Below are 53,213 nucleotides of genomic sequence, written 5' to 3'. Positions count from 1 at the left end.
TTTTCATTGCAAGAGCCTGAAGAATACAAAATAATGGTTTTGGATAATGGTGCATTCCACAAGGCAAAAAAACTAATCATTCCAAAAAATATCTTCCTATTATTTCTACCTCCTTACAGCCCAGAGTTAAACCCTGCTGAAAAGATATGGCAACATATCAAAAGAAAGTTTACCAATAAACATTTCGAAAATTTAGAACAAATCAGCACATTCTTTGACCAAGCAATAAAGAACCTAAGCCCTCAAATGGTAATGTCTATATGCACATTCAAATATATGAATATAGATACATTTTGGTCTAATTAAAATATCATTATCGTATTACATCCACACAACAATCCCTTTAAGCCAACTTAGCCTTACTCGATAATAGCAGCTCTTTATTACAAATATTAAATTTAATATACTGATAATCAATAATGTAATATATTATTTCAAATAAACAGTACTATTTTTTAATGAGTAGGATAACAAAGTTTAAAAAAACACGTAGATATGCAGAATTTACTTGGGAATTTCAGAAAAAATACTGAAATTTGCTCTTTGTAAGTCTGTACAATTTAGTTTGGGGTATATGAAAAACGGTTTACTATTTTTGTTTTGCGGCCTATTTACAAGCACACGGTTACTTGCTCAGATGTCGGTTAGCGATACGCTGTATATTTCTCCCGGCACAGACTTCTTCGTTGGCTATAATTCTATCAATTCTATCAATAATAAATCGGACGGCTATGTGTTGAATGAAGGCCAAAGCTATCTTGAACCCCCGCTACAAAATGACGGAATTTTAATAAATAAAGATTCCCTTATTCTTTCAATGGACTATTATGGAGCATCCGGTAGTATAATCTCGCCACCCGGCTCAGTAGTAGAATTAACATCTGTAACCCATCCAAGGGATTTTGTGGCATCGAGTAGCAAAACAGATACCTTAGATGTGTTATCCCTAAAGACCTTAGAACCTGCGCGAATAAATATGATAGGAAACTGGACTGTTCGAGATAGTATTCATTTTTGGGCAGGAGTTTTAAAAACCGAAGATACCGATACACTTCGTTTATCCCAAACTTCTACTAAAACAGAAGGGAATATGTTTAGTTACATAAGTGGTCCCGTAGAAGTTGCCTTAAATAGAGAACTCTTTTTTCCTATTGGTGATGAAGGGCAGTATGCACCGGTTTCAGTTTCAGGCTTAACCGGCACAAAAGGTTACTATCGCTTTTCTACCTCCACAAATGTTGCTAACCCAATTACCGGCACCCCAGATTCCGCTATGGTATCTCTTTTTACACTTACAGAGCACCGCTATTGGAAATCTGCGTTTATCAATCCAGTAGGTTTAACGATGATTAATCCTAAAATCACATTCACCTATGACGATGATGATGAAGATGTTTCTCAAAATGATTTCCTTAGCATAGCACATTCCCCAAGTTATAACGGACTTTTTAAATCTCTGGGAGTGTCTAACTTAGATACCACTGATATAAGCTATCATAGTATTACTACTGATACTATCATTGACCAAACTAAACTTAGTGGTTTTTATTGCTTTGGAGAGCGGGATTTTGTTAAAACAAAAATTAAAGTTTACTTAGAGGGTGCTTTCGACGGAGGAAGTGGAAATATGTGGACAAAGCTAAATCCGTATGATTTTGGAGACTTTGTTACCTATCAATATCATTTAGACAGCCTTTATGGAAGCGCAAGTGTGATTTCAGGGTATCCTAAAATGTTAAATCCATATAACTCTCCAGCAGGAGCTGTTGATGTGGTACATATTTATTTACGTACCGGAACAGCCTACAACACAACGGTAGATTCTGCGTATGCTTGGCTTCTATCTAATGGAGAAATTAGAGATTTTGAAACAGGACTTTCTCCCTATATTCGTTTTCGCAATAAAGGCCCCGGCAATTATTATATTGTTGTAGAACACCGAAATCACCTACCTATTATGTCTGCAACAGCCAAGTTATCAGACTATTCAAATCCTATTACGGTTGATTTAACTAACCCAACTAATGTCTATATGGGTACATGGGGAACTACGTATGTAACAGGATCAGAAGTGGGAATGATAGCCGGCAATGCCTATGAGGATGACGGTGCTCATGAAATTAATGCTTCAGACTACTTTGTAGCATCTATAATGAATGACTTAAACCCAGAAAGTGTTTATTACCCGGAAGACCTTAATTTAGATGGAGTTGTGAATGCGGCTGATATGATTATTGTGGATATGAACTCCCAGTTTTTATACTATTCAGTAGTCCCTTATTAAAATGATATGAAAAAGAACCCTTTAAACGCAATGCGCTACTTTAAAAGCATAGTATTTTTGTCGATAATGATGTTTCAGATACCTTTGATAGCGCAAGAATTGCATTTGCGTGTAGTATTAGAAGGACCTGCACAAAATACTTTGAAAAATGATGATTTAATGCAAACCCTACCGGAGGTTCAGTTGCGTAGCTACGGAATACCAGCTCCCGCAGGAACAGTAGATATGATCACGGTTTTACTCTTAAACCCCCAAACCAATACCGTTCAGCATACATTATCCGGCTGGTTACTTAAAAATGGCCAAGTAACCAATCTTGCCGGAAACCAAGTTTACTTAGAAGCTCCCGAAGGAACTTACAACATTATTGTAAAGCACCGCAATCATTTGCCGATTACATCTGCCAAGCCAATTACCATTCAAAGGCAAACAATTTTAGACCTTACAAATCCAACTATAGCTAAACCAAACTCTTACATAAAGCACCCCAAAGGACTATCCATGATGATAGCAGGAAATGTATATGATACTCCCAATGAATTATATGCTGAAGTTAATGCTGCGGATATGTTTATCGTTTTTGCTGCTATATCAGAGAAGAGACCGGAAATACTCATAAAAGAAGACCTTAACTTAGATGGTATAGTTAATGAAGAGGATGCAAGGATAGTAGAAAACCACTCATTATCATTACGATACACAACTGCCGAGAATAAGTAATTCAAATAATGAAACGACTCCTATTTGTATATCTTTTTGTTCTTTGCTTTACGAGTATATACTCTTATGCCCAGCAACAATATCAAGTAACGGTAGAGCAGAAAGTTAACCAAAGCGAGTTGTGGATAGATTTTTACATTACACTAACGGGACCCGGCCCGTTATATTTAGGAATGTCCAATTTCTCTATCTTTGTTACAGCGAGTAATTTAGATGTTGCGGCAGTTTCATTAGATCAAACAACCAAAGGTCCTTGGGACGCATTGACGGATGGAGCTAACTATAATCTGATGAGCTTTGGCTCAAATGCTGTAAATGGATATGTAAACTTAACTGTTTTATCAAACACTGGAGGCCCAGGACCCGGACAACCGGTAACGACAACTTCCACGCGCATAGGAAGGCTCAAAATTCCGATAACTAACCCAGCAGGATTTAATACCGTTTCTTGGAGGCTTAATCCAATGGGGGTCTATAATTTTGCAAATCAAAATATTAAAAGCCAAGGATCTTTCATAAACCCAGCACCCAACTTCCCGTTGTGTAGTATTCCCAATATTCCTATCTTGACAGCCAATCAAATGCAGATTCCACCCGGCGGTAGCGTAACCCTTATATCAAGCTATCACGGAATTTGCAATTGGTATCTCGACGGAACTTTGATACCCAATCAGCATAGCGATACACTCCTCGCAACCCAAGCCGGATCCTATACCGCAAAAGCAACCTACTATTCCTGCGAATCCGATTTTAGCGACTCACTAACCTTAATACCAATGCAAATTTGTAATTTAGATAGCTCTTTTACAGGAAACTTTACAGCCTGTCAAAATCAACTTGCACAGTATCAAGCCAATGTGTCTGCCTTAGATTATAACTGGGTAGTTTCCGGAGGAACTATTGTAGGAGCCAATAATACCCAAATCGTTACAATAGATTGGGATACACTGCCAAATGCTAGTTTGTCTCTTACTGTATCTGACTCTCATTGCGCTGCTATTAGTATCCAAAATATCATTTTGCAAGGAGATAGCCCAGACCCAACCCTCTTTTTAAACCCACAAAATCAACTGCAAACTACCGAAAGTAGCAACGTACAATGGTACTTTAACGGTACACTAATTAACGGAGCTAATCAAGATACTTTAACACCTACACTTCCAGGAGATTATTTCGTGATTACCGGAAATAATTGCGACACAGATACCTCCAACACAATCACTTATTTACCTACAAATATCCAAAATGTACTCCCATTTACTGCTTACATATACCCCAACCCATTTTTTGATCAAACGTCTTTGTACATAGAACTTACGTCCCCTCAGTTTATTACCATCTTACTTTATAATCCTGTTGGGCAACTTGTTAGAGAAATAGCGCAAGATTATTACACCGCTGGGAAACACCAATTCCGAATTGATGCAGAAAAGATACAACTCACAGTAGGTACTTTTTGGCTTAAACTAAAAATATATGATACAGAACAAATTTTTCCAATTATTTTTACACGAAAATAACTAATACTTTTTTTAAACCACTTTAACCAAATGATTTACATTATGAGAATCAGAAAATTATGCTCACATATAGTACTGCTTATGGTACTATGGGCAGTAGGTACAACTGCGTTTGCCCAGATCGGATACGAGTATTCGGTAGATCTACGCAAGGATGTTACTTTCCCAGGGAAAGTCTTTGTAGATGTTTTTGTAGAAGATATAGCAGGGGCTCCAAACGGAGATAGTCTTGGAAACGCTAACTTCGTATTTACAATCAAGGATACATCTATTATAAATTTTCACTCTGGTACGATTGATGTACGAGGGCCATACGATGCAGCCTCAAATCCAGGAGGTTATTTAGCTATGGGCTTAGGCAAGTCTCCTCATGCTGAAGGCGCTATAATTAACCTTCAAGTAAAAGCCCTAACATCTATAGCGGCTGTGGGCAATTGGGTGCCAATAGGTCCAACTAGGACTTTGGTAGGAACAATTTCCTTCGATTTAAAAACTTGTCCCGGTGGCCCTATTGACGCTAGTATAATTGATATTCGTAGGCCTACTGACGCCGCCCCGAAAGGCTCTATTACAAAGGCACACTATGGCCTGCCTATAGTAGTTCTATCCAGTAATTTCAGCTATATATCCCCTGCACAATCTTTGGTTTATAAGCCAACTATCACGAGCGTAACCCCTAATGATACTATCTGCGAGGGAGATTCTATCACTTTTGTTTCAGATATTGACTCTCGTTGGAAAGTTGATATAACAAACATTGATGGTGGTTCATATATAAGCACTGCCGGCTATAGATTTACAACCGCAGGAAATTATACAGTCTATGCTTACAATGATGACCCGGATTTATCAGGCTGTTTTGATTCCGTTCTGGTTGTAGTTAATCCCAAGCCTATTATCACATTGCCTGCTAACGGAGATGACTTCTGTGATGGCTCTCTTATTAACTTCACAAGTAATGTTGCCGGAGATTGGTTTGACGTAGATAATGGTAATGTACAGCTACAAGCCGCCAGCAATAATTTTTCAATCAATTTATCTCGTGTAAATGGAGCTAATGGAGGTGCAAAAGAAAGCAGAAAGATACAATTGGTTACTGCGGCAGGTTGCGACACCTCTATTACAATCAATTTAAACTATGTACCAACGTTTAGTATTGCTGCTCCGGATACATTTTGTTCTGGTACCTCAGCCGCTCTTACAGAAGATAGCACAGTTTCGGTAACTTTCTGGGATATAACCAACTCCGTTAATATCGCTACAGGTAATTCTACTTCTTATACACTACCAACTGTTTCAGTACCTACTACAATTACTATTCGTGCCGTAACTGACACTACAACCCAAGGTGGATGCTTTGTTGAGAAAACGCTTGTTATTATGCCAATTCCGGATAATACTTTAATTGTTTCTACGGATGATCCAGATACTACCATTTGCGCTACACAGGCATTCAACGTTATAATAGACACCCCAACAGACGCTCAGATGACTTACGTAGCGTATGCTTACCGCCAAGATGAAGGTATTCCATTCCAGATAGGATTACCTGCTGTTGGAAATGGTGCAACACTGAATATTACTATTCCAGCAGGTACGTTGAACACAGGAACCGTTGACTCTACGTATGAAATTAAGGTTTTTGTTTACAATACAGACTTCCCTGCTTGCGGTGATACACTAACCGATACTACCACCATCACAGTTAAGCCGGTACCCGGTGCTGTTACGGTTGCTGACCAAAGCCGCTGTGGAGCCGGTTCTTTCACCTTAGTTGCTGATTATGCCGCAAATTGGTATGATATGCTTGGGGCGCTAAAGGCCACATCTACACAGGTATTTAATACCGGAATTTATACTGATGGAGTTACATCTGCTAATGATAGTTTTGTAGTCGCTCGCACCAATGGATCTTGCGACGGCCCCATAGACACAGTTGTTGTTACCGTTAACCCTTCGTTAAAAGTAGTTGTTAAAACATACTTAGATGGGCCTTACGATTTGGTGGGAGATACGATGTTTACAAACTTATATGCTAATGTAGCAGTTAGAGCCACTATGAATGCTGCATTCTGCGATACTGCTACGGTAGGCGACCCAACCGGATTTATTCCAACGACTGCGGTTATGGATACTGCCTTAGGCTTTACACCAATACCCGCCAACGTAGTAGATATTATCGAAATAGAACTTAGAGATGGTAGCGATAACCCTGTGGATAAATCTTATGCTTGGTTGATGAGCAATGGAGATATTAAGGATTTTGCTACGGGAACTACCGGTTATGCTCAATTCTGCGCAGCTCCTGATGGAAACTACCGTGTGGTAATAAGACACCGCAATCACATCTCGATTCAGTCTTTTGATGCTGGAAATGCTTATGATAGGACTATTCCGGCTGCATTGGATTTGACTGCGCCTGCCAGTGTTTATGAGGGTAACGACATCGTAAATACAATGATGCGAGACAACAGCAGAATTCGTATGGCAGCAGGTAATGCCTACCCAAATATGGCCGGCTTTGATAGAGGCGAATGCAATGCATCCGACTTCTACATAGTTTCAGTTGAAAATGATACAAACGCAGCCAATGTTTACAATAATGCAGATTTAAACTTGGACGGCAATGTTAGTGCAACAGACTTTAACTTAGTAGATACAAATTCATTGAATCTGTACTACGCATCTTTCCCAAATCCGTAAGGAACTCTCTCTCTCTCTGTAATGTATAGCGGGGGGCAGATTATCTGCCCCCTTCGCTTTTTATAACTACGGAAAATTTGGGTTTACAACCAGCAGTTGTGAATGAGTTACATAAAAAAGATAATTACACTTTTTGTATGTAACTAACTTTGAATTAAATGATTATATACTTTAATAAATTGTATTTTTTCTATCGGTCAATTTCTCCGACAACCAAATCTAACGAGGCTAAGATTATCGGTAAGGTTGCTATATGGTTTTTCTGCGCTAATAACGGGAGTATTTTTAGGTTTGAAAAACTGGGGGTCCGTACTTTTAAGCGATAGGGAATATCTGTATTCCCTTGGGTAACAAAGAAGAAAGCAAGTTCACCTCGTGGGTTTTCGGATCTTGCATAGTATTCTTGTGCTGTGGGGCGGCATCTTTTGGGGCAAGCACCTCTCGGGTCAAAGTCCGTAGTACGTTTATGACTGCCTAATAACTGCCTAACACATTGTTTAACAATATGTATTGATTCTTGTATTTCGGCAATGCGAATAAAGCACCGGCTCCAAGTGTCCCCTAAAACCCCGCCACTTTGCCCAGTTGCTACAGGAATCCCAAATTCGAGTTCAGCATAAATGGAGTAATTATCAACTTTTCTTAAATCTCGCCCTAACCCGCAAGCACGTAGTATTGGACCGGTTACACCATATTGCAAAGCATCATTTAAGATTAATATTCCAATACCAACCGTTTTTTCCAAAAAAGAACCTTCCCGAATAATTCTTTCTAAATTTGGCAAAAGCGTTGTTTCAAAATAATCAGCTAATTCCAGACATCGTTTTTCAAAATTTAGAGGAACATCATAAAATAGACCCCCTATCCAGATGTAGTTATACAGCAATCTGGCTCCGGAGGCTTGCTCAAATAAAGACAGGATTTTTTCTCTTTCTTGAAAACAAAAAGAAAACTTAGCTATTTTATCCATAGCCATTCCCATAGAACCTATTGATAATAAATGTGATGCAATTCTATTTAGTTCTGCAATCAACACTCGAATGTATTCCACACGTTTGGGGATTTTATCAGCTATCCCGAGCATTTGTTCCACCCCCATAACATAAGCGAATTCATTATTCATAGCTACAGTGTAGTCTGTTCTATCCACATAAGGGATAATTTGCGGGAATGTCAATTGTTCTGCATATTTTTCAAAACAACGATGTAAATAACCTATTCGCGGAACTAACGAAGTAATGGTTTCTTTTTCAAGAGTAACTTCGAGATTCAGAAGCCCATGTAAGGTTGGGAGTTGAGGGCGAATGTTAATCGTTTGTTGTTTATTTTGCTGAATATTCATAAGTTATTTTGTATAAGGGTTTTGTAGGTGATAGTTCCATAGCTGTTTGGTTAGGGTGGCTATTTTTTCCGGGTAATTTTCAAGCATACATCGAAAATGTTGCTGCGGGCATTTTGGGTATCCGATTTTGTGGCAAGGTCTGCAAGAAAGTTCTACCTCTGCTGATAACCAATTGGTTTGCCAAGGATACATTCCAAATTCGGGGACGGTATTTCCCCAGATAGAAACAATGGGTTTCTGAAAAGCGGCAGCGATATGCATCAGGCCGGTATCGTGGCTTATCACAATATCGGTTTCTTGAATACAAGCCGCCGATTGAGCTAATGTCAGTAACCCACAAGCATTAAAAGACGGAATTTCTAAGCGGCTTATTAAATGTGAAATAGCTTTTTGTTCTGCCTGACCACCTAATAAAATAACCGGCCAACCTATTTGGTTTAAAGCAGTTACCCAGTATTCGTACGGCCAACGTTTGGTAAAATGAGTAGCACCCAATACCGCTGCAACAACAGGTAGAGAATGTTTTTTAAGTTCAGAAACCTGATATTGAATTTCAGTTGTTGATTCTGATGAAAAGAGTAACTTCTCCGGTGCTTCTTGGATATTTATTTGCTGCAATACGTTGCAATAACGAATAACAATATGCGGAACTTGAAGCCTGCGTTTAAAAAACGTCATCCTAAATTTCTGAATATTCTGCTTATCTACCGCTATTGATGGAAAAGGTAACAGCTTGCACAGCAGATAACTACGTAAACTATTTTGTAAGTCAAAAATATAGCTATATTGGTTTTGCCTTAATTCCGAAAGAATTTTTCTGAAAGTATTAAATACAATTACTTTGTCAATGTAAGGTATATTAGAAAGTACGGTTGCAAATTTGGGTTTTACCAAAAAATGAACTTGCGCTTCGGGATAATGTTTTTTGATGAGTGCCAAAACCGGAGTTGTCAGAATTATATCTCCAATGGCTGAAAAACGAATAACCAGAAACGTAGTTACCTGATTGGGGGGGGAGCTGGAAGTTTGTAGCACTTTTCTATTGACAAATATAGACAAACCGGCCATAAATCAGGAAATCAAAGATTGAATAGATAGATAAATCTTGAAATAAACTACATAGTTGCCAAAAATATTGAAGTTAAAATTATCAACAACACAGCTATTGGGAACTATTGGGTTCGTTGTCGAAATTTATCTTCCCCTGAGTTGGTCAAAAACCTGTACTTTTACCCAAATTTAGAGATGAGAAGCTGGATTTTTCTATCTATCATAACTTGTTTGCTTGGGAGTTGTGTTTCATCAAAGAAATACAAATCATTGGCTCAAAAGAACCAAGAGGCAAATGCTAAATTGCGTCAGCAGCAACTCGATGTGAGTAAGCAAGCGCAGGTTTGTGATTCTTTAAATGCGGTTTTAAATGCAGAAAGAATTTCTCAAAAAAAGACACAGGATAGCCTTTTAGCGTTGTTGCAAACGGTTAGGGATTCTGTTTTAGGGCAATCTGAACTTGCCCTGCAGCTACGAGATTCCTTGAATTTAATTCAGCAGCAATATTCGGTGCTGCGAAATAGCAGTTCGCGTGAAGTACGGGAACTGATTCGCTCATTGGAGGCAATGCAAAAAGATTTATTGGCGCGGGAGCAACGCCTTAAAATTGCCGAAAAAGACCTTAAAGCCCGCGATGCCGCCAACGAGCAGCTACGCAAAAGCCTCGCAGAAGTATTATTAGGTATGGGAAACCCGAACGAATCCCCAAATATCCAAGTAAAAAATGGACGCGTCTATGTTACGCTCTCCAATCAATTATTATTTCCTTCTGCCAGTGCCCGCTTAGACAAAAACGGCAAACGAGCCTTACGTGAAATAGCGAAAGTACTCAACAAACAAAAAGATTGGCTTATTTCGGTAGAAGGCCACACCGATGACCAAATGGTGAAAAATATTGACTGTGTGGAAGATAACTGGGATTTGAGTGTTTTTCGGGCTACTGCGGTAATTCGCTTTTTAACGGATGAATGTCAGGTTTCGCCTAAACGACTGGTAGCTACCGGTAGAGCTTCCTATCTACCCAAAAATTCGGCATCTACTCCCGAAGCAAGAAGCCAAAACCGCCGGACAGAGTTAATCTTGATACCGAAATTAGATGTTTTGTATCAACAGCTAAAACCCAATGACTGACAACGCAGCTACCTCCCGCGTTGAAATAATGGCAAAAATAGCTACACTGCACCAAAATGCAACCCGTCAAGTATGGCTGTTTGGAAACGTATCTGAGGTAAACTATCAAGTAGGTGTTCAAGTGCCTACTTTTTCTTTTAAGCAATCAACGTTGGTAGTCGGTATCCCTAAGCCTCCGCTTAATCATCAAGCTATTTTGAGAAACGTTTTAATACAAATTGCTCGTCGGTATCTTACAAACCGCCTCCAAGAAATAGCCGAATTTTGCCAACTTTCTTATAACACTGCTCGAATAAAAGAGCACCGGTCAAAGTGGGGTAGCTGCTCAAGTAAAAAAAATATTAACTTAAATTGGCGGCTGATTTTACTGCCTAAATCCGTCATTGACTATGTACTGGTTCACGAACTGATGCATTTAAGAGAAATGAATCACTCTGCACGGTTTTGGGAATGGGTAAAAAACTATCTACCGAACTATAAACAAGAAGAAAACTTGTTAAAACAACTGACTTGGGTGTTGCTGTTATATCCGCCACCTCGCCGTTAGGTTTAGGGGTTATTCATATCTAATTGTGTCCAGAAAGCGTTGCAGAGGTTAGCCAATAATTTAGCTGCCTCTCCGGATTGCTCTTGTGCCTGAAAAAAATCCTGAAATCCTTCCGGTGGAGTAGTTGCACCATTAGACCAAACTAAATCTGACCGCTTATATGCCTTAACATCGCCAGATTTTTCCCAAATAAAAGTAGCTTTCCCAATAAAACGCTTTTTCTTTTCATTGATCAACTTATTGGAAATAACCCATAATTGGCTCTCTGTAATCGTACTCAGGTTGATAGCAGACACATAAAAAATATAATCTACTTTTGGTAAGTATGTATTTAGTCGCGGGTTCGGGCGAGAATCGTCATAATATTCTAAAAATGGCTTCGCTAATGCAGGGTCAGCGTTTAAGAATATTACGTGAGCACCCGTTAAACGCGCTATTTCTTGCTGCAAAAAATAGCCTAATTTAACACTAACACCTAACTTTAAATCTTCTTCTGATAAACCTAATGAGTCATTTACTTGTAAATAATATGCTAATGGCTTAAAATAGGCAGCATCAAAAAGCAGGTTCTTTTTAGAGATATACACCGCTACTGTTTTTCCGGACAAAGAATTATGCTGAGAAAAACCCGATACATAAACAAAAAGTAAACTAAAAAAAAATAGTCTGCGGAATAGTTTTGTTATTGAATGCTGATACCTATCGGCCATAATACAAAGTTAGGTAGATTTAAGGGTTTTTGGGTGTGGAAATAGCACTTTGTTATATTGTACTGAAAAATAAGCGGTTATCGTATTTTAAGTTAAGTCTAAGGAGTTTTCAGCAGGATATTCACTTTTGAAGCGAAGAATACCTCCAGAGAGGTTGTAGGTTTGTAAATACCCTTTTTCGGCAAAGGTTTCGGCAACGAAATAGCTTCTTTGGCCGCTATGGCAGTAAAAGACCGTAGGAATTTCGGGGTTCAGCGTTGTGATAACAGTTTCTACCTTTTCGGTGGGGCAGTGAATCCCGCCTAATGAAAATTGGTTTCGTTCATCTAAACTGCGTACATCTACAAGCTGAAAGGAAATATTGTTTTTTTTCCAATAAAGAATTTGGTTGGGTAAAATATTCGTTACTGTATTTTTGTCTAAAACAGAGCAATTGTTAGTAGGAGAATCAAGCTCTTTTGGGAAATTTATAGGTACGTTGTTGGGTTTAAAGTAGATATTTTGTGTTGTTCCAGATATTAAATTTATTATTTTCAAGGTATTTTCCATTAAATCACCAATGTTGGTGATTATTTTTAGGGCTTCTGCGGCCATCATTGTGCCGATAACTCCGGTAAGAGCATTAAGTACGCCGGCTTCTGCGCAGGTAGCTATTTTTCCGGTGGGTTGATCTGGAAAAATATCCCGCAAATTGCCGGTTTGTTGTCCATTAGGTAGTATTCGGCTAAATACTGCTATTTGGCCTTCATACTGATAAACAGCTCCATACACTAAAGGTTTAGTCATTATTGCACAAGCATCATTTACCCAATAGCGAGTTTGGAAGTTATCACAGCCATCCATAACAAGGGAAATCTGTGGCAAAAAGTCAGACAATATCTTAGGGGTAACTTTTTCAAAATGTGGAATCACGGTAGATTCCGGGTTTAGCTGCTGTAAGTATTGTGCTGCACAGGTTACTTTGGGTTTTCCGATGTCTTTGGCTGTGTATAGAATTTGTCTGGCGAGGTTAGATTCTGATACTGAGTCATCATCAAAGAGATGAATAGTTCCAACGCCGGCAGCAACGAGATATTGAAGAGCCGGGCAGCCTAAGCCTCCGGCTCCAACGACCAAGATGGTGGCTTGCCGGACTTTTTCCTGTGCGGTTAAATCCCATTCCGGCAGAAGCGTATGACGGCTATAGCGTTCAAAAGACATTTTAGAACGTAAGTTCTTTTCCCAAATACAAATCTAACATTTTTCGTTTTAGCATCCAGTCATATTGGGTTATGGTTCGGCTTACCTGGGCGTTTGTTAAGTTATTGAGTGCTTCTAAGTATCTAAAAAAGTCGATGCTTCCGCTTTGGTGTCGTTTTTCGGCATAATCATAGGCAGTATTGGCGGCAGTTTCCCGCGCTTGTGCCGCCTGCAAAGCAGCCATTGCAGATTTAGTCTCTGTCCAAGCCTGAATAACTTCTTGGGTAACTTGCTGCTTTACAATATCAAGTTGTAATTCTGCATTATGAATATTTAAAGTAGCGTTCTGTTTGCTTTGGCGAACCTGCCCCCGATTAAAAATCGGAATTGAAAGATTGACGTTTATAGATTGATTGAAATTATCGCCAAATTGATTGGGGAGGCTTGCTCTTTCTCGATAAGTAACGAGCCTCCCTTGCTGCACCGTAGCGATAGAGTCAACTTTGGTAATTCCTCCGTTAGAGGAATAGTTGCTGTTTAGGCTTGCATTTAGGGATAAGGAGGGGAGGCTGCCGGCTAAGGTTTGTTTTTGCGCCCATAGAGCAGCTTCTACGCGGGCTTGCTGCTCCAACACATCAGGCCAAGAGTTTAATACTTGACTAATTAACTTTTCTACTGAGGGTATGGAGTCCGCCATATCCATAATGGCAGGTTTGATCAACACATAGTTTTCTAATGGGTTTAGGTTTAATAACTGTGCTAACGTCAGCTTATCTCGTTTTATCTGTAAATCTACATTAATCAGATTGGATTCTTCCGTAGCTAACTGTGAGATAGCGTTTAGCTCTTCTCCTTGGGCTAAAGACCCGCTTGATACCAACAACTTAGTTCTTTCTAATTGATTTTTAATGAGTTTGTACCTGCTTTCTGCAATTTCTTTATTGGATTCAGAAATCACAACTTTTAAAAAAGTGAGGGCAATATTAGCCAGCAAGTCATTACGGATTTTTCCTTCTGATTGAACGGAGGCTGTTAGATTTGCCTTTGCTTGCTTATTTGCGTAGTGATGAATTAAACCATTAAACAAAGTTATATTCATCAAAAGGCTGGGATTTGAAAAATGGGTGGTTTTATTGATGCGGGAAAATACTTGTGGGTCAAAAGAGGCACCGAAATTGGTCATCCAGCTATTATTTGCATTTAAGCTCGGGAAAAAAGCTAATTTTGTTTGCTCTAAATTATTGGCAGACTGCTCTTTAATTAGCTGTATTTGCTGAAAAGATAAATTATTTTCAATTCCACGTGTTAAACACTGAGATAAAGTGAGCGAAGTTTGCGCATTTAGAGGCATGGTAGCACCCAGCAAGCACACAACAAAAAGCCAGAATTTCATAAAAAATGAGTCAATTTGGGGACAAAGGAACAACAAAGAAATTGATTGGGGTAAAAACTTCTTTGAAAGGGTTCGTTTTTCAGATGAAAAACGGCTGTAAGAAGTATAAAAAAAGCAAGGCCGTATCACACCGATCAACCCGCGGCCGTTGCTACCTTCCGGTCCTGGCGGGGTTAGCAGGGATCTGGTTGTACTGCCTTGCGGCTGCAAAGATAAATACTTTTTATTAAAAAAACATTACCCCAAAATAATTTTTTTTTAATAAATAAGATATCTGACATAACGCTATACAACCCAATTGCTAACCAAAATAAGATTTAATTTCATATAACTTTATTAGAAAAAAATGATTCATCCTAAATTTATGCTTATTGATGATTTTGTATCGCATTTTGCTGCTGTATAATTATTAGTTTTGCGGCCACATCTAAAATATGGATAGGAATACCCTTACGGGTCTGGTTCTCATTAGCTTGTTAGTGATTATTTGGGCATCTTTTTTGGGCCCGGAGAGTTCCCCCTCTCAAAAAAATGGTCATAACGCAGATACAGTTAAAATTACCCAGAAAGTACCGATAAAACCCGCCAACCCGGATACGCTGTCTCCTGCTACGCCGGATACTACCTCCATAGATAAAAAACTTACCTTAGAATACGGTAAGTTTGCTACCATAGCATCCGGAATCTCGGAAGATGTAACCGTAAAAACAGATATGCACACCTTTACTTTTTCGGGAAAAGGAGGCAGCATTAAATCGGCTTTTCTGAACAACTTCTTTACCTCCGATAAAAAGAACTATCCTATTTACCCCAATGACCCCAATAACTATCTATCATTTCAATTTGTACACCAAAATAGACTTATTGAAACAAAGAACCTATACTTTAAGGTTTATCACAAACCTGCGGAACTTATCTCGGGAGAAAAAACAGACTTTTTAACCTATCGGGCAGCAGTTGATAGCGGTAAGTATTTAGAAATCAATTATATTTTTACCGGAAATCGTTATGATGTTGCTTGTCAATATCGGTTTGTGGGCTTAGCCGAACTGATAACAAATAATCATTTTGATATTCACTTTGCGATGGATATTCCTAAAACGGAGAAATCCAGACATAATATGCTCCCAGAAGTAACTACTTTTTACAATTATGCAGACGATATTGACCATCTAAAAGCTACCGGAAAAGACATTGAGAAAGAGCATATTACCGGTTCAGTTAAGTGGGTTGCCCACAAAAGTCAGTTCTTCAACACCACCCTGATTTCCCAAACAAATTTTGAAGCAGCCTCTTTACAGCTAAATCCAATACCTAAAAATCCCGCAAATATTAAATATTTAGAATCTTTTTTACAAGTTCCTTACCACCACGCTCCACATGATACAACCAGTTTTCGGTTATATTTAGGCCCTAACGACTTTTATGTGTTGCAAAATTATGATTTAGAGCTTGAACGGCAGGTTTATTTAGGATACGGACCTATGCGCTGGATTAACCGTTTGATTATCTTACCCTGCTTTAACTTGCTTCAGAAAGCAACTTCAAATTATGGCCTCATTATTTTGGTATTGGCAATATTAATCAAGCTGATTACGCTTCCATTTACCTATAAAAGCTCTTTATCTCAAATTAAGATGAAGGTAGTAAATGAGTTACCGGAGATGAAAAACTTAGAGGCAAAACATAAAAGTGACCCTACAAAGCTACAGACAGAAAAAATGGCTTTATTGAACCGTTTGGGTGTGAATCCTTTTGGAGGGTGCTTGCCGATGTTGCTGCAACTTCCGGTTTTGATAGCCATGTTTAGCTTTTTCCCATCATCTATTCAGCTTAGACAAAAATCATTTCTCTGGGCAGATGACCTTTCTACCTATGATTCTATCTATGATTTTGGCTTTGAAATACCATTTTACGGAGACCATATCAGCTTGTTTACCTTGTTAATGACTATTTCAACACTGATATACACTTACTTAACTCAGCAGGCACAAGGCTCAGACAAAAATCCACAAATGGCTCAATTCAAATACATGAGTTACTTCATGCCGGTAATTTTTCTGGGAATTTTAAACAACTACTCTGCCGGATTAAGCTATTACTACCTGTTAGCAAACGTGTTATCAATATCCCAAACATATTTGATGAAACTCTTTGTGGACGAAAAGAAGATAATTGCAGAAATTGAATTAGCTAAAAACAACAAAAACAAAAAACCTTCAGGGTTAGCAGCTTGGATAGCGAATCAACAACACAAGCAGCAAGCAGCAATTAATGCAAATAAGAAAAAGTAAACAATTGCTTTTATAGCGGCATCACGCTACCTTTGGTACTTAATTATGGATACAGCAGATAATTACTTTTCCATCTTAGGAATAGCTGTTTCAATGGATATTTCTGACGAAGAATTGCGCCAATCATATTTAAAATGTTCGAGAGAAACCCACCCGGACTTAAATACAGCGGACTCCCGTGAAAAAGCAAGACTTTCAACCGCATTGCTTAATACGGCTTACCAAACCTTAAAAAATCCTATTTCAAGAGCAAAATATATCCTAACCCTGCGCGGTCAAGACATTAACCTACCCATTGAAAAAAACGTTTTAACGGCCTCTATTGAATTAAATATGGAAATAGAAGATGCCTTGCAAACTGCTGATACCCAGAAAATTGAAGCACTAAAATATCAAATTCAGGCTAAAATAAACCAAATAATAGATGGGATAGTGAAACATTTAGCGATGAACGCACCGGAAGAAAATATTTTAGCGGCAAAAAAAATAGCAGAGGTCAAATATTTTTTGCGTACGCAAGAAAAACTTTCTACCTTTGCCCCCTGATTGCTGCCCGGGTGGCGAAATTGGTAGACGCAGTAGACTCAAAATCTACCGCCAGTGATGGTGTATCGGTTCGACTCCGATCTCGGGTACAAGAGTATATTTAAAGACTTTTATCTTTATTTTAAGCATCTAAATGAAAAAGAATATTCAATTTGTTTTTGCTTTAGTATTATTACTTTCAAATTACGCCTTTGCCCAAAAGACATTTCAAGGTACAGTTACATTTGATGTCAAAATAACTGGCGAAAACGTTAATATGTACGCCGGAATGATGCCCAATAAATACATATTTAAGCTCAGAAATAGCGGCGAAATGCGTATGCGTATGGAAGGCGGAATGATGGCAAATATGTTTGGAGACGTAATGGTAGATAAAACCGGAACCGTATATTTGGTTAATGACCAGAAAAAAAGTGCCCAAAAAGTATTAAATAAAGCAGACCAAAAACAAAAAGAACTACCAGATTCAGCAGTCAAAACCATTAAACTAAACGAAGTAATTACCATAGCCGGTAAAAAATGCCAAAAATATAAAGTAGAGGTTAATAACGGCTCAAAAACTCCCGAAGTAGAGTGGATGTGGGTATGCGAAGACATACAATTAGCTAATAATGACAAAAAAGACGCTTTTATGATGCCTAAACTTGGCCGTAAAGGAATAAACGGATTTCCCCTCAAAATCATGACCACAAAGGAAGGAATGACGGTAACGATGACAGCACTCTCAATAGTAGAAGAAAACCTAAATGATGCCGAATTTAAAGTTCCCGAAAACTATAAAGTTTCAGAATTTGACCCATCCAAAATGATGCAGGGATACGGCGGCGGCGATGATTAATTTGGCAAAAAAGATTCTAAAAATTATTTTAAAATAATACAAAAACAGCCTCATAATTAGACTTATGAGGCTGTTTTTGTATAGCTTTCCTGACTAACAATACCCTAACTATGAAAATATTTGTGTATCTTGAAAAGAACTACTAAATCAAAAGCCGTTCTCTTTTTAGGGGAAACTTGTTAAGCCATTAATCAAAACAATAAAATATGAATATCCAAATAACAATGGTACGCTTATTGATTTTTAGCTGTATTTTTTTTATATCCCAGAAAAAAGTTTTTGCCAATGAATTTTTGGGTGATACAATTTCTAAAAATGGGAAATTCAGGATAATGCACATCGGGTGGGAAGACCACCGCACCCCTGAATTTGGAAATGCTTATACATTACAGCGCCACGAAATACGATTGAATATTATAGGCAGAAGCAGTTTCGCTTTTAACAACAAATTAGAGTTTTCAACATATTTACCGCTCTTCTTCGTAGCACCTAACTTCTCATTGAAATATAAACTCATTGATAAAAGATTTTTTGCTTCTGCCATTGAGGGCGGTGCTTGTGCCGGTGTTTTTCCGATAGCAATAGCTACGGGGCTTTTATTACAGGGAGGTGCATTAGGTGTAGGTTCTATTGGCGTGCTTTATGGAACAGATTATTATGCCAAACTGTATTTAAGTTTTCCGCTATCACGTAAACTCACTTTTTCCGTTCGGTCAAGTGCTTCGGTAATTCATTTAGGCTATTGGGGAATAGCCGCCGGTGCCGTTATCGGCAGAAATGGAGTTGGAGGCTTAGTCTTGCCAATTGATTTTGGGGCAAAACTGAAATGGTATGCAGGAGCTACCGAATTCAATTATGTGCTGAACAAAAAAAACTGCCTCGTACTCAGCACCGCATTAGGCGGATTTGAGGGCGGAGCAAAAAGACTTGGATTAGCAGCACTTTCATGGACACATGCCAAAGCGCATTTTCATTATTCACTGGGTTTATACAGCATTTTTGACCCGCCAGTATATGATATAACCAAACATTCAGGTGTCCCTATTTCTATTTTCGGAAATATTTATTGGATTTTTAATAATGGAAAACGATTGAGATAGTGATAAATTACTCAAAATGAACTTGTTGTGCTTATTCAAAAAACAGAATAAAAGGCTGATAAAAAGCGAAATCTTAAAGATTAAACCAATTCATTGTTTGGAACACAGTGCTATTTGGGTCTCACAATTTTTAAGCATTATTTGTTAGTGCTGTTTTAATTCTAATGTAGATATTATGGGCATTGTTTCTTCCGGTAGCTGCTGGAGGAGTTCTTGAATGGTTTGGGTGCTATTTGGAAGTAAAAAGTCGGGAGCAATCTCTGCCCAAGGATTCAAGACAAATAGCCGTTCAGAAATTTTAGGATGCGGAATAATTAATTCCGGTGTCTGAATCTGTATGATGCCCACACTCAAAATATCAATATCAAGCGTTCGTGGCCCATAATGAAAAATTCTTTTTCTTAGAAATTCATTCTCAATAGCTTGGCAAATAGTTAATAATTCACCAACAGCTATTTTGTTCGTTTTGATTTCTATAACGCAGTTGTAAAAATTTGGCTGCTGAGTATAACCCCAAGGCGAAGTTTCATATACAGAAGAACATTTAATTATTTGTATATCAGAATTTTGTATTTCTTGAATAGCTTTTTTGAGATAATCAAGTCTATCTCCGATGTTGCTTCCTATTCCCAGAAAACCTTGCATCTTAATTTTCTAATTGCTGAATTTTTTGGATAGCTTTTAGGTAGCGGTTTAGCCTTGCTAAGTCGGTTTCATTGAGTTCTTTTAGCCGAAGTAAGTTAAGGTTGTCATACAGGTCATTTAGTTTTACTTTTCGGGCTAATGGGTTTTGTAGGGTTCGTTCTACAAAGGCTTCGTAATGTTCATTTTTTTGTTTGGTCAGGGCTACAACTGCCGTTACGATATTGGGGGGGAACCCTTGCTCTAATAGCATTTCTGCCGTAACGGCAGTATCTTCTAACAAATCATGTAGAACTCCCACGATTTTAGTTTCCATACAATTTCCGGAAATCATTACCCGCAATGGGTGTAAGATGTAGGGAGCACCGAAACGGTCAATTTGGCCGGCATGATTTTTAACCGCCAATAAAATTGCTTTTTCTAACAACTCGTTCAGATTCATGGGCTTAATTTGTTTTACTTTTCTAATCTTTGTATAGCTGATTCAGCCTGTTTTTTTATTTCTGCATTATTATCTGCAGCTAATGCCAAACGATAGTGTTGAATTGCTTCCGTCTTTTTCTGTAATTGTTCGTAACAAATACCTTTTTGGAAGGCGATAAGTGCGTTCATGCCATTTTCACCATTTTTAAGCATTTCGGTTATTTTAGCCGACTTTTCCAGCCAATCTAAGGCTTCGGTATAGTCGTTTTCTTGTTTATAAATGGAGATAGCACCGTAATAGAGCATTTTTTGCATGACTTGGCTTGTCCAAAGGTTTTTAGAAATGGGAATAAGGGTTGTGTAGCAATTAACCGTCTTTTCAAAGGCTATGCGAGCCTTTGAAAAAAGCGCGACAGCTTTTGAATATTCGCCAGCCATCAATAAGGATTTTCCATATAGCAGCGCAATGAAAGTGTTGTATGGAAAAAGATTACTTAAATGCTCCCCGTGCCTGAGCGCATCCGTATATTTTTTTTCATCAAGGTAGATAAACATCAAGAAAACGGCTGATTCTGCGGATGCCAGATTGTTATCAGATACGCATTTTTCCATTTCTTGGATACCAAGTTCTTTATTTCCAGGTGGAAAGAGGGATAAAAATGGCCGTGTAATGGGCTTGGTTTCTCCATACCATTTTACATAGTAAAGATACATCCCACTGGAAAACAAAAACTCAGGGCTGTATTTTTTATATTTGAGTCCAGTTTGAAAAGCCGGTAATGATTTAATACACAGATTAATAGCTTTCATGTATTGGTCTCGAAGCGCATATAATCGTGCTTTAAAAGCCAATGCTGAAAATTCAAAAAAAGCACGCTCTACGTTTACAGTTTTAGGCGGCTGTTTCATTTTTGTCGTTAGTGCCAAAACGGTATCCATATAGCTCAAAAAAAGTGCATCTCGGCTCTTATCCGGATGATAAGTGTCTATAATCCAAAAATACATTAAGCCATACAAAAAAGGCACCGCAGGATGTTCCGGATACTGCCTTTTTAGATCCACTAATAACTTTTGGGCATTGGCAAATTGAAACCCGTATATTTGATTTAAGATAGCGGCTGTTTTATGCTGAAAAGTGCTATCCCTGAGTAAGTTATCTTCTGTATAAAAGTTTTGAGCCAGTATATCAAACTTGATAAAGAGCCACAATACCATAATCCAGAAAAAGTTAGTTCGTTTGATAAAGTCTATCATTTTCTGAATCATTATATTTTAGCTGTAAAAATCTAATGCGGCAATTAATACATGAAGAAAGAATAAGTTCCCTTACTGCCATTGGGGTGCATTCCTTCGATGGTCAGCCTACCGCGGGAGCTTTCTAACAAGCCTATCAATTCTTCAATTGTAGAAGGTCTTACTTGATTTATGGATAGGATTACGAACCCTTCCGGTAGCCCCATACTGGCTATTTTTCCACTTTTTAGGTTGCTGATTCGATATCCATAGGCGACGCCCATTTTTTGTTTTTCAACTTTGGAGAGTGGGGTAAAATCTGCACCCAATGAATTGGAGGTAATCGTTTCGTTTTTGAGAACTCCGATAGTACCCTCTTTGTTGGTCAGTGTTAAAGTAAATTCAGTAGTTCCGGCTTTTCGTTTAACGAACAGTTTTATTTTTTCGCCGGGGCGATAGTAAGAAAGACGTTCAAGAAACATTGCTTTGGAGTTTGTTTCTACGTTATCAACTTTCAGGATAACGTCTCCGGCCTTTAGGCCGGCTTGTGCTGCTGCGCCATCTGAAAAAACCTCACTGATCAAAACTCCCAAGAAAGTATTATCTCCAATCTTTTTAGCAATATCTGCATCAATATCAATTACTTCTAATCCGGCAAAAGCCCGTTGGACTTCTCCGTACTCGCGCAAGTCCCGAATCACTTTTTTTACAATATTGATTGGTATTGCGAAGCCGTATCCATTGAAAGAGCCGGTTTTGCTGGCAATGGCGGTATTAATACCGACCAATTCTCCTTTTAGGTTTACGAGAGCACCGCCGGAATTTCCCGGATTAATGGCTGCATCTGTTTGAATAAATGATTCTATAGGAAACTGCCCAGCTACTACATTGATATTTCTGCCCTTTGCACTTACGATTCCGGCTGTTACGGTAGATGTTAGGTTAAAAGGATTTCCTACTGCCAAAACCCATTCTCCAATTTGCAGTAAGTCTGAATTAGCAGCCATGATAATTGGCTTTAAATTAACAGCTTCTATTTTAAGAAGTGCTAAATCCGTAGAAGGGTCTGTGCCGATAACCTTTGCGATGTATGTTTGTTTACTGTTTAAAACGACCTCAATTTTATCCGCTTTATCTACAACATGATTATTGGTTATTACGTAGCCATCTTGGGATACTATCACACCTGAGCCGGAGTTTGTGGCCGGACCTCTATTCCCAAAAAAGTCCCAAAATCCCCAAAAATCATCATGTATTCGGGTATTTGAATTAGATAACGTCTTGATAAAAACAACTGAAGGCGTTGATACATTAGAGGCCGTAATAAACTCAATTCCTGTATTTTGCTCGTAACGAGCATATTGCATTGAATTTTCATGGCCTACTTCTATGTAATACGGGCTTTGTGTTTTTACAAAAAAGATGTGATAGAGAGCTGCCCCTGCCATCCCGAATATTAGGCTTCCAAGTAACCGTACCAAAATATGACCAGACCCGAATTTCATAAGTTAGCAAATTAAGTTTTGCAAAAATACTATGTATTTTGAGCCGGGTATTACCGAAAGCTGGGATTTTTAGCACAAAAGTTCAACCGAAGAACGAAAGGTGAACCTATCACTAATATTTCTACGAAGCACGTTAGCCCATCTTTTGGCAATACACCTTGTTATCTGGTATTAGAAATCATGAATAATAAGTTTATATGAAATTAACTATCTGATTTTCAATGGTGTTTTTTAGTAGTTTCCTTAGAAAAATCTTTCTGTTCATAATCTCGACTCACTTTTATTTTAGCTTTAGGGTCGTTACTTCATATCCGTTTTTTTTTAATTGCGAAATAATACCACATTCTCCATATAAGTGAAGCATTCCAACTGCAATAAATACAGAATTATTTTGTTCTATTGAGTTTATAATTGTTGGTATCCATTTTTCATTTCTCTTTGATAATATTCCGTCACTATCAGCGCATTTTACTTTGAATTGGTAATTAAATTTCATTTCCATATATGCTTTGGCTGACGCGCAAATCTTCTTTTGATTTTTGTCGTCCTTAAAATTATTGATTACCTGATGAATGATGTTTTTGGTTTTTTTCCACGTTAATTCTTCTCCATTCACAATATTAATTGCATCAAATTGGTTGGAATAGGTTTCTAAACCCAATACTTTGATATTTTGTTTTTCAGCTATTGACATAAGGTAATCATCCATATGATATGAAGTGTCCGTTGGCTTTATTGTTCCACAACTTTCTTTTATATATTCTTGTTGCAATTTTACAATCAGTTCTCCCGGCTTATGTTTGCTTAAAGGGACTTTCCAATTTTTAGTATAGTTTTCCAAGAAATCAATATCCTCCTTGTACAAAAACTCCTTATACGAAAAATCGTCTGTTCTATTAAGCATTACAGTTATTATTTTTTCGTTTTTATCTTCAACGGATTCAAAAATTGCAAGTTCGCATTTACTTAGCAGTTCTTTAATTAGAGGTTTTTCGTCAATAAAGGAATTTCCCATTTGGTGGAATGTCCCTATAATATATGCTACCTTTTCAGAGTTTACTTTATTAATAGACCAAAGAATAGTATTTTGAGCGATTATAAAGTTTGTAATCAAAGAAAAAACCAGTAAGCTAAGTATATCTTTCATTAGACCTCCTTCATAATTGATAATTGTATATTCCTGCTATCAGGTTCAATCTAAGCGTAAATTGTTTTCTTCTGGGGCTGTATTTTCCGGCCATAATCCTAAATATTTTGATAGAACAAATTACATTTCCTACTGTTACTCTACTTAATGATATACGTTGATTCTCTTTTTTATCTACTTTGGTTAGCGGTTCTTTCAGACTTCGTTTTTTGGGGTATTTCTGTGTTTTGGTGATTCTTCTGTAGTCCTTAATAGCCTGAACAATAAGTTTATATGAAATTAACTATCTGATTTTCAATGGTATTTTTGATAGTTTTCTCATAAAAATTATATTATGCTTTCAGGCAAAGAATCTAATAGTAACTAAAAACTTACTATTCTTTCAGTGTTGCAACTAAGTCTCCGGTAGTTAGTAGGCTGCCAGCAGATAATTTTAGCTGTGCAACTATTCCGGAAATGGGTGTAACTACGGTCGTTTCCATCTTCATGGCTTCTACGATAAATATAGCTTGGTTTTTCTCTACTTTATCCCCTACTTGAACCAAGATTTTGGCTAATTTTCCTTGCAATGGCGAAGCAATGTGATAAGGATTGTTCGCATCTGCTTTTTCATTGAGTTTTTCTACACTCAATACGCTTTTATCCCGCACCCGAACGCTTCTATCTTGGCCATTTAACATAAAATGAACTAAGCGAAAACCTTGTTTATCAGGAGTTTCTATGTATAGTAGCTTCACAATGATGGTTTTACCCGGCTCTATTTCAATGACGGTCTCCTCATCCTGTTTTAAGCCATACAAAAACTGTGGTGTAGGTAAAAAACTCAAATCCCCAAATTGCTTCTGGAAATCATGGTATTCCTGAAATACTTTTGGGTAAAACTGATATGAAAGATAATCTTCAAAAGCGGTTTCTTTTCCAAATTGCTGTTGAAACTGCTCAAAATCGCTATCAAAGTTAATGGGTTTTAGGTGGGCATTGGGTCTATCGGTAAAGGGAACTTCGTCTTTGAGGATGATTTTTTGCAATGTGATAGGGAAACCTCCTTCGGGTTGGCCAATTTCGCCCCGGAATAATCCCTTTACGGATTCAGGAAAAGAGAGGGTTTCTCCTTTATTGAAAATATCATCGGCAGTTAAGTTTTGGGCTGTCATATACAAAGCCATATCGCCCACAACCTTAGATGAGGGAGTTACCTTAACGATGTCTCCAAATAATTCATTGACTACCTTGAAGTTATTTTTGATAGTTTCCCATTTTTCTAATAACCCTAAGGAAGCGGCTTGGGGCTTTAAGTTAGAATATTGGCCACCGGGAATTTCGTGGACATACACTTCTGCTGTTCCTGCTTTTAGGCCAGATTCAAATGGAAAGTAATATTCACGAACGTTTTCCCAATAATCTGAAAATCTATTTAAACTCTGGATATTTACGGGATTTTCGCGGGGAGTTCCTTTCAGCATTTCAACAATGGAGTTAAAGTTAGGTTGAGAAGTTAGGCCGCTCATAGAGGCAAGAGCTACATCTACCACATGAACCCCGGCTTCTATTGCTTTTAGGTAAGTAGCGCATTGAACCGAAGAAGTATCATGTGTGTGCAGATGAATCGGAATACTGATATGCTGTTTTAACTCACCTATCAAGGTTTCAGCAGAATAGGGTTTTAGCAAGCCGGCCATATCTTTGATTCCGAGAATATGTGCCCCTTCGTCTTGCAGCCTTTTAGCTAAGTCTAAGTAGTAGTTGAGGTTATATTTTGGTCTGTTTTTGTCAAAAATATCGCCGGTATAACAAATGCAGGCTTCTGCTAAGCCTCCGGTATATTTTCGGACGGCTTGTATGCTGACCTTCATGCCTTCCAGCCAGTTTAAGGAATCAAAAATCCGGAAAACGTCTATTCCGTTTTCCCAAGATTTTTCGATAAATTTTTCGATTAAGTTATCCGGGTAGGCAGCATAGCCAACAGCGTTAGAGCCTCTGGTTAGCATTTGCAGCAGCATATTAGGGACAGCTTTTCGCAGTGCTTGCAAGCGTTTCCAGGGGTCTTCATGCAAAAAACGCATTGAAACGTCAAAAGTTGCTCCACCCCATACCTCCATTGAAAATAAATTGGGATGATGATGAGCAAAACTTTCTGCAACACTCAGCATATCAATTGTTCGGACGCGGGTCGCCAATAGTGATTGATGAGCATCTCGAAGCGTTGTGTCTGTATAAAAGACCTCTTTTTGAGCACACAACCATGCTGCAAACTTATCCGGCCCTAATTCGGTTAATAGTTGTTTAGTCCCGGAAGAAGGATTTTCAAAACGGTTATAGCTCGGTATGATTGGATTCTGAAATACCGGAGGACTTATTTTGCCAACATCAGGGTTTCCGTTTACGGTAATCTCTGCCAAATATTGAATCGTCCTAGTGCCTCGATCATAGTATTTAACGAACTCAAATAGCTCCGGGTGCGTTTCTATAAAATTGACATTGGCTTGGCCCTTTTGGAAACTTTTATGGTTTACTACATTTTGCAGAAAAGGAATATTTGTTTTGACCCCCCGAATTCTGAATTCACGTAAAGTACGGATCATGCGCTGGCAAGCTCCTTTTAGGGTTCTGCCGGAGGTTGTAACCTTAACCAGCATGGAATCAAAGAAAGGGGAAATCTGAACACCCGGATACGAACTTCCTTCATCTAAACGAACGCCTAAACCACCTGCATTACGATAGGCTATAATCCGCCCAAAATCCGGCTTAAACTGATTTTCAGGATCTTCGGTAGTAATACGGCATTGAATAGCAAAACCATTACATCTAATTGAAGACTGATTGGGAATATAGATTTGCGGATGCTGAAAGTCTAAACCTGCCGCTATCAATATTTGGGAACGAACGATGTCTATTCCCGTTACTACTTCGGTTACGGTATGCTCTACTTGGATTCTGGGATTTACTTCGATAAAGTAAACGTTTTCGTGTTGGTCCACCAGAAATTCAACTGTTCCGGCGTTATAGTAATTTACGGAGCGTGCTATTTTGAGCGCATAGCCATAAATCAACTGTCTGATAGCTTGGCTCAAATTAGGAGCAGGAGCTACTTCTACTACTTTTTGAAACCGTCGTTGAACGGAACAATCCCGCTCAAAAAGATGAACAATATTTCCGGATTTATCGCCTAATATTTGAACTTCAATGTGTTTGGGGTTTTCTACATATTTTTCGATAAAGACGGTACTGTCTCCAAAAGCATTCAGGGCTTCTCGTTGTGCTTCATGGTAGGCTGGGATAAGGTGTTCTGGATTTCTAATGACGCGCATACCACGCCCGCCACCGCCTGCCGATGCCTTGATAATCACCGGAAAACCAATTCTTTCTGCTTCTGAAAGTGCTGTTTCTGCGGTAGTTAGCGACACTTGACTGCTTTCAATAAGTGGAATTTGCAATCCGGCAGCTAATTTTTTTGCGGAGATTTTGTCCCCTAAACGAGCCATGACCTCAGAATTTGGGCCTATGAATATAATCCCGCTTTCTTCACAGCGTTTTGCAAATTGTACATTTTCAGACAAAAACCCGTAACCCGGATGGATAGCATCTGCACCTGTGGCTTTTGCCAAAGCGATAATCTCCTCGATATTCAGATAGGGTTTGAGCGGGTCATCTTTTTCTCCAATTTGATACGCCTCATCTGCTTTGTAACGGTGTAACGAATATCTATCTTCGTAAGTATAAATTGCAATGGTATGAATATCTAATTCTGTCGCAGCGCGCAACACCCTGATAGCAATTTCACCACGATTGGCTACCAAAATTTTTCTTATCAAAAGTGGGGTGGTAAAGTCCATAAGATTAAGATTGTAACAAAGTTAAGTTCTTGAAGTTTAATAAAATTTAGTAAATACCTATTTGAAAAATCTATTGATTCGCAATAAAGTCAATATATTTTTATTCAAAATAGCTTTCTTTTGCTTTGGTAAAAATGAATTGTTTTTTAATGGCTAACTGGTTGATTCGTTGTGGTTTTACAGCGATATGCTTCTCTAACCAAAGCAACGAATAGCGGATGTGGGGATTCTACGGTGCTGCGTAATTCAGGGTGAAATTGGCAGGCTATAAAGAATGGATTATTTTGTAGCTCTATGATTTCCACTAAGTTGTTTCCCGGGTTAATTCCGCTCATAACCATTCCGGCAGCTTCAAATTGCGCTCGGTAGGCGTTGTTAAATTCATATCTATGGCGGTGTCGTTCTTCTATCAGTTGTTTTTTATAGATTCTAAAAGCGAGTGTGTCTTTTTTAATTTCACAGCGATATGATCCTAAGCGCATTGTTCCGCCCAATTGTGTAACCTGTTTTTGATCCTCCATCATGGTAATAACTGGATTAGCTGCATCTGGTTTAAATTCAATGCTATTACAGTCTTCCAGATGAATGACATTTCTACCAAATTCTACTACGGCTATTTGCATTCCGAGACAGATTCCTAAGAAAGGGATTTTTTTTATTCTGGCAAAACGGGTTGCGGCTATTTTTCCTTCTATTCCGCGGTGGCCAAAGCCGGGTGCTACCAAAATACCCTGTAGTTTACCCAGTATCCTATCGGCATTTTCATCATTAATATCTTCAGAATGAATGAAGTCCAGATGAACTTTAATTTCATTAGCTGCTCCGGCGTGAACGAAAGACTCGCTAATGGATTTGTAAGCATCTTTTAGTTCTATATATTTGCCAATCAGCCCGATTCGTACTTCATCTTTGGGGTTTTTTAAGCGGTTTAAGAAGTCTGTCCACGAACTTAAATCCGGTTCATGGCGAAAAGGTAACTTTAATTTACTCAAGACCACTCTATCCATTTGCTCCCGTTTCAGGATGATGGGAACGTCATAGATGGTTTCTGCATCTATGGTTTCTATTACGGCATTGACATTTATGTTGCAGAATTGACCTATTTTCATTCGGATTTCGCGGGAGAGTTTATGCTCTGTGCGGCAAACAAGCATATCCGGCTGCACGCCGGATTCTAACAGTAGCTTTACGGAATGTTGTGTAGGTTTTGTTTTTAGCTCCTGCGCAGCAGCTAAATAAGGAATTAAGGTTAGGTGAATCACGATACAGTCATGGCTGCCTAGTTCATTTTTCAGTTGCCGAACGGCTTCTATGTATGGTAATGATTCAATATCGCCTACTGTTCCGCCAAGTTCAGTGATAACAATCTCATAATCACCAGTTTGGCCAAGCAGTAACATTCTGCGTTTGATTTCATCCGTGATATGTGGGATTACCTGAACAGTTTTTCCGCCGTATTCTCCCAATCTTTCTCGCCGGATAACGGTTTCATAGATTCTGCCGGTAGTTACATTATTGGCTTGAGACGTTGGGGTGTTCAAAAAACGTTCATAATGTCCTAAGTCTAAATCAGTTTCAGCTCCGTCTTGGGTTACATAACATTCCCCATGTTCGTAGGGGTTTAACGTACCCGGGTCAATATTGATGTATGGGTCAAACTTCTGGATGGTTACAGAATAGCCGCGTGCCTGCAATAACTTTGCCAATGAAGCCGAAACGATACCCTTACCTAAGGATGAAGTAACTCCACCCGTTACAAAAATATATTTACAATGCGGAGCTTGATTCATAATTTCCGCAAAGGTACAGGGTTCTTGCAAGCTAAACGCAAACCTTATCCAGCATTTTGGCAACGTATTTGTATTTAGTAAAATATATTTTAATATTGGTACTTCCCCAAAAACTTTTTATTAGGGTTAAAGAAATTCACAATAGGATTTTCCGGCTAAATAAGCATTGTGGGAGAAAAAGTATTTTCTAAAAGTAGTATGCCGTCTAACTTCGCAGCAAAAAAACTGGCCATGAGTTTACTGTTTTTGCAGGTAGATAGTTTAGCAACCGCACCCAAAGAAGTTTCCGTAAGTTTATTCGATTTAGTTATCTTAGGCGGGTGGTTTATGATTCCTATAGCGATGCTGCTTGCTTGGGGCATTTATGTGTTTATAGAACGTTATTTAACAATCAGAAAAGTAAATCAAAGCCCGGATGCCTTTATGAAGCAGATTACCAGTTTTGTTCGGGGCGGGTCATTGGATAAAGCTATCAATTTGTGTGAAATAACAGATACTCCATTTGCGCGTATGGTGCTAAAAGGAATCAGCCGTTTAGGGCAGCCGCTATCCGAAATTTCAGCTTCCATAGAAACCGAAGCGAAATTAGAGGTTTATCGTATGGAAAAGCATTTGAGTATTTTGGCAACCGTTTCCGGCGCAGCTCCTATGCTTGGCTTTTTAGGCACCGTAACCGGAATGATATCTGCCTTTATGCAAATCGCTACCTTAGAAGGAAACGTAAGCCCTTCTGACTTAGCGGGCGGGATTTATGAAGCGATGCTTACAACAGCAGCCGGCCTAATAGTCGGAATCCCCGCCTATATTGGGTTTAACTTCCTAACGACCATGATTGGAGAAGTTATTTTTAAAATGGAAGTTACTGCTACACAGTTTATTGACCTTTTACAAGAGCCTGCTAAATGAGCATTCAACAGCGAAATAAGCCAACAACTGAATTTAGTTTGGCTTCTATGTCTGACTTGGTATTCTTGTTACTCATTTTTTTTATGATAACTTCTTCGTTTGTTCATCAAGCCGGCGTAAAAGTAGATCTACCACAAAGTAAGTCAGAGAAACCCTCGCAGGGGCAAAACAGCGTTACAATATCGGCAGACAGCCACTTTTTTTGGAATGATCAACAGGTTGATAAAGAGGAACTTCCTAATTTAATTCGCGAAGCGCTAAAAACGGAAGACCCCAAGAAAAAAGTTATCACACTTCGTGCTGATAAAAAAGTAACGATGGAGCAAGCTGCCTTCGTGATTGCCCACATCGCCGAAAACAAAGGATCTGTGGTGCTGGCTACCAAAAAATAACCAACAATCATTCTCAAAAGCACCCAACCAAGCAACAAGAGACCATTCAAAAATTACGAATTATCAAGATCCTGCTTATAATGATTCAAAAATACCAGTAAATTGCAGCGAAATATATGGAAAATAACGTACCGGATTGGGTTACAACGTTTGCACGTAAGTATTACACCAGAACCATTACTCAGTTTATCTTATACGGAAATACCACCGATTTTGTCTGTACAAAAAGTAATAACACTTTAAAATACAGCAGATTGCGGGATTATTTAATGTATGATTTATTTCGCAGGCGGGATTTAGTAGTTTCTTATGACCGTGCCTCCGGTATTTTGTTTCGGGAAAAAGAAACCGGCGAAGACTTTAGTCGTTCTCTTACTGCATACGATACGCTTCATGGAACGACTTTTGCGCGGCAGCTTCCGCGAGACCCCGCCCGCGCACTGATGATTCTGGATAACTACTTCCGAATTAGAGTTCGGGACAAAAAACGGATAGCTTTCATCATCGAATACGCCGACACCATCGTTCCGATGGGAACAACCTCCAACCTAAGCCCAGAAGATAGGTCAGTACTCGTTTTTCTCCAAAAATGGGCTAAAGACGCTGAGTTTTTAAATGCAGATATGACCATTGTCTTGGTTGCCGAAAACCTAAGTGAAATCAACCATCTTTTAGTCAGAAACCCCTACACTTGTGAGATAGAAATTCCTTATCCGAACGAAAAGGAACGCTCTGAATATATCTCTTACTGCATTCAGGAGTTTCCCAATATTCCGACCTTGTTAGAGATGCCACCGGATATTTTGGCTAACCATACTGCCGGAATCAATTTGGTACACCTAAAAACACTACTGTATGAAATTAGTGAAAACAAGCAACCATTTACGTTTAAGCAGCTTACAGAAAAGAAAAAAACTATTATCGAGAGTGAATCCGGCGGCTTATTGGAGTTTGTAGAGACTAAATTCACCTTAGATAACGTTGCCGGCCATTCACAAGCCAAAGGTCATCTTAGAATGGCTGCTCAAGCCTTAAAAAGTGGGCACGGCGAAGTGCTGCCAATGGGCTATCTCGTTAATGGGCCGGTTGGTACCGGAAAGACATTTATGGTAACTTGTTTTGCCGGAGAAATTGGCATTCCGATGCTGCTCCTAAAAAACTTTCGTTCCCAATGGGTTGGTGTTACCGAAACCAACCTTGAAAAAGTATTCAAGCTATTGGAAGCGATGACTCCCGTAGCTGTTATGATTGACGAAGCCGATGCCTACTTAGGTAACCGAAGTAATTCCGGAGACAGCGGCGTAAGCTCAAGGGTTTTCTCCATGATAGCTTCTTTTATGAGCAATACAGAGCATCGAGGAAAAATAATATGGTTTTTATTAACGGCACGCCCGGATTTAATGCCCGTTGACCTCAAAAGACAAGGCCGCGCCGAAGAACACATCGCCTTATTTTACCCACAAACCGTAGAAGAACGCAAAGACTTTTTCCTGATTATGCTGAAAAAAACAGGATTATCATACCTAAAGGGAGAACAATTTAATGACGAGTTCTTTGAAAAACTGCAAATTAACTCAGGCGCAGATATGGAAGCTGCCTTGATTCGTGCTAAATTCAAAGCAATTGCAGCCGGAAAACCCCAAGTAACCCCCGAAGATGTTCAGTATGCGTTTGCTGATTTTATCCCCCCGACATACCCAGAAGAAATTGAGCTTATGAACCTTGTTGCTGTTATCGAATGTACCTCCAAAGAACTGCTTCCCCCTAAGTACAGAGACTTGAAAAGAGAAGAAGTTCTGGAAAAAATGCAACTCTTAAAAAGAGTTATTGCCCAACGCGAAATTTAGTAGTTATGCAGATTAAAGATAAACAGTTTAAGATTTTATTCACTCATAATCAGATAGATAGCCGTATAGCTGAATTTGCCCGAGAGCTAAATCAACAATATACAGATAGCCAAACTATTCCTGTTTTAATTCCGGTATTAACCGGAGCCTATCGTTTTTTTAGTGACTTATTTGTGAAGTTGACTTTTCCGTATGAAGTTCGTTTTGCAAAACTATCTTCATATGGTTCTGGAATGGCTTCGCAAAATGAAGTTATTACCAACTTTCCCATTCAGCCTGAAATAAAAAACAGGGAAGTTATTGTTATTGAGGACGTTGTGGATACCGGTTTAACCTTAGATGTGCTGCACTACCAATTACAGGATATGCAGCCGGCATCTATGCGAATTGCCTCTTTGTTATTTAAGCCGAGTGCGTTTCGGGGTATCCATAAACCGGATTGGGCTGGGTTTGAAATCTCTGATTTGTTTGTCGTTGGATACGGTATGGATTATGCTGAACAAGGTCGCTATTTATCAGATATTTATCAATTAGATGGGCCAAGCCAGATATGAAAAATCGGTTTTTAATCGGTGGACTTGGGTTTATGCAGTAGTTTGTTTCTTAGAAATTTTTGCGGAAATTTTATTAGAGTTTGATAATGAATTTGGCTATCAACTTCGGTTACTGACAAAGCCTTTGGTAATGCCCGTTTTAGCAATGGGTTTTTACAAAAGCTTAGTTCCTAATTTTCAATCAGCAGATTGGTCGTTATTAGCCGGCTTACTTCTTTCTTGGGCTGGGGATGTACTTTTAATGCCCCCATTTCGGATTTTTGCCTTAGGTCTTTTTGCTTTTTTGATGGCTCATATAGCGTATTCTCATGCCTTTTTTAAAAGTATGCCCAAAATATCTTGGAATAGCTTGCATTTTCTACCGGGAGTTATTCTATTCTTAATTGCTGTTTATACCATTGTACCACATGTTATTGATATAAAAATCCCTGTAATATCTTATGTATTAGTCATTTCCATAATGTTTTCTATGGCTTTGGTGCATCACTTGAATTATAGTTTTTTAAGTGGCTTGCTGGGGGCATTCTTTTTTGTGGTTTCTGATTATATTCTGGCTTGGGCACTTTTTGTAAATAGCTTTGCTTGGAGCCGCTTGTTCGTTATGGGTTTTTATTTGCTGGCACAATGGTTAATTGTTCGGGGCGTACTTACGACCAAGTATTCAAACTGATTTTTTTTACGATTATTCTGAGCTTATCTGCCAAGACGATACAAGCTCAGTTTATTTTATCAAAATCCACAGAGCCGGACTGGCATTCTTATGAAATGATGTTTAGTAAATACTACAGCAAAGGCGATATGGATGGCTATGCAAAAGCATTTACGTTGGTTTTTGAACATCATGATAAAGCTGTGCTATTTAAAAACTGCGCAGAAGAAGTCATCTCCCTTAGAAGATTAGCAATTTTGTATGAAACCATAAACAAAGCCCAAAATGATTTAGATACCGCCCTTATAATTATTCAAAGCGCTGAAAAAAAAGCCTATAGCTGTAATTTACCGACACATCTGATTAGATGCTTAATCGTAAAAGGAGTTATTATTCATAAGTTTAAAAAAACCGAACAATCTATAGCGGTTTTTAAGAAGGCTTTAAAGATAGCAGATTCTTTATCCTTAGACAATATATCGCTACCTATTTATCCCAGAATAATTTCTGCTTATCTCAACATTAATAAACCAGATAGTGCAGACTATTATATGGGTATTGCACAAAGAAAAATATTTACCTGCTCAGACGATGATTTAGCCAAAACCTTAGAATTAGAGCTAATTGATGCCCAAATTGAAATTTGGACTAAAAAGAAAGATTATAGACCTGCCTTAGAGCTTGTTCTCTGTATGCTTGATCAAGAAGAGGTTCAAGAAAGCTACTCAAAAACAGCTCATTTTAGCAATATTGCGGAATCATGCTATGAAAGTTTAGGAAATTATCCAAAAGCCTTAAAAATGGCTCAAAAGCGAAGTGAAGCGGAATACAAAATTTCATCACAGGATTACATGAAGAGAATTAAGGACTTAGAAGCGCAATATCAGCTAAAAACGAGTGAGATGAAAATGTTAGAGCAAGAAGCTGACCTCCGAGTAAAACAGGCAATGCTCCTGATGCTTGGAATTGTACTTGCTATCCTATTTATATCCGGTTCTATTATCACCATAAACTTTCTGAAAGAAAGAAAATTAAACAAGGAGGTTTTAGCTAAGAATAAAGAGCTAAAAAAAGAGCAAGAAAAAAACTTACTACTATTCAAAGAGTTGCAGCATAGAGTTAAAAATAATTTACAGATTTTATCCAGCTTGAATAGAATGGAAATGCGCCAGCTCAAGAATCAGGATGCCCTAAATTTTGCCCAAAATCTTCAAAATAGAATTTTAACGATGGGAGTCCTCTATGAAGATTTATTCAAACTAAATAACAAAAGTGTAAATTTACATGAGTACCTTAATCATATTGGGAACGAAGTTATGAACTCAATGGGAAAGAAAGATATTCAAATTGAGAATAATCTTCCGGATATTAATATTCTGCCAAATGGAGCAATGTACCTTGGACTAATTGTGAATGAGCTGATTACAAATTCTGTTAAACATAATATTAAGACTTCAGGTAACTTATTAATACAACTTTTGTTTGATATTAAAGAAGATTCTGCCGCTTTTACCTATTCAGATAATGGAGAAAGCTCGCAACAGGGAACTCCTACCCGAAAAGGATTTGGAATTAGTTTTATTGAACTTTTAACAAGTGAGTTAGAAGGAGAAATTACATGGAATTTTGAAAAAGGATGTAAAGTTATTCTTAATTTTTCTAATTTAGCACTGTTTTTAGCCGATGGACATCCAAAATAAAAATATAAAAGTTCTAATAGTAGAAGATAACCGCATTATCGCCTTAGACATTAAAGAGTCTTTGGAGGAATTCGGCTTTAACGTTGTAGGAACTGTATCCCGCGGAGAAAAAGCACTTTCGTGGTTTTCATCCAACTATTGCGATGTCGTTATTATGGACATTAACCTCGAAGGAAGGCTAAATGGCTTAGAAACAGCAAAATACATTATTGAAGATATAAAAATTCCAATAGTGATTATTTCTGCCCAAACGGACGATTATTCTACCCAATTTGCCAAAGAAATTGGTATTCAAGAGTATATAACCAAACCGGCCAGCCCGGAACAAATTGCTAATTCAATTAAAAGAGTACTGAATCTGCCATAACTACCTAAGGGGATTTTGTGGTTTTTAAGAAACCACTTACTGTAATGTGCGAGTTTCGCTTTGTCCAAAATCCCACTCAGAATACAGCCATTTGAAAAACAAACAAAGTGATTTCAGAGAAATACAAAAATCATACTTTTGGTGAAATAGATTAATGTACACAGCTTGAGTCCGTTTTGAAACTTACTATTTAACCGAAAACCGAACTATAATTTTGCAAAAACCAGTAATTTAACCCGTTTTCAAAAGTACAATTCAAGGATTGATACAAAAGTATTTTAGATATTCCTTATTTTTGCCGGCTTATTGGGGAGTTCTCTCAGCTAATTCTATTCTAAAATAATCTTGCTACACGCAGTAATTCTTTTTATTTTTTCTATTCTAACACCGTGGTTTCATCAAGAAGAAACCAACAAGAAGTTAGTTATATTAGAAAAAAACAACAATCAGCGGAGGGAATATCGTTTTTTTCTCCCAGATAGCAACGAAAAGCGTAAAAGAATAACTTTTAGGCGGAAAGATAATTCTATAAACCCAACCAACACAGATCATGAGTCGCCTCTATATGCTCCCAACCCTTCTAATGTAGAAACTATCTATGAAATAGATGAAGACGGGAAAGGATATTATGTACATGAGCGCGTAGGCGGGATAGACGTAAAGCCACCCTCGTATATCACCCGCGAGGAATATTTAGATATGCTCAAACGGAAGCAGACCACCAGCTACTTCCGGCTAAAAAGTGCACAACAAAGCGGTTCGCCCGTTTCTAAGTCATTGATACCAAAGCTGAATATTAACTCGGCATTATTTCGGGATATATTCGGCAGCGGAAAAGTAGATATAAAACCCAGCGGATCTGTTCTCTTAGATTTATCCTATCGGATAAATAAAAATCAAAATCCGGCAAACTCATTGGCAAATCAACGAAACTCTACCTTTAATTTTGACCAACAAATTCAGCTAAATGTAGTAGGGCAAATCGGCGAAAAGCTAAAACTACGGGCAAATTGGGATACTAAGTCTAACTTTAATTTTGAGAATACTTTTTTAACCGGTTATGAGGGCGGCGAAGATGACATTATCAAAAAAATAGAAGCCGGTAATGTGAGCCTACCGCTAAACGGGTCGTTGATTACCGGAGGGCAAAATCTTTTTGGGGTAAAAGTAGCGGCTCAATTTGGCCCGGTATTTATCACTAGCATTGCCTCTCAGCAACGCGGAAAAACCAATGAGGTAACAGCTACCGGCGGTGCCCAAAAAACAGAATTTTCCAAAAAAGTAAATGAATATGACGAAAACCGCCACTTTTTCCTAAATCATTATTTCCGAAGCGTTTATGAACGAGCCACTGCTAATTTTCCCGTACTTACCTCAAATATTAACGTAACCCGAGTAGAAGTTTGGGTTACAAACCGCTCAAACTCTTCTCTAACAAACAACCGTAATGCCATAGGTTTTGTAGATTTGGGGGAAAATATAACGTCCAACGGCGGCGTTCTTTGGAACCCAACAGTAGCTAACCCCACCAAACTATACCCAAATAACTCCGCTAACCATATTTATCAAACGATTCAAAATGCCCGCTTACGGAATGATGCAGTAGCTAACTTAGAAGCCTCCGGCCTGAAAAATGGAGAAGACTTTGAACTTATCGAAAATATGAAGCGCCTTAATGAACAAGAATATCGCTTCCACCCACAACTTGGCTACATATCCTTAAACACAAAACTTCAGCAAAATGACGTTCTGTATGTAGCTTATGAATACACCGTTACCGGAGATACTACTGTGTTCAGAGTAGGGGAGTTTTCCATAGACCAACCTTCTAACGCCAATAATACCAATGTATTATTTCTAAAAATGCTAAAACCGTCTTCTACCCGCCCGGCTCTTAACAACAGACCGTATCCGACTTGGGATTTGATGATGAAAAATATTTATAGCATCGGAGGCTACAACTTAAATAAAGATAATTTTGTATTAGATGTTTGGTACGAATCTACCGGAGGAGCCGGCGATATAAATTACTTACCTACTTCAGATGTCAAAAACATTCCGCTCATACAAGTACTTAGCTTAGACCGGCTAACCAACAATATGGAGGCCGGTGCTGATAACCGTTTTGACTTTTTACCCAACCTTACCGTTATTACCGAAAAAGGGTTAATTATCTTCCCGAAGTTAGAGCCTTTTGGTAAGGGCTTGATAGACAAGTTTATCACCAACAGAGAATCAGATTCGGCTAAATATGCCTATCCACAATTATACAGCATGACCCAAGTGGATGCAAGCCAGTTCTTTCCACAGCTAAACCGCTTTAAAATGAAAGGAACGTATCAAGGCGCATCCAGCTCGGAAATCCAGCTAAATGCCGTTCAGATAGCACAAGGCTCCATCAAAGTTACTGCCAACGGAATCCAATTAACAGAAGGATCTGACTATATCGTAGATTACAATATCGGAAAAGTTACCATCCTGAATCAAGGAATTATCAACTCCGGCCAAGAAATAAAAGTCAAATATGAAAGTAATACATTATTTGGGATTGACCAAAAAACAATGGTTGGCTCCCGAATTGACTATAAATTTAACAAAGACATTAAGTTAGGGGCAACAATATTGCACCTAAATGAACGCCCCTTAATCAACAAGATTAACATCGGAGATGAGCCGCTTTCTAATACAATCTGGGGTGCAGATGTAAGTTTTAATAAACAATCTAAGCTCATTACCAAAATAATAGATAAACTTCCGTTGATAAACACAAAAGAGCCTTCTCAGGTTACATTTAACGGAGAGTTTGCCCAAATGATTCCTGGCCACCCGCGCCAAATTCAAACAGGGGACGAAAAGGGAATTGCCTACTTAGATGATTTTGAAGGTACTAAAAATGTTTCAGATATTACCAATGCTAATTTATGGAAGTTAGCCTCTTTTCCGTCAAATTTACCAAGGCCGGCCGGCTCAGACCCTACTTCAGCCGGATTTACCCGTTCTAAATTAGCTTGGTATCAAATAGATGCTATCTTTTATACTCAGCCTAAAGATTTTGGTTTAGACAAAAACTCACCTGCCTTGAACCTAAATGCAAGCCGCCGAATAACGCCGCAGGAAGTTTTCCCCAAATCTACACCAGGACCGGGCACTAACTTATTGGCTACATTAGACCTGCACTATTTTCCAAGTGTTCGGGGGCCATATAACTACCAAACAGACGGCGGAAAAATTAATTCAAAAGGCAGTTTCATAAATCCTCGTGAAAACTGGGCTGGTATCATGCGCAGAACCAGTGGTAACACCGACTTTGAAGCCGCAAACTTTGAATTTATTGAATTTTGGCTCTTAGACCCCTTTGCCGAAGACTCCTCAAATACCGGTGGAAATATGCACCTTAATCTGGGAAAAATCAGCGAAGACGTGCTGCCAGATAACCGCCGGAGCTTTGAAAATGGCCTCCCAACCAATGAAAATGATGATAATAATAATTTAAACTTAACGACAACTCCTTGGGGGCGCGTTTCAGATGCTACTTTACCTATCCAATCTTTTGATAACAACCCAAGTGCACGAAAGTTTCAGGACGTTGGCTTAGACGGGCTTTCTTCAGAAAAAGAAAGAACATTTTTTCAGGACTATCTAAACAAAGCCTCAACTGTGGTTACGGATGCTGTGGGTATCGCTAAAATCAACAATGACCCAAGCTCTGATGACTTTGTGTTTTTTAGAGATGATGCAGCTTACCCCTCCGGCACAGATATTATTTCCCGCTATGTACACTACAACGGCACAGAAGGAAACTCACCCATAGCTAACCCGGGTGATAAATTTACCCGCTCGGCTACAACTACACCGGATGTAGAAGACCTAAACGCAGACGGAACGTTAAGTTCGGCAGAGCAATTTTATGATTACGAAATCAGTATCCGAAAAGAAGATTTGGTGGTCGGCAGAAACTATATTGTAAGTCAGGTAGATACCATCTTAAAGATGGAAAATAATACAGATAAACGGGTTAAATGGTATCAGTTTAGAGTGCCATTACGTTCCGGCATCCCGATAAATGGAATCCAGAACTTTAAAGCTATAGACTTTATCCGGCTATATCTAAATAACTTTGATAAAGAAACTATCATGCGGTTTGCTAAAGTTCAGTTGGTAGCTACCCAGTGGCGGCGTTATACCAACACCATTGGCCCGGAAGATGTAGTGTTTCCCCCTACAGATTCCGTTTCCGCTGACTTTAATATCGCTACGGTTAATATTGAAGAAAACTCCGGTAGAGTGCCGCTGGGTTATGTTATCCCGCCAAATATTATCCGCCAGCAACAGTATAACTCTCCGGTTCCCGGCATCCTTCAAAACGAACAATCGTTGGTAATGAGCGTTTGCGGCCTCCAAGATGGCTATGCAAACGCAGTTTTCAAAAATATCAACTTTGACTTGCGTAATTATAAACACCTCAAAATGTGGATACACGCAGAACCTAACTTGAATGGAAATTATCCCGCTAACTTTAACAAACGAGGCGATGTAACCTGCTTTATCCGCTTAGGAACAGATTATGTGAATAACTATTACGAATATGAAATTCCTCTAACTCCCTCAAATTTAAGTATTAACACTGCAGAAAATATTTGGTTAGAAGAAAATCAGCTAAATTTTGCACTGGAAGAATTAAATAGGGCGAAGCAAGAACGTAATATCCGAATGCTTTCATATAACGAACGTTATGTCTATGTGAATGAAAAAGGACATAAAATAACGGTGCTGGGAAACCCCCAGCTAAATAACGTTAAAACGATTTTGATAGGTATCCGAAATCCCAAGAATGACGGCCTACCGGTTTGTTTAGAAGCATGGATCAATGAATTGCGGGTTACGGACTTTGATGAGTTTCCCGGCTGGGCTGCAAATGCTCGACTAAACCTGAAATTAGCGGACTTAGCGCAGGTAACTGTCGCGGCTGCCAGAAGTACACCGGGATTTGGCGGCATCGAAAAAAGACTGAACGAACGAAGCCGCGAAAATATGACCCGCTATGACCTGACGGTGTCTTCTAACTTAGGAAAACTTCTCCCCAAAAAAATAGGACTTGAACTGCCTATCTATTATGCCGTTGGCGAACGTTGGACTGACCCCCAATATAACCCCTTAGACCCTGATATTAAGATGGTTACCCGCCTTGAAGCTGCCCGTGATGAACATGACAGAGATTCTACGCGCCGCGCCGCCCAAGACTACACCTCTAACCGCAGCTTCTCCCTAAATAACGCCCGAAAAATAAAAACAAACTCTAAGGCAAAACCTCACCTCTGGGACGTAGAAAACTTAGCACTAACACTAAGCTACAGCGAAATATTTTCTCATAATTCCACAACAGCTTATCGGCTAAATACCCAACACCTCGCTTCCATAGCCTATAACTACAGCTTTACACCCAAAAACTATCAGCCATTTAAAGGTAAAAAAGCAAAAACCAATCTAATTACAGCTTTTAACTTCTACCTCTTTCCCAAAACAATTTCGGTTAAATTAGATGGCAACCGGATGTTTGAGCAAAATCAGATGCGACCAACGGCTAACGGCATTATTATCACACCTACTTTTGTACAAAATTTTACCTTAAATAGAACTTATAGCCTCCGCTGGGATATTACAAAATCTCTGGGCTTCACCTTTAATGCTACCAATACCGGCCGTGTGGATGAACCACGTGGACTGATAAATTCTCCCGAAAAGAAAGATACTCTGTACCGAAATATATTGAGTTTTGGCCGAGATGAGGCTAATGGGAAGTACCGGCAAATCAATTTTGGGAGAACCTTAAACTACAATCAAACCATTCAGGCAACTTATCGTTTGCCTTTTGATAAAGTAAAACCACTAAACTGGATTTCCTCTAACGTTACCTATAATGCGGCATTTACGTGGCAAACAGCCGCATTGCAGAACCAAAACTTTGGAAATACTATTAGCAACTCCCGTGGCATACAAGCTACCGGGCAAATGAATTTTGCACAGTTTTACAAAAAGTTCAAAAAAGTTGAAGCATTTCTCAAGCCTACCCCTAAAAAAAATATTATCAGCAAAGCAGACTCAAGTAGAAAAGAGGGGGACGACACCTACATCGCATTGCGCGGGTTCGCCAAAGAAGTTGTCCGGCTGATTTTTAGCGTCCAATCAGCAGATTTATCCTATAACCGAACAGAAACCACTATTCTGCCGGGTTATTTGCCCCAAACGGATAACTTTGGCTTAGACTTCCGCTTTCGAGATTCGTTGGGTCTCAACCGACCCTTTACAATGGCTCCGGGAATTGGTTTTATCTTAGGCGACCAAAAAGACATTCGCCGAAAAGCCGCAGAAGCAGGCTGGATAACGCGAGATACCCTCCTAACCAGCAAATATACAACCACTTTCAATGAACAAATAACCGGACGGCTCTCTATGAATGTGTTCAAAGGGTTTAAAATAGATTTTAATGTAAATCGCTCTAACTCAAAAAATTATAGCGAACTCTTTGCTTGGGATAACGCAAAACAAGACTTTAATAGCTTTAACCAAGTAGCAACAGGTACTTTTTCAAGTTCTTTTTTAGCTATTGGGACTGCTTGGGAAAGCAACACCAATAATGAATCCAAAGCTTTTTTGGCATTTGCAGAAAATAGACGGGAGATTTCACGGCGTTTGGCACTTGCTAATCCTAACCAGCCATTGCTATCTTATACCGGAGAAACTAATCGCGGATATTTTAATGGCTACAATGCTACCTCCCAAGATGTGCTAATTCCTGCCTTTTTGGCGGCTTACGGCGGTAAAAAGGCAGGAAGTGTTTCATTATCACCGTTTTCTGGAATCCCGATGCCTAATTGGACAGTTACCTTTAATGGCCTAAACCTCTCGGAATCATTTAAGGATGTTTTTAGTGCAATTACGTTTACACATAGCTATCGCTCCACTTATTCTACAAACTTTATCTATAACTTACGTTCGAGAGCCAATTTAGGAGATAAATTTTCCCAACAAACTTATGTAGTGGACTCTGCCGGAAGGTCTATTACCGGTTCAACTGTGCAATTGGTTAATTTTGAGCCGATTTATAATATTCAAACGGTAACAATTTCAGAACAGTTTGCCCCAATTTTGGGGGTTAATCTTACCATGAAAAACGGAATCGGAGCTACGGTAGATTTAAAAAAAGACAGAAATCTAACTTTTAACGTAGGTGCTTTACAATTGGCTGAAACCAAAAATACAGAACTCACCTTGAATTTAAGTTGGCGAAAGGACAAATTTCTGTTTCCGATAAATTTATTCGGAAAAGAATTTGAGATTAAAAACGCCATAACTACTCGTTTTGAAGTAACCCTTCGTAATTCCAAGAATCAAAACCGCCGCTTAGACTCTACTGCTCCGCCGGATTTCACAGGCGGTAATTTTGGGCTAATTATCAAGCCATCAATAGATTATATGGTTAGTACACAACTGACAGTTCGGGTTTATTATGAATTTAACCGGAATAAACCGGTTATGTCAAATTCCTTTCCCACTACATTTTCAGCATTTGGGGTGCAAGTTCGCTTCACCATTCGCTAAAAACGAAAAATATTTATAGTCAAAAAATCACCAAATCTATTTTGTGAATCTTTTGTGCATAACCTTAGCATAGAGAAATGCAATTTTGTAATAACTATTTTTATTAAAAATGCTGTTAAAGTCGCTTGAAATTCAGGGATTTAAGAGTTTTAGCGATAAAACTAAACTATATTTTGATTCAGGAGTAACCGGAATAGTGGGGCCAAACGGGTGCGGAAAGTCCAACGTCATTGATGCTATCCGTTGGGTTCTTGGGGAGCAGAAAACCCGAAACCTACGTTCCGATAAAATGGAAAACGTTATTTTTAATGGTACCGAAAAGAGAAAACGCGCAAATATCTGCGAAGTCAGCATTACCTTTGAAAATAATCGCGGATTACTCCCGCCGGAATTTCCAACCGTTTGCATCACCCGAAGACTTTATCGAGACGGAGATGCCGAATATCTAATCAATAATGTTTCCTGCCGCTTAAAGGACATCCATGCGCTATTTTTAGACACCGGAATTGGCTCAGATTCTTATGCAATCATTGAGCTGAAAATGGTGGACGAACTCCTGAATGATAAAGAAAATTCACGTAGAAATCTCTTTGAAGAAGCAGCCGGAATTTCCAGATATAAATTACGCAAAAAGGAAACCCTTAGAAAGTTAGAGGACGTTCAAAACGACTTATTGCGCTTAGATGACATCATTTATGAAGTAGAAAAAAGCCTCAATACCCTAAGCAAGCAAGTAAAACGTGCCGAAAAATATCAGGAATTTCGCCAGCAATATAAACGGGCTTCGCTACAATTCACTTTTTTAAGTACAGAAACCCTGCGCTCAACAAGCCAAAAACTAACCCAAGAAGCCCAAAATTTAGAAGACCAAATTACCCAAACCAGAACATTAATCTCCACAAAAGAAGTACAACTAACTAATTTTCAACAACAAACATTAACTACCAGAGAAAATGCTGCCCATATTCAAGAGCAAATTACGGAGCTAATGGATGTTATTCGCCAGAAAGAATATGAAAAAAACCTGCGTACCGAAAAAGTTAAGCACTTAAACCAACGAGCAGCGGAAATTGAAACAAATTACCAAAAATATCAAGTTGAAATAGAAAATTTTTCTGCCCAAGAACTCACCTTGGAAACTACTATTGACTCTGCTAATGAACGTTATGACCAGCACGAATACTTGATTCAGGAACTCGAAGAGAGCATTTCTCAATTACAAGGCCATTCAAAAACAATCAAAATAAATTTAGATAACGCTTTATCCCAAAAAAGACACAGAGAGCAAGACCTCGCTAAGCAAAATCGAGAACTGGATATTTTAAAAACGACACTCCAAAGCCTTGAAAATGAGCTAAAACAAAAACAGCAGGACGTTAATTCCCGTCAGGAAACTACCGATGAAGTAGCCCAAAACATCGCCACTCTACAGCACGATATTGCTCAATTACAGCAGGAACTAAAAGACACACAAAATACCCAAAGCCAAATAGAAGAATCCATAAAAGAGCATAAGCAGCAGTTAGAAGTTTTGCAAGAAACTTTGCGAAACGCTACGCGAACCTTGGATGCTAAAAATAATGAACGAAAACTACTCAGCAGCTTAGTTAATAGCTTAGAAGGATTCCCCGAAAGTGTTCGATTTTTGAAAAAAAATAAGCACTGGACAGCAAATACTGTGTTGTTATCAGATATTTTTTCCTGTACAGAAGCCTACCGAACCGCCGTAGAACATTTTTTAGAACCCTATTTGAGCTATTTTGTGGTTCAAACACGACAAGAAGCCATTGAAGCCATTGCCTTGCTGGTACAGCAAGGCGTAGGTAGAGCACGCTTTTTTATCTTAGATGACATAAAAAAACTTGTTGATAATCAACAAAATATAAATGAATATTCTCTGTTAAACCAAATTCACTGTCAGCCGCAGTATCAACTATTGGCGCAGTTTCTATTTCAAAAAACTCAATTTCATGAACATATTTCGGATTGGTTAGCGATTTCTGCTACGGATAACATTTTACTGCATAATGGTCAAATCTGGCTTGGAAACGGACAATTAAGCGGCGGGAAAGCCGGACTTTTTGAAGGAAAAAGAATCGGAAGAGCCTTACAATTAGAGCAACTCGAGGCCGAAATAGCCGAAATAACCAACAAAAACCAAACCCTGCAAAACCAAATTAACCAAACCCAAACAAAACTTCAAGAGTCCATAACCCAAAAACCAACCCAGCAAATTGAAACCCTAAATAAGCAACTACAGCTAAAACAGCGAGATTTACACGTTTTACAAGCCCGCGAACATGATTTTCAAAAACTGATACAGCAAACAGAAACCCGCGCCCAAGAAACCCAACGTAAACTCGACCAAATCCAAAGCAAAATCACGACCATCGCCCCACAAATAGAAGAAGCATACAGCATCTTAGACACCTTAACCCAAGAATGCGAAAACCTTCAAAAAAACTTAGATGCTAAACAAACTAAGCTATCTTCTGAGCAGCAAAAACTGAATCACGCCCTCATCCAATTTGAACAAGTCAAAAGTATTATTCAAGCCTCAAAGCAAGAAATCCGCTTCATCAGAGAACAAAAAAATGTCCGAATCACCGCAATTAATCAATATCAAGCTGAAAAAGAGGAAATTACAAAAAACTTAAATACCCTGATACAAACACCGGAAATTCCAGATAATACGCTGCTAAATGCTTATGAAAATTTAAAAAAGGTAGAAACCCAAAAACAGGCACAGGAAGAACATTACCAAACTGCATTGCATACAGCCCAGATATTAGAAACCGAGATTCATAAAAAACGGAAACAAAAAGAAGACTTAGAGCTAAGTTTAAACCAAAATAAAGACAAACGCACTGAAGTTAGTTTGAAAATAAGTGCCCTCGAAGAACGGCTGCGCGTTGAATTTCAATTAGAATTTTCTCAACTAACAGAAGAATCCTTGTTTAAAAATGGGCGGCCAGCTCTTTCTATAGATGAACTGCAAGCAGAAATAACTTCATTACGCACCAAAATTGCCGAGTTCGGCGAAGTAAACCTAACAGCAATCGAAACCCACCGAGAAATAAAAGAACGTTATGACTTTATGCAGGCACAACGACAAGATTTACTATCCGCTGAAACTGACCTGAAAAACACCATTCAAGAAATTGATGAAACCGCCCAAACCCGATTCATGGAAGCCTTTCAAGCCATCCAAAAAAACTTTATCCAAGTATTTAGAAGCCTCTTTACCGAAAAGGATTCCTGCAATCTCGTGCTGCTAAACCCCAATGACCCATTAGAATCACCCATTGACATTTTGGCACAGCCTAAAGGAAAACGCCCCTTAACAATCAACCAACTTTCCGGCGGCGAAAAAACCTTAACGGCAATATCGTTATTATTCGCTATTTATCTACTCAAGCCGGCCCCGTTCTGTATCTTTGACGAAGTAGATGCCCCCTTAGATGATACCAATATTGATAAATTCAACCATATTATCAGAGATTTTTCAGGAAATTCCCAATTTATCATCGTTACACACAATAAACGCACCATGATGGCAACCAATACGATTTTTGGCGTTACGATGGAAGAAGCAGGCGTTTCCAAAGTACTTCCCGTAGATTTTGAAAAACTACAACTTGCAGAAGATAAATTTATGGGAATCAGTAGCTAATATCTTGATTACAAAGTAATGAACTAAAAGCAAGTCTATTTATGACGAGAGAGGCTGCTTTTTAACTAACTTTGCGTTCTGCTTTTAATATGTCAAATAGCGACAAAATCATACTTAGAACCATAGAGGAAGAAATGCGGACGGCTTACATTGATTACTCAATGTCAGTTATCGTATCCCGCGCATTACCGGATGTTCGAGACGGGTTAAAGCCCGTTCATCGGCGTGTGTTATACGGAATGTCCGAATTAGGTTTAGCCAGCAATCGTCCACACAAAAAATCAGCACGTATTGTCGGGGAAGTATTGGGAAAATATCACCCGCACGGAGACAGCGCAGTTTATGATACTATGGTGCGAATGGCACAAGAATGGTCGCTACGTTACCCATTGGTAGATGGGCAGGGTAACTTTGGCTCTATAGACGGAGATAGCCCCGCAGCTATGCGCTACACCGAAGCCAGATTGCGCAGGATAGCCGAAGAACTTCTGGAAGACATTAACAAAAATACCGTTGATTTCCGCCCAAACTTTGACGATTCCTTGACAGAACCGATAGTTCTTCCGGCCAGAGTCCCAAACCTACTAATAAATGGCAGCAGCGGTATTGCCGTAGGAATGGCTACCAATATGCCCCCTCATAACCTAAGAGAAGTCGTTCAGGGAATTATTGCTTATATAGATAACCGAGACATAACCATAGAAGAATTGATGAAATTCGTTAAAGCCCCTGATTTTCCAACAGGGGGCATTATCTATGGTTATGAAGGAGTGCGCCAAGCTTTTTTAACCGGAAGAGGAAAAGTTATCACACGCGCACGAGCCAACATCGAAACCCAAAAAAATGGCCGTGAACGTATCATTATCACTGAAATCCCATATCAAGTAAACAAAGCTTCTCTCGTAGAAAAAATTGCAGACCTCGTAGGCGATAAAAAAATAGAAGGTATCGCTGAAATCAGAGACGAATCTGATAGAGACGGATTACGGGTCGTGATTGACATTAAAAGAGACGGAAACCCGCAAGTAGTTCTTAATAATTTATACAAACAAACAGCTTTACAAACAACATTTGGCGTAAATAATATCGCGCTGGTCGCAAATCGCCCAATGGTTTTGAACCTAAAAGATCAAATTCATTACTTTGTAGAACACCGTCATGAGGTTATTGTCCGAAGAACCACCTACGATTTAGAGCAGGCCAGAGCCAGAGCACATATTTTGGAAGGGCTAATTATCGCCTTAGATAACTTAGATGCCGTAATTCGCTTGATTCGCGAAGCCAGAACTCCCGAAATCGCCAGAGAAGGTTTGATAACGAACTTCTCGCTGTCCGAAATCCAAGCAAAAGCTATTTTGGATATGCGCTTACAGAGACTTACCGGCCTCGAAATGGATAAAATACGAGCAGAATACCAAGAAGTAATGCGCCTCATCGCATACTATATGGAGGTTCTGGCAAATGAGCCACTGCGTATGAAAATTATCAAAGATGAATTAGCCGAAGTATCTCAAAAATATGGCGATGAAAGACGCACAGAGATAGTTTATTCTGCCGAAGATTTTCGCGTAGAAGACATGATAGCAGACGAAGACGTTGTAATCACCATTTCCCACCAAGGTTACATCAAACGGACGCCGGTAGCAAACTACCGTAAACAAGGGCGAGGCGGAACGGGTGCCGTAGGCGCAACGACCAAAGAAGAAGACTTCTTGGAACACCTATTTATTGCAAGCACCCACCACTATATGCTGTTCTTCACCGAAAAAGGAAACTGCTTCTGGCTAAAAGTATTTGAGATACCCGAAAGCGGCAAAACAACCAAAGGAAGACCCATACAAAACCTGATTTCGATTGCTAAGGACGATAAAATAAAAGCATTTATTAATGTAAAATCGCTTGAAGATCCGGAGGAATTACAAAAATATTCCGTAGTGATGTGCACCAAAAGAGGAGTAATCAAAAAAAGCCCCTTAGAAGCTTATAGCAGACCACGATCTTCCGGCATTATCGCTATCAATATTAATGAAGGCGATGAATTAATAGAGGCAAAATTAACTGAGAATCAATCTTATATAATCTTAGCAAGCCGAAATGGACGTGCTATTCGTTTTGAAGAAGACGCTGTTCGGGATATGGGCAGGCAGGCAACGGGTGTTCGGGGTATTACCTTAGATGAAAGCGACCCGAATGACGAAGTAATCGGAATGGTTGTGGTAAAACACAAGGACACAAATCTGCTGGTAGTCTCAGAAAAAGGCTATGGCAAAAAAAGCCACGTAGAAGAATACCGCATTACCAATAGAGGCGGAAAAGGCGTTATTACCATGAATATTAATGAAAAAACAGGGAAATTAATTGCTATCAAGGAAGTTACTGATGCTAATGACTTGATGATAATTACCCGTTCTGGGATAACTCTTAGAATAGCCGTAAAAGAAATCCGAGAAACCGGCCGAAATGCTATGGGAGTCCGCCTAATTCGCCTGAAAGATGATAGCGAAATAGCAGCCGTAGCTAAACTCGCTGAATCCAATGAAAATACAGACAAAGAAAATACTACCTTGTTTCAGGAAGACACAGAATAACTATTAGCAAACAAAATTTCATCCGAAAAAAGTAAATCTTGCTTACGGTATTTAAATCTTTATTTAACTTTGCGCACGCTTTAGCAAAAATAAAGACACTTTTAAAGTAAGTTATTAAAAATTAATTTATTAACAAATTCGAATAGACTACAGGTCCATGTCAAGTATTAAAGTTGGGATCAATGGTTTTGGGCGTATTGGTCGTTTAGCCTTACGGGCTTTGCTCAGTCAGTCAAACGTAGAAGTTTTGAAGATAAACGACTTAACAGATAATAAAACGTTAGCACACTTGTTTAAATACGATTCCGTTCACGGGCGTTTTAACGGTTCTGTAACATACGATGCAGAAACACTAACAATTGGCGGCAAAACAATTATCGCGAGTTCAGAGAAAGACCCAGCAAATTTAGGCTGGGGAGATTTAGGCGTTGATGTTGTAATAGAGTCAACAGGTAGATTTACGGATGCAGAAAAGGCAAAAGCCCATTTGAAAGCAGGTGCCAAGAAAGTAATCATATCTGCCCCTGCTACTGGCCCCGTAGATGCAACAATTGTTCTTGGGGTTAATGATAAAGACTTACTACCCTCGCACTCCATTATATCAAATGCTTCTTGTACCACAAACTGCCTTGCTCCAATGGCAAAAGTATTAGATGATGCATTTGGGATAGAGCGTGGTTATATGACCACAATTCATGCATATACCGCAGATCAGAATCTGCAAGATGCACCACATAAGGATTTGCGTAGAGCACGGGCAGCAGCTTACAGCATTGTACCAACTTCTACCGGTGCAGCTAAGGCTGTGGGATTAGTGCTTCCGCAGTTAAATGGAAAACTTGACGGAGTAGCGATGCGCGTTCCTATACCGGACGGCTCTCTTACCGACCTTACCGTTCAACTGAAACGTGAAGTTACTGCTGCCGAAATTAACGCAGCAATGAAAGCTGCCGCAGAAGGTCCACTAAAAGGAATCTTAGAATATAACGAAGACCCAATAGTATCCATAGACATCGTAGGAAACCCACATTCCTGCATATTTGATTCAAAATCAACGCTTTCAATGGGGTCGTTGGTAAAAGTGGTAGGTTGGTATGATAACGAGTGGGGCTATTCCTGCCGCGTTGCAGACTTAGTAGAACGCATGGCTCGCTAGATTATGAAATTCATAGAACAAGGAGAATTTTCACGTCAAGTAGCGTTAGTTCGTGTTGATTTTAACGTACCGTTGAACGAAAAGTTTGAGATAACTGACGACAAGCGTATCCGTGAATCAATCCCCACCATTAAATACATTTTGGATGCCGGCGGTGCCGTTGTCTTGATGTCCCACCTCGGCAGACCTAAAAAAGGATATGAAGAAAAGTTCTCTCTAAAACACCTTTTGTCGCATCTTAGTAAATTGCTTTCTCGGGAAGTGCAGTTTGCACCGGATTGTTTAGGCCAAGAGACCAAAATAATGGCGGCAAAACTGCTTACAGGGCAAGTACTTTTGTTGGAAAACTTACGTTTCTATCCCGAAGAAGAAAAGGGAGACGTTGAGTTTGCTAAGAAGTTGGCAAGCTATGGCTCTATTTATGTAAACGATGCCTTTGGTACAGCACACCGTGCCCATGCCTCTACAACGATTATAGCCCAGTTTTTTGAAAAGAAATATGCAGGGCTGCTGATGGCTACTGAAATTAAAAATGCAGATAAAATCGTCAAAAAAATAAACCGCCCTTTTACCGCAATTATTGGAGGCGCAAAAGTCTCTGATAAAATCCACCTGATTGAAAACTTAATTGAAAAAGTGGATACCTTAATTATAGGCGGAGGGATGACTTATACATTTTTAAAAGCCAAAGGTAAAAATATCGGAAAATCTCTTTGTGAAGAAGACAAATTAGATATTGCTCGCAATATCATGAAAAAAGCAAAGGAAAAAGGTATTAACTTTATTCTTCCTGTAGATTCTATTGTAGCCGAATCATTTTCCAATGATACTATTTACAAAGCCGAAAGTAATGATTACTTACCCACAGGTTGGATGGGCTTAGATATAGGTCCGATTTCTATAGAAAATGCTCGCAAATACATCGTTCCTTCCAGAACCATCCTTTGGAATGGTCCAATGGGTGTGTTTGAGTTTGATAATTTTGCTAAGGGCACATACGATATTGCTAAGGCAGTTTCGGAGGCCACTTTTAAGGGAGCTTTTTCATTAGTTGGTGGAGGAGATTCTGCTGCAGCTTTGGAAAAAGCAAATCTCACAGAGCAAGTTACTTATATATCTACCGGTGGTGGTGCTTTGTTAGAGTATTTAGAGGGAAAAATACTGCCTGGAATAGCCGCGTTAGGAGATTAATCACTCAAAGATATTCCACCGGAATATCTTTGAGCAAACACAGTAGTTAATTGTGGTTCAGGAAAGTAGTGTTAGGTTAGATATGTTATGACGCATATATTTCGTATCTTTACAAAAAAACAATGATACGATACACGATTAAATTGACAAAGGAAGAAGTAGAGGAACTTCAGGCAATCATTAATAAAGGAAGCCATACTTCACAAACATTCCGTACTGCTTATATTCTGTTAAACTGCGATGAAGGCGAATATTCTGACAAAGTAACCAATGAACAGATTAGTAAAGTACTGAAAGTAGGGATGCGAACCATAGACAGAGTTAAGAAAAAATTTATTGAAGAGGGTTTCGAGCAAGTGCTGGAACGCAGACAGACAAGCCGAAAATATGAAATAAAGATAGACGGCGAGGTGGAAGCTAAATTGGTTGCACTATGCTGTAGCGAGCCACCCAAAGGATTTGCAAAATGGTCTTTGCGATTGTTAGCAGATAAGATGGTAGAGCTGAATTACGTGGACAGCATATCTTATGTTTCGGTTGGGAATGTTTTAAAAAAAATGAACTTAAGCCTTGGAAAGTAAAAGGTTGGGTAATTCCACCGGAAAAAAGTAGTGAGTTTGTAGCACATATGGAAAATGTATTGGATGTTTATAAAAGACCT

Annotated in this window: 35 protein-coding genes, 1 tRNA gene, 1 other RNA gene and 1 pseudogene; 25 read left to right on the top strand and 13 right to left on the bottom strand. The window is 38.9% G+C overall.

The genetic code is table 11. From position 1 onward, the window contains the following. The 5 genes from LC115_04560 to LC115_04540 form a co-directional block, all read left to right on the top strand. Positions 1-306 (top strand): transposase (locus LC115_04560; GenBank protein MCZ2355951.1); only part of this gene is annotated, 306 nt, incomplete at its 5' end. Positions 307-574: 268 nt separating this feature from the next. Then, entirely contained in the window at positions 575-2,284 is a 1,710-nt protein-coding gene (locus LC115_04555) for a hypothetical protein (protein ID MCZ2355950.1), read from the top strand. Positions 2,285-2,350: 66 nt separating this feature from the next. After that, positions 2,351-3,004 carry a hypothetical protein gene (locus LC115_04550; protein ID MCZ2355949.1) on the top strand — a complete coding sequence of 218 codons (654 nt, stop codon included), beginning with the start codon at positions 2,351-2,353 and terminating at the stop codon, positions 3,002-3,004. An 8-nt stretch (positions 3,005-3,012) separates the two neighbouring features. Then, entirely contained in the window at positions 3,013-4,524 is a 1,512-nt protein-coding gene (locus LC115_04545; protein MCZ2355948.1) for a hypothetical protein, read from the top strand. Between the two features lie 42 nt (positions 4,525-4,566). Beyond that, entirely contained in the window at positions 4,567-7,227 is a 2,661-nt protein-coding gene (locus LC115_04540) for a hypothetical protein (GenBank protein MCZ2355947.1), read from the top strand. 190 nt (positions 7,228-7,417) lie between these two features. Here the strand turns inward: LC115_04540 and LC115_04535 are convergent, their stop codons facing one another. Continuing rightward, positions 7,418-8,569: an NADH-quinone oxidoreductase subunit D gene (locus tag LC115_04535; GenBank protein ID MCZ2355946.1), complete on the bottom strand. Its 1,152-nt coding sequence runs from the start codon at positions 8,567-8,569 to the stop codon at positions 7,418-7,420. A gap of 3 nt (positions 8,570-8,572) precedes the next feature. Then, positions 8,573-9,637, bottom strand: coding sequence for a glycosyltransferase family 9 protein (locus LC115_04530; GenBank protein MCZ2355945.1), 1,065 nt, complete (start codon positions 9,635-9,637; stop codon positions 8,573-8,575). Positions 9,638-9,814: 177 nt separating this feature from the next. Here LC115_04530 and LC115_04525 point away from each other — a divergent pair, with 177 nt between their 5' ends. Both LC115_04525 and LC115_04520 read left to right on the top strand, forming a co-directional pair. After that, complete coding sequence (locus LC115_04525; GenBank protein ID MCZ2355944.1) at positions 9,815-10,750, top strand: OmpA family protein; 936 nt, start codon at positions 9,815-9,817, stop codon at positions 10,748-10,750. Then, a complete protein-coding gene (locus LC115_04520) occupies positions 10,743-11,297 on the top strand; it encodes a M48 family metallopeptidase (protein MCZ2355943.1) in 555 nt (184 codons plus the stop codon). The genes LC115_04525 and LC115_04520 overlap by 8 nt, the downstream gene beginning before the upstream one ends. Positions 11,298-11,299: 2 nt before the next feature. Here the strand turns inward: LC115_04520 and LC115_04515 are convergent, their stop codons facing one another. From LC115_04515 to ffs, 4 genes are all read right to left on the bottom strand, one after another. Next, positions 11,300-12,007 (bottom strand): hypothetical protein, encoded by a 708-nt coding sequence (locus LC115_04515; protein MCZ2355942.1) that lies wholly within the window; start codon positions 12,005-12,007, stop codon positions 11,300-11,302. 87 nt (positions 12,008-12,094) lie between these two features. After that, a complete protein-coding gene (locus tag LC115_04510; GenBank protein MCZ2355941.1) occupies positions 12,095-13,207 on the bottom strand; it encodes a HesA/MoeB/ThiF family protein in 1,113 nt (370 codons plus the stop codon). Position 13,208: 1 nt separating this feature from the next. Beyond that, positions 13,209-14,579, bottom strand: coding sequence for a TolC family protein (locus LC115_04505; GenBank protein MCZ2355940.1), 1,371 nt, complete (start codon positions 14,577-14,579; stop codon positions 13,209-13,211). Between the two features lie 108 nt (positions 14,580-14,687). Further along, an RNA gene (gene ffs / locus LC115_04500) (signal recognition particle sRNA small type) lies at positions 14,688-14,784 on the bottom strand. Between the two features lie 229 nt (positions 14,785-15,013). Between ffs and yidC the strand changes: the two genes are divergently transcribed. The 5 genes from yidC to LC115_04475 all read left to right on the top strand — a co-directional run bounded on the left by yidC (position 15,014) and on the right by LC115_04475 (position 19,357). After that, positions 15,014-16,873 carry a membrane protein insertase YidC gene (gene yidC, locus LC115_04495; protein ID MCZ2355939.1) on the top strand — a complete coding sequence of 620 codons (1,860 nt, stop codon included), beginning with the start codon at positions 15,014-15,016 and terminating at the stop codon, positions 16,871-16,873. 45 nt (positions 16,874-16,918) lie between these two features. Then, positions 16,919-17,419, top strand: coding sequence for a Fe-S protein assembly co-chaperone HscB (gene hscB / locus LC115_04490; protein ID MCZ2355938.1), 501 nt, complete (start codon positions 16,919-16,921; stop codon positions 17,417-17,419). A 5-nt stretch (positions 17,420-17,424) separates the two neighbouring features. Beyond that, positions 17,425-17,508 (top strand) — tRNA-Leu (locus tag LC115_04485). 44 nt (positions 17,509-17,552) lie between these two features. After that, complete coding sequence (locus LC115_04480) at positions 17,553-18,257, top strand: DUF4412 domain-containing protein (GenBank protein ID MCZ2355937.1); 705 nt, start codon at positions 17,553-17,555, stop codon at positions 18,255-18,257. Positions 18,258-18,463: 206 nt separating this feature from the next. Continuing rightward, on the top strand, positions 18,464-19,357 hold the full coding sequence (locus LC115_04475; GenBank protein MCZ2355936.1) for a hypothetical protein: 894 nt from the start codon (positions 18,464-18,466) through the stop codon (positions 19,355-19,357). Between the two features lie 144 nt (positions 19,358-19,501). On the opposite strand, the gene folK is transcribed toward LC115_04475, so the two are convergent. The 7 genes from folK to LC115_04440 all read right to left on the bottom strand — a co-directional run bounded on the left by folK (position 19,502) and on the right by LC115_04440 (position 29,930). Further along, positions 19,502-20,002: a 2-amino-4-hydroxy-6-hydroxymethyldihydropteridine diphosphokinase gene (gene folK / locus LC115_04470; GenBank protein MCZ2355935.1), complete on the bottom strand. Its 501-nt coding sequence runs from the start codon at positions 20,000-20,002 to the stop codon at positions 19,502-19,504. A gap of 1 nt (position 20,003) precedes the next feature. After that, positions 20,004-20,441, bottom strand: coding sequence for a GTP pyrophosphokinase (locus LC115_04465; GenBank protein MCZ2355934.1), 438 nt, complete (start codon positions 20,439-20,441; stop codon positions 20,004-20,006). Positions 20,442-20,455: 14 nt separating this feature from the next. Further along, positions 20,456-21,688, bottom strand: coding sequence for a tetratricopeptide repeat protein (locus LC115_04460; protein MCZ2355933.1), 1,233 nt, complete (start codon positions 21,686-21,688; stop codon positions 20,456-20,458). Positions 21,689-21,720: 32 nt separating this feature from the next. Beyond that, complete coding sequence (locus LC115_04455) at positions 21,721-23,160, bottom strand: trypsin-like peptidase domain-containing protein (protein MCZ2355932.1); 1,440 nt, start codon at positions 23,158-23,160, stop codon at positions 21,721-21,723. A gap of 280 nt (positions 23,161-23,440) precedes the next feature. Further along, entirely contained in the window at positions 23,441-24,307 is an 867-nt protein-coding gene (locus LC115_04450) for a TraB/GumN family protein (protein ID MCZ2355931.1), read from the bottom strand. A gap of 374 nt (positions 24,308-24,681) precedes the next feature. Next, positions 24,682-28,140 carry a pyruvate carboxylase gene (locus tag LC115_04445; protein ID MCZ2355930.1) on the bottom strand — a complete coding sequence of 1,153 codons (3,459 nt, stop codon included), beginning with the start codon at positions 28,138-28,140 and terminating at the stop codon, positions 24,682-24,684. Between the two features lie 146 nt (positions 28,141-28,286). Continuing rightward, positions 28,287-29,930: a CTP synthase gene (locus LC115_04440; GenBank protein ID MCZ2355929.1), complete on the bottom strand. Its 1,644-nt coding sequence runs from the start codon at positions 29,928-29,930 to the stop codon at positions 28,287-28,289. Between the two features lie 231 nt (positions 29,931-30,161). Between LC115_04440 and LC115_04435 the strand changes: the two genes are divergently transcribed. The 13 genes and pseudogenes from LC115_04435 to LC115_04375 all read left to right on the top strand — a co-directional run bounded on the left by LC115_04435 (position 30,162) and on the right by LC115_04375 (position 53,213). After that, entirely contained in the window at positions 30,162-30,836 is a 675-nt protein-coding gene (locus LC115_04435; GenBank protein MCZ2355928.1) for a MotA/TolQ/ExbB proton channel family protein, read from the top strand. Beyond that, positions 30,833-31,228 carry a biopolymer transporter ExbD gene (locus tag LC115_04430; GenBank protein ID MCZ2355927.1) on the top strand — a complete coding sequence of 132 codons (396 nt, stop codon included), beginning with the start codon at positions 30,833-30,835 and terminating at the stop codon, positions 31,226-31,228. Before LC115_04435 ends, LC115_04430 begins: the two co-directional genes overlap by 4 nt. A 116-nt stretch (positions 31,229-31,344) precedes the next feature. Beyond that, positions 31,345-33,075: an AAA family ATPase gene (locus tag LC115_04425; GenBank protein MCZ2355926.1), complete on the top strand. Its 1,731-nt coding sequence runs from the start codon at positions 31,345-31,347 to the stop codon at positions 33,073-33,075. 5 nt (positions 33,076-33,080) lie between these two features. Next, positions 33,081-33,629, top strand: coding sequence for a hypoxanthine phosphoribosyltransferase (hpt, locus tag LC115_04420; protein MCZ2355925.1), 549 nt, complete (start codon positions 33,081-33,083; stop codon positions 33,627-33,629). Beyond that, the gene (locus LC115_04415) at positions 33,610-34,299 is read left to right on the top strand and encodes a lysoplasmalogenase (GenBank protein ID MCZ2355924.1); all 690 of its coding nucleotides are present in this window, start codon (positions 33,610-33,612) and stop codon (positions 34,297-34,299) included. The genes hpt and LC115_04415 overlap by 20 nt, the downstream gene beginning before the upstream one ends. Further along, on the top strand, positions 34,254-35,978 hold the full coding sequence (locus tag LC115_04410) for a hypothetical protein (protein ID MCZ2355923.1): 1,725 nt from the start codon (positions 34,254-34,256) through the stop codon (positions 35,976-35,978). The genes LC115_04415 and LC115_04410 overlap by 46 nt, the downstream gene beginning before the upstream one ends. Further along, entirely contained in the window at positions 35,962-36,345 is a 384-nt protein-coding gene (locus LC115_04405) for a response regulator (protein MCZ2355922.1), read from the top strand. Before LC115_04410 ends, LC115_04405 begins: the two co-directional genes overlap by 17 nt. A 345-nt stretch (positions 36,346-36,690) precedes the next feature. Then, a complete protein-coding gene (gene sprA, locus LC115_04400; GenBank protein MCZ2355921.1) occupies positions 36,691-43,944 on the top strand; it encodes a cell surface protein SprA in 7,254 nt (2,417 codons plus the stop codon). 109 nt (positions 43,945-44,053) lie between these two features. Beyond that, positions 44,054-47,617 (top strand): chromosome segregation protein SMC, encoded by a 3,564-nt coding sequence (smc, locus tag LC115_04395; GenBank protein MCZ2355920.1) that lies wholly within the window; start codon positions 44,054-44,056, stop codon positions 47,615-47,617. Positions 47,618-47,706: 89 nt separating this feature from the next. Beyond that, positions 47,707-50,205, top strand: coding sequence for a DNA gyrase subunit A (gene gyrA, locus LC115_04390; GenBank protein MCZ2355919.1), 2,499 nt, complete (start codon positions 47,707-47,709; stop codon positions 50,203-50,205). A 157-nt stretch (positions 50,206-50,362) separates the two neighbouring features. Then, on the top strand, positions 50,363-51,361 hold the full coding sequence (gene gap / locus LC115_04385; protein ID MCZ2355918.1) for a type I glyceraldehyde-3-phosphate dehydrogenase: 999 nt from the start codon (positions 50,363-50,365) through the stop codon (positions 51,359-51,361). Positions 51,362-51,364: 3 nt separating this feature from the next. Continuing rightward, the gene (locus tag LC115_04380) at positions 51,365-52,552 is read left to right on the top strand and encodes a phosphoglycerate kinase (protein ID MCZ2355917.1); all 1,188 of its coding nucleotides are present in this window, start codon (positions 51,365-51,367) and stop codon (positions 52,550-52,552) included. Between the two features lie 122 nt (positions 52,553-52,674). Further along, positions 52,675-53,213 (top strand): annotated as a pseudogene (locus tag LC115_04375) (helix-turn-helix domain-containing protein).

The organism is Bacteroidia bacterium, from assembly GCA_026932145.1.
Classification (GTDB): Bacteria; Bacteroidota; Bacteroidia; order J057; family JAIXKT01; genus JAIXKT01.
This window is presented reverse-complemented; position numbering and strand designations above follow the sequence as displayed.

Bases quoted from the DNA above. Each gene is read 5' to 3' on its own strand.
- LC115_04475 (MCZ2355936.1), top strand. From the start codon at position 18,464: ATGAATATCCAAATAACAATGGTACGCTTATTGATTTTTAGCTGTATT.
- LC115_04530 (MCZ2355945.1), bottom strand. From the start codon at position 9,637: ATGGCCGGTTTGTCTATATTTGTCAATAGAAAAGTGCTACAAACTTCC.
- LC115_04505 (MCZ2355940.1), bottom strand. From the start codon at position 14,579: ATGAAATTCTGGCTTTTTGTTGTGTGCTTGCTGGGTGCTACCATGCCT.
- folK (MCZ2355935.1), bottom strand. From the start codon at position 20,002: ATGCAAGGTTTTCTGGGAATAGGAAGCAACATCGGAGATAGACTTGAT.
- LC115_04510 (MCZ2355941.1), bottom strand. From the start codon at position 13,207: ATGTCTTTTGAACGCTATAGCCGTCATACGCTTCTGCCGGAATGGGAT.
- LC115_04415 (MCZ2355924.1), top strand. From the start codon at position 33,610: ATGGGCCAAGCCAGATATGAAAAATCGGTTTTTAATCGGTGGACTTGG.
- LC115_04445 (MCZ2355930.1), bottom strand. From the start codon at position 28,140: ATGGACTTTACCACCCCACTTTTGATAAGAAAAATTTTGGTAGCCAAT.
- LC115_04525 (MCZ2355944.1), top strand. From the start codon at position 9,815: ATGAGAAGCTGGATTTTTCTATCTATCATAACTTGTTTGCTTGGGAGT.
- LC115_04550 (MCZ2355949.1), top strand. From the start codon at position 2,351: ATGATGTTTCAGATACCTTTGATAGCGCAAGAATTGCATTTGCGTGTA.
- LC115_04425 (MCZ2355926.1), top strand. From the start codon at position 31,345: ATGGAAAATAACGTACCGGATTGGGTTACAACGTTTGCACGTAAGTAT.
- LC115_04405 (MCZ2355922.1), top strand. From the start codon at position 35,962: ATGGACATCCAAAATAAAAATATAAAAGTTCTAATAGTAGAAGATAAC.
- hscB (MCZ2355938.1), top strand. From the start codon at position 16,919: ATGGATACAGCAGATAATTACTTTTCCATCTTAGGAATAGCTGTTTCA.
- LC115_04540 (MCZ2355947.1), top strand. From the start codon at position 4,567: ATGAGAATCAGAAAATTATGCTCACATATAGTACTGCTTATGGTACTA.
- yidC (MCZ2355939.1), top strand. From the start codon at position 15,014: ATGGATAGGAATACCCTTACGGGTCTGGTTCTCATTAGCTTGTTAGTG.
- LC115_04480 (MCZ2355937.1), top strand. From the start codon at position 17,553: ATGAAAAAGAATATTCAATTTGTTTTTGCTTTAGTATTATTACTTTCA.
- LC115_04520 (MCZ2355943.1), top strand. From the start codon at position 10,743: ATGACTGACAACGCAGCTACCTCCCGCGTTGAAATAATGGCAAAAATA.
- hpt (MCZ2355925.1), top strand. From the start codon at position 33,081: ATGCAGATTAAAGATAAACAGTTTAAGATTTTATTCACTCATAATCAG.
- LC115_04410 (MCZ2355923.1), top strand. From the start codon at position 34,254: ATGGTTAATTGTTCGGGGCGTACTTACGACCAAGTATTCAAACTGATT.
- gap (MCZ2355918.1), top strand. From the start codon at position 50,363: ATGTCAAGTATTAAAGTTGGGATCAATGGTTTTGGGCGTATTGGTCGT.
- gyrA (MCZ2355919.1), top strand. From the start codon at position 47,707: ATGTCAAATAGCGACAAAATCATACTTAGAACCATAGAGGAAGAAATG.
- LC115_04545 (MCZ2355948.1), top strand. From the start codon at position 3,013: ATGAAACGACTCCTATTTGTATATCTTTTTGTTCTTTGCTTTACGAGT.
- LC115_04435 (MCZ2355928.1), top strand. From the start codon at position 30,162: ATGAGTTTACTGTTTTTGCAGGTAGATAGTTTAGCAACCGCACCCAAA.
- LC115_04460 (MCZ2355933.1), bottom strand. From the start codon at position 21,688: ATGATTCAGAAAATGATAGACTTTATCAAACGAACTAACTTTTTCTGG.
- smc (MCZ2355920.1), top strand. From the start codon at position 44,054: ATGCTGTTAAAGTCGCTTGAAATTCAGGGATTTAAGAGTTTTAGCGAT.
- LC115_04535 (MCZ2355946.1), bottom strand. From the start codon at position 8,569: ATGAATATTCAGCAAAATAAACAACAAACGATTAACATTCGCCCTCAA.
- LC115_04440 (MCZ2355929.1), bottom strand. From the start codon at position 29,930: ATGAATCAAGCTCCGCATTGTAAATATATTTTTGTAACGGGTGGAGTT.
- LC115_04455 (MCZ2355932.1), bottom strand. From the start codon at position 23,160: ATGAAATTCGGGTCTGGTCATATTTTGGTACGGTTACTTGGAAGCCTA.
- LC115_04380 (MCZ2355917.1), top strand. From the start codon at position 51,365: ATGAAATTCATAGAACAAGGAGAATTTTCACGTCAAGTAGCGTTAGTT.
- LC115_04465 (MCZ2355934.1), bottom strand. From the start codon at position 20,441: ATGAATCTGAACGAGTTGTTAGAAAAAGCAATTTTATTGGCGGTTAAA.
- LC115_04555 (MCZ2355950.1), top strand. From the start codon at position 575: ATGAAAAACGGTTTACTATTTTTGTTTTGCGGCCTATTTACAAGCACA.
- LC115_04430 (MCZ2355927.1), top strand. From the start codon at position 30,833: ATGAGCATTCAACAGCGAAATAAGCCAACAACTGAATTTAGTTTGGCT.
- LC115_04450 (MCZ2355931.1), bottom strand. From the start codon at position 24,307: ATGAAAGATATACTTAGCTTACTGGTTTTTTCTTTGATTACAAACTTT.
- LC115_04515 (MCZ2355942.1), bottom strand. From the start codon at position 12,007: ATGGCCGATAGGTATCAGCATTCAATAACAAAACTATTCCGCAGACTA.